Raw genomic sequence first — 57,671 nt, 5'->3', positions numbered from 1 at the left:
TAAAACGATCCGAACGCCGGCTGGATAAGAGAAGCCAGGGTTGAAGTTAACTTGTCTAGAGTCCACATTAGCGGCAACTGTATCCAAGGTGAAGTAACCTTGACCTACTTCTAGTTCACTATCACCGTAACGATAGCCGCCAACTTTTTCCGGCATATTAGGATCGACACGGTTGTCGAACATTTCTACTGGCGACTTAGAGCCATTAAGGCCGGTTTGAGGCTGGCCATTGCCATCTTTTAGACCCGTATAGGAAGTTTGGATTTTCCCGTTTCCTAAGTTGACCCGGTGTTCATAATCCACCCAGCCTTCACGCTGTCTACCACCTAAGCCTGTCGACTCATTAGCGAAACGAGCACGGTGGTCATCTTCAGCATGGTAAACTTCAGGGCTTTGGGCTTCAGACATGAAGTGGGCATCCACTGAATCGATATATGGCAAGATACGTTCATCAATCTCGAAACGATAAGCCCATTCCCGGTTAGGTTGTGCCCCATAACCATTTAAGGTACTCCCAGAGCTCTTAGTGATATGTTGGGTGAAGACGAGGCCCCCATTGCCATTATTGGCTTCTTGGAAGTACTTATAGCGTCCCCCTGCATTGGTGAACCATTTTTCCTGAGTCCTTGTGGCGTTATTTAATTCTTTATAAGGAGGTGTCTCTGTATTAACAGTTACCGTATTAATGGTGTTGTCTAAGACTTTGCCATCATTATCTAAGATGTGAGCGGTAACCATCCAATCCCCATTTGAGGTTTTATTTTGGTCGGAAGCAATAATATCTTTAATGGTTTGGTCTAAATGAACGGTTGCGTAACCCACTTGACCAATAGATACTTCCGTCCCGTTAAAGACAGATGGATTGTCTCTATAGGCTGCTGTTGTCTTGTCTGCCATAATCCGGCGCCAAGAGTTCGTCAATGTCCCATTAGGCAGGGCCACCCGTTCCCATTCAAATTTGTAGTCTGAGAAATCTGTCCCCGCCGATGACTTAGGACCGGAACCAACCACTTGGGTAACATGGGAGGCTAAACGGTCATCTAGGCCAAGATAAACATATCGATTACGCCCATTCTGGTTCCCAATAAATTGGGTCGCAAATTCAATATTCAAGGTCGTACTATCTTGGGCTGCGGCACTGGCTACATCCTCAACGCTGACAGTCAATGGCGTTTCTGCTTCGTTCTTCTTCTCAGGACGGGTTAAGTCTTGGATCATGGTACCCGAATAAGTCTGGCCATCTTGTTCATAGGCATTATTAACTTCGATAGGCACTTTAACGATATCATAAGACCCATCAGCATAAGTTACTTTCACGTCAGCTTTCTTGAGCCCAACGGTTTGGAATACTTGAGGGTCAACAAATTCGTACTGGGCATCATCTGGTAACTCAGCAACATTATTAACCGCTTGCTTGGCATCCCCTACCCGGCCGTAACGATAGTAAGTCGCTTCTTGGCTGGCATAAGGTTCATATTGGCTGTTAACTTGCCCTTCAGATCCTGTTTCTCCAGTATTCACTTCAGGCCCATTCTCAGGCGCCGCATAAGTCACCATTTGAGGGTCAACTTCTTCTTCTGCTTCAGCTTGAACAGCAGTTTCTTCAACTGGAACCTCTTCTGCTTCTGCAAGGGGTGCCGTTTCTTCCTCAACTGGAGCTGTTTCTGCAACTGGCTCTGCTGGCGCTTCTTCCGCAGCGGGAGTTTCTTCAGCGACTGGTGCTGCTTTCTCCTCAGCAGTTGACTCTCCTTCATTAAGGACAAGCTCACTGCTTTCTTCACTGACTTCTGCCGCAGCTACCTCTACTACAGCCGCATCACCGGCAAATAATAAGCCAGCCGCAACAGCTACCGATGCTACACCAACACTCAAACGTTTAATGGAGTAACGGTAGAACTTATTAGCTCGTTTTTCCTTCTTAACTTGAAGGTTATTTTTCCCAACCATATTATTCCTCCTGTTTGGATATATCCATTCGAAATATTACATACCTTACTCCTTAAGTATAATAATTATATTTTAAAAGAACAAATCTTAATTTATCTTTCACTTTGACTTAAGGTTAGGATAATTGCCGTTTTTAGCGTCATGACGGGATTGTATAAAGTTCGCTGTTGACTTATTATCTATAAAAATACAATTAATGTGCATAATGAAAGCGTTTTTGTACTATTTTATGCTAATCTCCCTATCTAAATATACTTTTTTAACTTAATCAAGGCACAAAAAAACTCCCATACTTATGTATGAGAGCTTTTTGGACTATGAAGTCAAATCAATGGTTTAGTCTTCTTTTCTTCTTTTACCAAGAGCAAGAATACTACCGGCTCCGATAAGAGCTAGGGCTAATGAGCTTGCTAAACCAGCAACTGCACCTGTTTGAGGAAGTTGACTTTGTACTTTGGCAGAGCTTGCTTTATTAGCTGATGGTTGATTTGCTTTTGTCGTTGCTGCTTGTACCCCAGTGCTGGTATGAACTGGTTGAGCAACTTGATTGCCATGACCTGCGTGTCCCGATTTTACCGTATTTGCTTGTGGAGCGACTGGTTGAGCGGGTTGGGCGTTATCGCTAGGTGCTACGACCGTGTCAGAACCATTGTCATCGCGACCTACAGCATGGCCTTTAACTGGAACCACAACTACTTTCTTACCACCTGGTAATTCTGGATCAGTGATGGTGACAATAATTGGACCGTCAACGTCGGAGCCTGGCGTCACTTCAACTTCACCGGTTGTTGGGTTGATGACAACAGGAATGTCCTTGCCGTCTTCATCCTTAGCGGTTACCTTGGTGTCTTTATCAGGGTTATTAACCTTGATTCCAGTACCTTGTTGTTCATCCGTTGGGTTAACTTCTTTGACTTGTGAGTCATCTACTGTGGTCTTTTCAACTGTTTCACTTGGTGTATTAGGCTCATCAGAACCGTTGTCATCGCGACCTGCTTCGTGTCCCTTAACTGGAACAGTAACTTCTTGTTTGCCGCCTGGGAGGTCTGGATCTTCAACTGTAACAGTGATTGGTCCGTCAACATCGGTGCCTGGAGTTACTTCAACTTCACCGGTTGTTGGGTTAATGACAACAGGAACATCCTTACCGTCTTCATCCTTAGCGGTTACCTTGGTGTCTTTATCAGGGTTGTTAACCTTGATACCAGTGCCTTGTTGTTCATCCGTTGGGTCAACAGGTGTAACCACAGAGTCGTTAACATTAGTCTTCTCACGGACTAATTGGTCACCTGGGATGGTGTCTTTCGAGCCATCTGGGTAAGTGATGGTTGCGGTACCGTCATTGCCGATTTCAACCTTAGTTGGGTTTTGACCTTCCTTAGGAGCTGGGAATTTATCCCTGTTGGCATCTTCGATAGCTTTCTCAACCGCATCTTTTTCTTCTTGGGTTAAGTTGGTCTTGTCAGCAACTGGAGTCTTCTCAGCTGGAACGACTGGGTCCGTTAAGTCTGCTTGAGTCTTATCTGAACCGTTATCGTCGCGGCCGGCTTCGTGGCCTTCGACTGGAACGACAAAGTTTTGTTTACCTTCTGGCAAGTCTTTATCTTCAACAGTCACAGTGATTGGGCCATCAACCTTAGCACCTGGGGTGACGGAAACTTTACCAGTTTCTGGATCAACAGTTACTGGAATGTCATTGCCGTCTTCGTCCTTGGCAGTCACCTTGGTTGGCGTCTTGTCGTCTTTATTCTTAACCACGAGACCAGTGTCTTGAGGATCGTTGGTTGGTTTAACTGTCTTAGGAGTACCTTCAACGGTGGTCTTAGGTCTTTCAACGACTAAGTCTGTACCTGGGATGGTGTCCTTAGAACCGTCTGGATAGGTAATGGTTGCAGTTCCATCATTGCCGATTTCAACCTTAGTTGGGTTTTGACCTTCCTTAGGAGCTGGGAACTTGTCCTTGTTGGCGTCTTCGACAGCTTTCTTAACTTTTGCTTTTTCGTCATCTGTTAAGTGGTTCTTGTCTTCGACTTCAGTCTTAGCCGGAACAGTTGGATCAGTTAAGTCGGCTTGGGTCTTGTCTGAACCGTTGTCATCGCGTCCAGCTTCATGTCCCTTAACAGGAACAGTGATTTCCTTCTTACCACCTGGTAGATCTGGGTCAGTGACAGTAACGGTAATCGGGCCATCCACGTTCTTGCCTGGGGTAACTTCAACTTCACCAGTGCTTGGGTTTATGACTACAGGAACGTCCTTGCCATCTTCATCCTTAGCGGTTACCTTGGTGTCTTTATCAGGGTTGTTGACTTTAACGCCGGTACCTTGTTTTTCATCGGTTGGGTTAACAGCTTTAACCGCAGTGTCGTCAACATTAGTCTTTTCACGGACTAATTGGTCGCCAGGGATGGTGTCTTTAGATCCATCTGGGTAGGTAATGGTTGCATTACCCTTGTCATCCACGGTAACAGTTGTTGGTTTTTGGCCTTCCTTAGGAGCTGGGAATTTATCCTTGTTGGCGTCTTCAATAGCTTTCTTAACTTGGGCTTTTTCGTCATCCGTTAAGTGGTTCTTATCAGCAACAGGAGTCTTTTCAGCTGGAAGGGTTGGGTCTGTTAGATCTGCTTGAGTCTTATCTGAGTTGTTATCGTCGCGACCTTTTTCATGACCTTCCACTGGCACTTCGAATGTTTGTTTACCATTTGGTAAGTCTTTATCTTCGACGGTGACAGTGATTGGGCCGTCAACCTTAGTCCCTGGTGTTACGGAAACTTTACCAGTTTCTGGATCAACAGTTACAGGAACGTCATTGCCATCTTCATCCTTGGCAGTCACCTTAGTTGGGGTCTTGTCGTCTTGGTTCTTAACAACAAGGCCGGTGTCTTGAGGGTCGTTAGTTGGCTTAACAGTCTTAGGCGTACCTTCAACGGTGGTCTTAGGTCTTTCGACTACTAAATCGGTACCTGGGATGGTGTCTTTAGAGCCATCTGGATAGGTGATCGTAGCAGTACCGTCCTTGCCGATTTCAACAGTAGTTGGGTTTTGACCTTCCTTAGGCGCTGGGAATTTATCCTTGTTAGCGTCTTCGATAGCCTTCTTAACCTTAGCTTGTTCTTCTGGGGTTAAGTTAGTCTTATCTTCGACTTCAGTCTTAGCTGGCTTAGTTGGGTCAGTTAAGTCTGCTTGAGTCTTACCTGAATTGTTGTCGTCGCGACCCTTTTCATGACCTTCAACTGGAACTTCGAAGCTTTGTTTACCGTCTGGTAAGTCTTTATCTTCAACAGTGACAGTGATTGGACCATCAACATTGGTACCTGGAGTTACGGAAACTTTACCAGTTTCTGGGTCAACGGTTACAGGAACGTCTTGGCCGTCTTCGTCCTTAGCAGTCACCTTAGTTGGGGTCTTGTCGTCTTGGTTCTTAACAACAAGGCCGGTGTCTTGAGGTTCATCCGTTGCTTTGACTGGCTTAGGCGTACCTTCAACAGTTGTCTTAGGCCGTTCAACGACTAAGTCAGTACCTGGGATGGTGTCTTTTGAGCCATCTGGGTAGGTGATGGTAGCTGTGCCGTCTTTGCCTACTTCAACAGTTGTTGGGTTTTCGCCTTCCTTAGGAGCAGGGAACTTGTCTTTGTTGGCATCCTCGATAGCTTTCTTAACCGCATCTTTTTCTTCTGGGGTTAAGCTATCTTTGTTTTCAACTTCGGTCTTAGCTGGGACGGTTGGGTTAGTTGTTTCAGCTTGGGTTGGGTTTTCAGAAACCTTAACATTGACAGGAACTTCATCCTTAGTACCATCTGGGTAAGTTACAACGACTGTAGCTGGTTTATCGCCTGGAGTCTTAGTGTCAACTGGTTCCTTGAAGTCGAACTTGGTGCCTTGAGGTAACTTGTCGGCATCCTTGATACCATCTTTAGCGTTTGGTGTTTCACCAACTTTAGTGTTTATATCTTGACCTTGTGGGTTGTTCTTTTCAGCATCGGTTAAGTCATTGACTTTAACATTGACTGGAACTTCATCCGTAGAACCGTCTGGGTAAGTTACTACAACAGTAGCTGGTTTGTCACCTGGTGTCTTAGTATCTACTGGTTCCTTGAAGGCTACCTTGGTACCTTGTGGAAGGTCTTTCAAGTTTGCGATGGAATCTTCGGCCTTAGGCGTGTCACCAACTTTGACGGTTTGGTCCTTAGATTGTGGTTCGTTCTTTTCTGCGTCGGTTAAGTCTTTGACTTGGACTTTAGCAGGAACTTCTTCGCTTGAACCGTCTGGGTAGGTTACCACAACTGTCGCTTGTTTTTCACCTGGAGTCTTGGTATCCACTGGTTCCTTGAAGGCTACCTTGGTACCTTGTGGAAGGTCTTTCAGGTTCGCGATAGAATCTTCAGCTTTTGGTGTTTCACCAACTTTAACGGTTTGATCCTTAGCTTGTGGTTGGTTCTTTTCAGCGTCTGTCTTCTTAGTTGCATTGGCTACAATGACTTCGTCTTTACTAATTGGTGTATCAGGTGCGACGGACCAAGTAATTGGTTCTTTGTAGTCCTTAGCTTTAGCTGGATCGATAGTTGCCTCTGGATACGAATCAGCTGAAATACCTTTACCATCTCTTACGTGAAGAACTTTTTCTTCAACTTGAGTACCCTCACCAGCTTTAAGCGTTACCTTATGGTAGCCTTCTGGAACTGGAGCATTTGGATCAGTTGGTTTATAAACGTCAGGCCGTAGAGCTACATTGAAGGTAGCTTCAGCCGTGTCGGTAGTCTTATCGCCATAAGTGACCACGACAGGGACTTTGACATCTTTGCCTTCGTCAGCGGCTTCTGGTGTGAAGGTCACTTCGCCTGTCTTAGGATCAACGCTAGCGCCCTTAGGAGCACCTTCACCTAAAGCGAAAGTTGCGTTGGCTGGTTTATCAGCTGGTTGATTAGCGCTGTCTTTGAAGCTTGGCGCTTTAGATTTAGCAGCATGACCAACATTAGCCTCAGTTGGTTCATAGCTTGGTTCCAAGGCATCCTTATCCTGTTGTTTAACTGTGATTGGGGCCTTAGATTCTGCCTTGAGTTCGCCGTTCTTACCTGGAACAGTGACTTCAACCTTCTTACCGTCATGGTCTTTCTTGGTTAAAGGAGTTTCTGGAGTATAGTTAGGCACGTCTTTGAGGCCCACTTTAATGCCGTACTTGTCGAAGTCTTTTGGTTCAACAATTTTTTCTACGCCATTAGCATCAGTTAATTTCACCTGGGTTCCGGCTGGGTCAAGCTTGTTGTCGCCTTCCTTGCCTTCGGTATATTCCTTCTTGGTTGGGTCCTGAACGATTTCAACCTTACGATACCGACATTGTCTTCGTTGAAACGTTTGTCTTCGTAAACAGAGTGGTATTCGCGTGTGTCGCCTTGAAGCCCTTCTTCGATTGGAGTATCCTTGGCTAATTCATTGTCAAAGATTGGTTCCCATGAAGACCATTTCTTAGCTGGGTTATCAGCAACAGGGTTGGTAGGTACAACTTGGTCAAATTTCGTTTGGATTTCTGGGTCGTTGAACTTGGTGCCCTTGAGGACGTCGAAGGCTTTCACCTTAGAATTATCCGCAAATTTACCCGTTACTGAACCGTCTTTAGAGTCCGCATTGAATTTCAGACGCACATAGCCTTCAGGTACAGGAGCGTTTGGATCGGTAACATCTTTAATCTTGTCTTGTTCAGCCACAATGACTGGAGCATTGGTGGTATCTTGTGAACCATCCTTGTAGGTCACAACCACTGGCACGCTAACCATGGTTCCTGCGTCAGCGGGCTTAGGTGTGTAGGTGACAACACCTGTGTTAGGATCAACCTTAGCACCTTCTGGAGCGTTTTCGCCTAAAGCAAATTTAGCGCCTTCTGGTTTGACTGTGTCCTTGTCAGCTTGGTCAATGAATGCAGGCGTTGAGGTGGCTTTTTCACCGACATTGCTATGAACTGGGGTGTATTTAGGATCAACTAAGTCTTTTTCTTCTTCCTTAGGTAGCACTTTAATGACAGCGTTACTTTGGATCTTCATCCCATTTGGATAGGTAAGAGTTACAGGAACAGTTACTGTTTCACCTGGAATTTTCGCTGTATCAGCAGCTTTGATGGTGACTTCACCAGTCTTAGGATCTACGCTTACAGGGATGTCCTTGCCAGCAACATTGACGGTCTTAAGTGGTTGGTAAGAAATCTTAGTTTCGCCATTCTTATCAACGGTTTCTTTTCTTTCTTCATAGGAGAAGGTTGGCTTACCATCATTTGGATTTGGAGTATATTCTTCTCCAGCGGTATTCTTGTATTTTGGAGCAGCTGTTTTAGCTTCTTGACCCGCTTTCTTTTCGATTGGATCATATTCAACCTTGGGAGCTGCGATAAAGGCATCTGCAGCAAGAGCGTTGGTCAGGTTATCATGCTTGCTTCCGTCGTTTAAGAAGATAGCAGAGGTGAATTTAGCTGGTGCACCCAGTTGCTTATCGACATTTACTGGAATGGATGCTGGTGCTTTACCATCTGGAGTCGTTACGAATTCAGTAGCTTCTCCATAAGGTTTGCCGTCTTTAAACCATCTTTGAACATAAGTTGTGCTTGGCAGGAGACCTTCAGATGAGTTTTCTACTTTTGTGCCCGCTGGCGCAAAGTTTGATAGTGCATCGTATGTTTTAACCGCGTGAGCTGGTTTAGCTACGATTGCTGCAAAATTAACATTATAGATATTCCCGGAAGCCAAGTTAGATGGACCAACTGGTTTAGCAGACCCATCAAGAAGGGCGAACATGTTATTTTGTGATGTATTTGACCAAATATTATAGTTATCGATTAGAGAAGCCACATACATATAGTCTTGGTTAATGTGACGGTGTTTTTGTCCAATTGTCCCATTCCAAGCCATTAAATTGTCATGGGTTTCATCTTTTACGTCAACAACTTTTCCGTATTGATCAGGTTTAATGGTATAAGAAACTCGTGCTCCGCTATTCTCTTTATCTTTGGATACACCATAAAGACCTCTGAATGGAATGTAATAATTTCCCTTAGAGTCAACAGTACCAACAACTGTTTCGGCAATATGAGAACCCTTGCCATGTTTTGCTTCATAGTCAGCTATGATTTGGGATTGAGCATCTCTAAATTCTAAAATTCTTGGATTATCTTGTCCCTTTGAACCTGTATAGTTATTATCTTTCTTCCATTTATCGAATAGACGAGCAACCTCATCATTCACGTAAGAAGCCACGACTTTCGTCTTGGCTGCTGGAAGGTCCCATGAATCTTTCTTCCACATACGAGCGTCTGATCCAGCAGGGTCGCCACCATCAAACCAAACAGTACCTCTAACAGTCCCATAAGGTCCTTTATCTTTCCACTCACCGGAAGGATCTGGTGATACTCGCCAGGTATCCTTAGGGCCAACTAGCCAATCATTATTCAATAATTTTTCTTGGAAAACAACTTGACCATTCACAATACGGTCAATACCTACTGTAAAGTCCCAAGATTCATTGGTACGGGTCAAACGTTTGTGAAAGCCAGTAATTTGGTCCCCACCCTTGATCAAGGCTAAGTGAGCTGGATCAGGGTTTTCTGCCCAGGTTCTAACCGCAAAGGCTTCTTGGTCACCATCAGATAATTTCCATTTATGAACATTACCAAACTTATCGATAACTGGTTTGTCAAAGGTAAAGGTGAATTTCCCATCAGCTTTTGAAACAGTTTTATAGACTGGCGAAACATAGCCATCTTTGTAGGCCCATTGCAGATAAACAGGAACCCCTGCTAAGGTTTCCTTAGTCACTTTATTACTATTGCCATGTCGGTATACGAATACTGTCCCTGAGTAAGACCGTTTGTCACCTTGTTTACCAGTCGCATCAATAGCGGAATCTTGCAATTTTTTAAGTAATTCAGATTCGCCAACCAAGGTCTTATCTGAATTTGTTGTATCTACATTAGCATAGAATGACAGGCCTTCATTTTTGACTTCGCTCTTTAGCTCATCAGACTTAACTTTATCCTCAGATTCCTTTTTATCTGTTGCATTGTAAACTACATGACTTGTAGCTTTTTTTGCTTTAGTTTCTTCTTCAGGCTTAACTTCTTTGTTAACTTTTGGCTTTTCTTCAGCTTTTTTATCCGCTTTAACGGTTTCAGGTTTAGATTCTTCTTCAACCCTAGCTGCTTTTTCAGACTTAGCTTGTTCTTCAGCTTTCTTAGCTTCAGTCTTTTCAGCTTTTACTTTTTCGGCTTGAGTTTTTTCTTCAGACTTCTTATCTGCTTCAGGTTGAGCCGGTTTCGCTTCTGCTTTTTCTTCAGTAAGCTTTGCTTCTTCTGCTACAGGTGTAGGAACTGCTTTATCTTCAGCTGGACTTGTCACTGGAGCAGTGACTGCTTCACTCGGCTTGGTGTCCGCTACCGGAGCTGGTGCACTAGTCGTTTCCACTGCTGAAGCTTTGACTTCGTCGGTGGCCGCTTGGGCGACAGCTGAATCGGAAGCAAAAAGCAAACCTGCCGCTACTGCAACCGATGCCACGCCAACACTTAGGCGTCTAATCGAGTAGCGGTAGAATTTGTTGCTTTGCTTTTCCTTTTTCACCTTAAGGTTATTCTTACCAACCATATTCTTCCTCCTCATACTTATACAAATACGTTTCATTACAAAACAAGGACTTGATATGGCTATGGTACTCCAAAGTTAAGCGTAAATTCAATGATTATGAAGATTTGTTAGTATTAAATTTATTATATTATTAACTTTATTTATTTTGTAAAAATGTACACGCTTTGATAATCATGGGTTTCTGACTGTTTTCATAGTGAAAAACATGATGAATGAGTTTATATTTATTAAAAATAATTCACATTTTTATACATTTTTTGTTTTTTTATTGCTAAATATACCCAGGTCAAAGACTGCTCGTTTTTTGGATCAAAAACTTCATTAAATAATAGTGGCCAAGAAAAAAATCCCCTTAAAGCCACTTTCTAAACTTGAAAGTGCTTTAAGAGGAATTGATTGGCTAAAATAATTAGTGACAGATCGTTTACATTTCTTTAGGTGCTTGAACGCCTAAAAGTCTCAAGCCTTCAGTCAAGACCACTGACACCGCGTAAACCAAGGCTAAACGAGCGTTTAATTGGTCATCTTCTTCAAGGACCCGAGTATGGGCATAATATTTGTTAAAGCGTTGGGCTAATTGAAGGGTATACTTAGCGATCACACTAGGTTCATAACTTTCATAGGCCTTAGCAATAATTTCTGGGAAACGGTTTAATTGTTTAACCACCGCATAAGATTCGTCATCAGCCAGTTGTAAGTCATCTAGATTAGGTTTACCGGCATTGGCCTTACGTAAGATGGATTGAGCCCGGGCATTGGCATATTGGACATAGGGGCCAGTTTCTCCTTCAAATTGGACCACTTCTTCTAATTGGAAGTCAAAGTTATTCAAACGGTCATTCTTGAGGTCATGGAAGACCACTGCCCCCACACCAACAGCTTCTGCCACTTGGTCTTTATCAGTGAGGTCAGGGTTTTTACTGTTGATTTGTTCTTGAGCTAAACGAATCGCTTCCTTGAGGACAGATTCTAAGAGAACCACTTTTCCTTTCCGGGTAGAGAGTTTCTTGCCCCCTTGGGTAATTAAACCGAATGGAATGTGGTGAATATCTTCATACCAGTCATAGCCCATTTCTTTAATGACTGCTTTTAATTGTTTGAAGTGGACAGACTGTTCATTTCCAACGACATAGAGGCATTGGTCAAAGTCATAGGTCCGCTTACGGTAGAAGACAGCTGCCAGGTCACGAGTCATATAAAGGGTCGCCCCATCAGACTTCTTCACTAAGGCTGGGATCAAGTCGTAGGCTTCCAAATCAACTAGAGTAGCTCCTTGGTCTACTTTGAGCAAGTCTTTTTCTTCTAACTCATCAATCACTGCATCCATCTTGTCATTATAGAAGGCTTCCCCATTCATGGAATCAAAATCGATACCTAGTAAATCATAGATACTTTGGAATTCTTCTAAGGATTTCTCCCGCATCCATTGCCATAATTCCAATTCTTCTGGGTTGCCACCTTCTAATTCTTTAAAGGCTTGGCGCGCTTCATCATTTAAAGAATCGTCTTCATCAGCCATTTTGTGGAAATAGACATACAAGCGGTTCAATTCCTTAATGGGATTTTGTCGAACGGTTTCCTCATCGCCCCATTTGCGGTAAGCAACGATCAGTTTACCAAATTGGGTACCCCAGTCTCCTAAGTGGTTAATGCGGACAGGTTGGAAGCCCACCTTTTCAACAATATTACCGATAGCGTTCCCAATAACGGTAGAACGAAGGTGGCCCATTGACATGGGTTTAGCAATATTGGGGCTAGACATATCAATACAAATATTTTCTCCATCGCCGATAGCTAATTGGCCATAGGCAGATTCTTGGTCTAGAATATCGGCTAAGACTGCTGCAGAGATCTTATCGGCCTTTAAGAAGAAGTTAATGTAGGGCCCTACTGCTTCAACATGATCTATTAAATCATCACTGAGTTTACCGGCTAATTCACTGGCGATCTTTTGAGGGGCTTGGCGAAGTGATTTAGCTAAGATAAAAGCCGGAAAAGCCAGGTCCCCTTGGCCTTCATGCTTAGGAACTTCTAGGACATCTTCTACTTGTTCCAAACTTAGATAATCACTAACTTCTGATTGAATAATTTTTGCAATATGTTGTTTAATGTTCATGCTTTAACTCCTTTGTTAATGAGTCTTCCACCTTGACTTAGCAAGGTGCGTCCTTCCTATTTTAGCATAAATTTGTCTCTTTTGAAGGCAGAAAGGGAAAAAAGCCAAAGCAGACAGAGTGACCAAAGAAAAAACGACAGGACTTCGCCTGCCGTTTTCTTCTATTAGCCTAACTATTTTTCAAGTGGTTGCCATTTCCATTCTTTAACTTCTGGCATGTCAGTACCGTATTCTACAATGTAGGCACGGTGTTCTTCCACCTTAGCATTCATTTGGTTAATGAAGTCTTGAGCTTTATCGCCGTATACCACTTCAGCAACATGAGCCGCAAAGTGGAAGCGGTCGAGTTCGTTTAAGACACGCATGTCGAATGGTGTTGTAATTGCCCCTTCTTCACGGTAACCATGTGGGTAGAGGTTATGATTGTGACGGTCGAAGAAGATGTCTTTGAGTAAGCCTTCGAAGCTGTGGAAGCCAAAGAAGACTGGTTTGTCTTTAGTAAAGACAGCATCAAATTCTTCGTCAGATAAACCACGTGGGTCAATATTTGGATGACGGAGACGGTAGAGGTCAACCACATTCACGTAACGAATCTTCAATTCTGGGAAGGCTTCGTGTAGGTATGAGATGGTTGCAATGGTTTCTACTGTTGGTTCAGTACCAGATGCAGCGATCACTACGTCAGGTTCTTCCCCTTCTTCAACGGTAGAAGCCCAGTCAATGACCTTGTAGCCCTTGTCAACAAATTCTTCAGCTTCTTCAACTGAGAAGAATTGTGGACGTGGGTGTTTAGAAGTCACGATGTAGTTAATCACGTTTTCTGAACTTAAAGCCTTGTCCATCACAGCTAAGAGGGAGTTGGTATCTGCAGGGAGATAAGCCCGTACAAATTCACCCTTCTTCTCTGCCAAGTGGGTTAATAAACCTGGGTCTTGGTGAGTATAACCGTTATGGTCTTGTTGGAAAGCGGTAGATGAAGAAATCAAGTTCAATGATTGATAAGGTTTATGCCATTTGTATTCGCTGGCTTCACGCATCCATTTGAAATGTTGGGTGATCATGGAGTCAACTGTTCGTAAGAAGGCTTCATAACTAGCAAAGAAACCATGGCGACCGGTTAAGGTATAAGCTTCTAAGAAACCTTCCATTTGGTGTTCTGACAATTGTGAGTCAATCACACGACCAGATGGTGACATCCATTCATCGTAGTTATCCTTGATTGGTTCTAGCCATTGACGTTTGGTGACGTTGAAGACCTTGTTCAAGCGGTTAGACTTGGTTTCGTCTGGCCCAAAGATACGGAAGTTGTCTGGATTCTTTTCGATAACGCCAGCTGCATAGCCACCCATTTCAATCATGTCTTGGGCATCGCGTTCACCAGGTGTATCAAATTCAAGGGCATAGTCACGCCAGTCTGGTAAGTCTAAAGGTTTAGGATCGATACCTCCGTCAGTAATTGGGTTAGAAGCCATCCGTTGGTCACCCTTAGGCGCAATTTCAGCAATTTCTGGACGTAATTGACCCTCTTCAGTAAAGAGTTCTTCTGGACGGTAAGATTTCAACCAATCAACTAAAGCGTCCACATGTTCCATATTCTCAGCGTTCACTGGAATTGGCACTTGGTGAGCTCTGAAGGAACCTTCAATGTCGTTACCTTCCCATGCCTTAGGACCAGTCCAGCCCTTAGGTGTCCGGTAAAGGATCATTGGCCAATTGCCCATAGTTGCCTCTTCAGCTGAACCCTTACGTGCTTCGCCTTGGATGGATTTAATCTTTTCAATGGCTTGGTCTAAGGTTTTAGCCATAAGTGGGTGAACCTTTTCAGGATCGTTGCCTTCAACCACCATTGGATCCCAACCTAATCCTTGGAAGTACTTAATCAAGTCCTCATTGGATTTACGTTCTAAGATGGTTGGGTTAGCAATTTTACCCCCGTTTAAGTAAAGGATTGGTAAGACTGCACCATCAGTCACTGGGTTAATGAAGCTGTTAGATAACCAGCTAGCGGCTAGTGGACCGGTTTCAGATTCCCCGTCACCAATCACAGTGGCTGCAATCACGTCAGGGTTATCAAGAATGGCACCGGTAGCGTGGGATAAGGAATAACCAAGTTCCCCACCTTCATGGATAGATCCAGGAATTTCAGCAGTCGCATGTGAGCCGGTTCCGCCTGGGAAGGAGAAGTACTTGAAGAATTTTTGCATTCCTTCCTTGTTTTGTGGGTATTCTGGATAATGTTCACTCCAGGTCCCATCTAAATAAGCATTGGCTTGCATCACTTGGCCACCATGTCCTGGTCCTTCGATATAGAACATGTTTAAGTCATATTTATTAATGACACGGTTCAAATGAGCGTATACAAAGTTTTGCCCGGCAATGGTTCCCCAGTGTCCGATTGGGGTGATCTTAACGTCATCTGCCGTGACTTCACGGTCTAATAAAGGATTATCCCGTAAGTACATTTGCCCAACAGATAAGTAGTTAGCGGCACGCCACCAGGCATCCACTTTATCTAAATACGCTTTTGAATCAAAATCAGTCATTTTTTGATTTCCTCCTTTGAGCGAGTCGCTCTTATTTCTATTAATAATAACTTATCGCTTACCCATGACCACATGATAACATAGTCACAATCTTTTGAGAATAGCTTAAGAGCAAGATTTTTTGTTTATTTTCTTAAAATACAATCAAAGGAAGAAACGTTAATATGATCACTATTTAAGCGCTATAATGACGGACGTTCTTGGCAATGTCGATCAAGACTGCGATCGATTGTTCAATTGTTTCAATTGTCACAAATTCGTAAGGTCCATGGGTATTTTCGGCTCCTGAGAAGAGATTTGGGGTTGGCAGCCCCTTATGAGAGAGAATAGCCCCGTCCGTTCCACCACGCATAGGTGCTTCAAAAGCTTCCACATTATTTTTCAAATAAGCGTCTCGAGCTAGGTCAATTACCCAGGGGTAATCTTTTAGGACTTCGTACATATTGTCATATTGGTCAACAATCCGATAAGTAATTCGCTCTTCACCGATTTCTTGGTTTAAACGAGCAACTTGTTCTTCAAAATAAGCCAATTTCTCTTGCATTTTTTCCTTATCATGGTCTCTTAAGTAATAAAACTGGTTGAGATGGTCAATCGTTCCTTCTTGGCGGATCAAGAAATAGAAGCCCTCCCGACCACTGGTCTTTTCGGGCACTTGGTCATCGGGGAGACTGGTAGCTAAACGAGCACCCCATAAGAGGGCATTAATCATGGAGTCCTTAGCAGCCCCGGGATGGACACTGCGGCCTGAGATAGTAACATTAGCCTGTTTAGCATAGAAGTTCTCATAAGTTAGGGTTCCGTAACGGCCACCATCAATGGTATAGGCAAAATCGGCCCCAAATTCGTCGATATCAAAGTATTTAGCTCCTCGGGTGCCAATTTCTTCGTCCGGTCCAAAAGCGACCCGAATCTTGCCATGAGGAATTTCGGGATGGTTAATCAGGTATTCCCCAAAAGTAACAATGGAAGTAATCCCTGCCTTATCATCGGCCCCTAGTAAGGTCCTCCCATCAGTCGTTACCACAGTATGGCCAACCACATGCTTTAAGCGCGGAAAGTCCTTTGGCGAGAGCACCATATCCTCCTCTTCATTTAGAACAATGTCTCCCCCATCATAATTTTCAATCACCTGGGGCTGGATATTTTCGGCATTGTAATCGGCGGTGTCCACATGGGCAATAAAACCCACAGTCGGGATATCTTCATCAGGAAGAGTGCTGGGAATGGTGGCCGTCAGGTAGGCATCCTTGGGATTATAGAAGCAGTCTTCAAAGCCCAAGGCCTCGATTTCATCCTTTAACTTGAGGGTAAATTCTTCCTGACTGGGCGTCGAAGGAATAGTAAGCGAACTTTCATCACTGCGAGTGTTGACTTTAGCGTATTTGATAAAACGATTCAGAATTTGCTCTTGTTGTGTATTCATCATTTTTCCTCTTTCTAGTAAAAATGGGATCAAAGAATAGCTCTGATCCCATTATCGGTAGTATTTTATTAAATTTTATTCGCCATATCTTGCTGCACGGAAATAGGATTGAGCCCCATTGGTTTGGTTAATAACTCCTTTGAGCTTAGGATCAATCATATTAGCGAAAGCGCCTTGGTAGATTGGTGCCAATGCTTGGTCATCTTGAACCAGTGTCCGCTCAGCAGCTAGCAAAGTATCCCAACGTTCTTTGGGTTGGTTAGCTAAGGTTGTACGGGCTTGATTTAATTGCCCATCAAAGACTTCAGAATTATAGAAACCAGTATTCAAGGTCGAATGAGATTCAAAGTATTCTAAGTAAGCAATTGGATCAACATAGGAAGGAATAAAGGTTCCTAACATAATATCGTAATCCTTGCTTGCGGCAATGCTTTGACGACTCTTGAGGGGCACGTTACGAATAGTGACTTCTATACCAGGCAGGTTCTTTTGCCATTCCCCTTGTAAGAATTCGGAGGTTGATTTGGAGACATCAGTATCTGAGGTTAAGAGTTCAATATGAATCGAATCTCTACCTAAGTCAGCCTTAGCCTTTTCAAATTCTTCTTTAGCCTTACCAACATCATAGGAGGATAGCGAACCGTTTTGGGCCCGGAAATCTTCGCCGGTTTCTGGGTCTTGGTCATGTTCTTTAGGTATCCAGCCATCAATTGGGGTTGACCCGTCTTTGAGCACGTTTTGAACGAAGGCTTCTTTATCGAATGATGAAGCTAAGGCCTTACGTAAGTGAACATTATTGGTCGGTTCACGGGTAAAGTTAAATTGTAGATAGCCCACTAGACCAGAGGGGTCGACAGTTAGGGCTTCATTATTTTGCTCTTGTTCCACATAAGGGTTGCCAACTTTGGTATATTGAACCTTTCCGTTTTCAAAGAGGTTAAAGTTGGTCGACATTTCTTTAGACACTTGCCAGTTAATAGTATCTAGGTGGACATTGTCCTTATCCCAATATTGGTCGTTTTTCTTTAACTGGAAGCTTTGTTCGTTACCGGTCCAGCCATCAACCACAAAGGGGCCATTGAAGGCTGTGTTATCTTGGGAGGAGCCATAGTTATCGCCAACTTCCTTAGCCAGCTTCTCACTTTGAGGCAAGTAAGCAGGGGTCCCTAGTAAGCCTTTGAAATAAGGAGTAGGCGCTTCTAAGGTAAACTCTAGGGTCTTATCATCGATAGCCTTAACCCCTAATTGGTCGGTTGGCAGCTCACCATCTGAAATGGACCGAGCATTCTTAATCACAAAGAACTTGTTGACATTTTCTGAGATGGCATTGGGATCAACCGCTTTACGATAGGAAAAGACAAAGTCTTGGGCGGTCACTGGCTCCCCAGTTGACCAATTAGCATTGTCTCGAATCTTGAAGGTATAAGTTAAGCCATCTTCAGATACCTCAGGTTCTTCCGCTGCTATTCCTAGTTCATTGCCGCCATCAATAGAAGGACGGTAAAGGCCTTCAGTAACATTGGCTAAGACATTTTGGGTGGGAATATCGGAAGAGGCAATACTGTCCAAGGAAGCTAGCTCCCCATCGGCAGTCGCCGTAATTTCTGTCTGCCGGGAAGACTCACTCCCACTCCCTCCTGAACATCCTGCTAAGGCCACTAGAACACTAAATAATAACCCTAAGCCTTTAACACCTAACTTCATAAGATCGCTTCTTTCTGTTTTATTCTGTTTTATTTTATGAAGAGACTATGACTAAACTCACAGCCTCATTGTTCTTAAATCAGTTTTCTGTTTGATAAGTTGCCGCCCTAAAGTAATTGGTGACATCGTTAGTTTGGTTAATAACGCCAGTGAGTTTTGGATCCACTAAGAAGGCGTAGGCCCCTTGATAAATGGTTCCCAATGCCGCTTCATCTTCCATCAAATAATGTTCTGCTTCTAGAAGCTTTTGGAAGCGGGCTTCAGGTTGGTCCCCCAACTCATTTTGGGCTGTCGCTAAGAGTGAGTCATAGTTTTCTGAATCAAAATTAGCATTGTTTAAGGCACTTTGGCTGTGGAAGTAATCCAGGTAAGCAGTGGGATCTACATAACTTGGATGGTAGGTCCCATATACCATGTCATATTCCCCAGTATTCGTAATTTGTTGGCGACTCTTCAAGGGCACGTTGCGGATCGTTACAGTCAAGCCAGGCAAATTATTTTGCCATTCACCTTGTAAGAATTCCGACGTGGCTTTAGAAGTATCCGTATCTGAGGTCAATAACTCTAATTCAATCTGGTCAAGACCCAGTTCCTGCTTGGCGAGTTTCCATTCAGATTGGGCAAAGTCTAAGTCGTAGGCCCCTAAGTGACCATTCATGGCCCGGAAGTCTTGACCACTAGCTGGATCAGAGACATGGTCTGCCGGTACCCAGCCATCAAGGCTTTGAGAGCCATCTTTAAGGACAGCCTGGGTAAAGGCCTCCTTGTCAAAACCAGACCGTAAGGCTTGACGGACGTGCTTATTTTTCAGGATAGGTTTATCAAAGTTAAATTGTAAGTAACCAACCTTCCCGTTCAGGCTGGTTTGTAGGATGGATTCTCCGGCTAATTGTTCCATATAAGGATTACCCGTTTGCGTATATTGGACATCACCTGAATTGAAGAGATTATAGTTGGTTTGTAATTCTTTAGACACTTCCCAGTTGATGCGCTTCAATTGTACATTTTCAGCGTCCCAGTAATCCGGATTTTTGACTAAGTCAAAGCTGTTTTCCGTCCCGGTCCAACCTTCAACCAAGAAGGGCCCATTAAAGGCCGTCTTTTCTGCAGATGAACCGTAGTCATCACCGACTTCTTCAGCCAGCTTTTGGCTTTGAGGGAGAAAAGCTGGGGTCCCCAACAAGTCTTCAAAGTAAGCCGTAGGAGAAGTTAGGGTAAATTCTAGGGTCTTATCATCCAGCGCTTTAACTCCTAAATTCTCTGGGCTTTCCTTCCCTTCTGAAATTTCTTTAGCCTTGTTAATTGGGAAGAAACGGTTAACATTTTGGGAGAGTTCCGGTGGAGTCACCGCCTTACGGTAGGTATAGACAAAGTCGTGGGCGGTCACCGGTTCACCAGTTGACCACTTAGCATCTTCACGGATTTTATAGGTATAGGTCTTGCCGTCTTCACTAATTTCAGGTTCTTCAGCAGCCATCCCTAGTTCCTTGAGATTTTCACTATCTTGAGGTGCAGGACGGTAGAGCCCTTCAATGGTGTTAGAAGCCACGTTCAAGCTCGGTGAATCGGAAGACTTAATCGTATCTAGCGATGCCAGTTCACCTTCTGAAGTGACGGCGATTTCCTGGCCAGCCTGGTTATTGGCCCCGCCTCCGCTGCTACTACAGCCTGCCATCACCAACACTCCAATGAATAGCAAGCTGATTAGCTTATACCAACGCTTCATTTCTTCCACCTCTTTTTCTCATTTATTTTTACTTATCGGTAAATCTGCTAAGGGCTACTCTTTTCAAAAGCTTTCTATAGCACACTTACTTTTAATAAGTAAATCATCATGCTCTTATATTACTCCAATCCAGAGTGGAAAGTAAACTTAAACGACTTACATTTAGTTAGTATTTTTCCAGCATGATTGATCTGAATTTTCGATAGCAGAAAAATTAACGGTTTTTCCCGGATTAGAAGCAAAATGAGACAGTAAAAAGCCTAAAGGGAATAAGTCTCCCGATAGGCTTTATTACAGTATCTAGTGAAGTAATGGCATACCCTTTGTTGTGACTGTCACACTCTGCTTCAAATGTGTTCCAAGCGCAGAGCAAGCGTCCACTTCAAAAAATGGCGACAAATTCTCTTTGAGAATTTTTACGACATTTTCTTCCAGTGGTCTTGCTCTTTGGGCGCTTGTCACACTCTGCTTGTTACCAGATAACGACGCGGTCTTCTGGGTCTAGGTACATTTTATTTTCTGAAGAAGTTTGGTAGGCGACATGGAAGGCATCCAAGTTCTTGACTTGTTGGTTAGCCCGCCAGTAGTTAGGGGCATGGACGTCAATGGATAATAGTAGGTTTTGGTATTGAGGGCGGGCCTTCATGCACCAAATCCGGGCCCAATTATTGAAGAAGGCAATGGGATCGTAGTTCTCCTCATGGGTCATGGCTTGGTAAGCGGCTTGCAGGCCACCAGCATCAGCAATATTTTCTGATACCGTTAAGGTCCCATTGACCTCGCCGTCTCCTAAAGGCAAACCATCGAACTGATCAATCATGGCTTGAGCCTTGTGGGTAAAGACTTCATAGTCTTCATCCAACCACCAGTTATTTAAATTCCCCTGCTCATCAAATTGAGCCCCATTGTTATCAAAGGCATGGGAAATTTCGTGAGCGATTACTCCGCCAATCCCACCGTAGTTTTCACTGCGGCTTTGCTTCAAGTCATAGAAAGGCGCTTGCAAGATACCCGCTGGGAAGCAAATATTGTTGGCTGAAGGATCATAGTAGGCATTGACTGTTTCTGCCGACATATGCCAGCGACTATGGTCAACTTCTTGATTCCACTTAGCCAGATTGTCTTTCACTCGTTCAGCAGTAAAGGACTTGAGGTTTTGGTAGAGCGGTAAGTCACTATTCACCTTAAAACGTGTATAAATTTCTGGGTAGCTATCCGGATAACCGGCCATAATAGTAATCGCATCCAGCTTCACAATAGCCTTCTTAATGGTTTGTTGGGAAAGCCAGGTATTGTGCTTGAGACGATCTTTATAAACCGCAATCATTTCTTCAATCATGGCAGTCACGTCGGCACGGGCTTCTGGGCCAAAGTATTTCTTACCATAATAACAACCAAAGACTTGGTCAAAAGTATTAACCGTGAGGTAGAAGGCATGTTTTTCCCGACTCATGGTCTTAGGGTTCCCTGATAGAGCTAAACTATATTGGCTAGCAATTTGACGCAAGTCTTCTGACAAGGCCTGAGCCCCATCACGAGCCACATTAACAATCATCCAAGACTTCAATTCTTCAAAATGGTCGGGGCTGAAGAATTCATCTAAAGCTTCAAAATAGCGCGGTTCCGTTACAATGACGGTTTCTGGCTCTTGTCCGATTAATTCCTTAATAATCGCCTTAAGCGAATAGTGAGATGAGTAAGTCTCCACTTCGTCAATGCCCTTAGGATTATAGGACTTGGTATAGTCCGCCAATTCTTCCTGAGACTTCACATAAGGAACAAATAGCGCATCAAAGGCGATAGCTTGGTCGGTATGACGTTGACTCAATTCATCACTAAAACCCATAGCCTTTAAGAGGTCAACGGTCGACCGGCGCCAAATTTCTAATAATTGCTTACCCGTTCCGTTATCCTCTTCGTAGTAGCCCTTATCAGGTAAGATGGTGTTGGGACGACTTAAATAGAGAGCATAGTTTACCGTGTTTTTCATGTCGGCCTCATTACCCAAATTAAAGATAAAATCATGACCAGCTAATAACCATTGCTTAGAAAAGGCTTGAATTTGGCTAAAGTCAGTTAATTCGTCCACATTTTCTAGGTCAGCTTGGATGGGATTTGCTCCCTCTTGGTCCAAACGATCAAAGTCCATAGCTAATTGATAGAGGGCGATCATTTCTTCCATTTCGGGATTATCTAGCTTAATTTCTCCAGCAGCCATTTTCTCAATGTCTGCCATGGATAATTCTTCAATCCCATCCCGTAAGGCCATGAAACCACCTGTTGAGGACTTGTCTTCAGGGATCTCGGCTTGGTCAATCCACTCCCCGTTCACGGCCATATAGAGGTCTTCTTTTGCTTGGGACATATCTACTATCATAAATGAACTCCTTTCAAAATTGAAAAAAACCTAGTGTTATTATATCATAGAACGGATTACATGCATTGACTGCATAAAAGACAAGGAAGGAGTTTAGCCATGCGCATTGATAAAGTGATCGGAATCACGGGAAATGACACCCTCAATGACCGGGAATGGGATGAATTTTCCCGGGACTATACCCCCCACGGTTACGTCGACGGGGTCAGTCGGTCAGGAAACCTTCCCATCATTATTCCTATCCATAGCGACTTAAGACGCGCTGAAGACTATATCCAACGAATTGACGGCTTGATATTTACCGGAGGCCAGGATGTTCACCCCTTGATGTATGGTGAAGACCCAGCTCCTCGCTTAAATGATATCTACCCGAAAAGAGATTACTGGGAAAGAGCCCTCTTTGAAGCGGCCCTCAAGTACCAAGTGCCTATCCTTGCCGTTTGTCGGGGCTTCCAACTGATTAATATTTTACTAGGAGGAACAGTTTACCAAGACCTTTCCTACTATCCCGTTAAGGACCGCCCAGCCATCCAGCACGTGCAAAAACATAGCCGGATGATTTATCCCCACCACTCAGTCACCATTAAGGAAGGTAGTGAAATGTACCGGCTCCTAGGTAACAAAGACAAGGCCCAAGTGAATTCCTACCACCACCAGGCCATCCGTGACTTAGCCCCCAAGTTAGAAGCTACTGCCTGGGCCGCTGATGGAGTCATCGAATCCTACCAATTTGGTGATGATAATGAGAAACACCCCCTCTTAGGTGTCCAATGGCATCCAGAAATAATGATCCAAAATAACGAAGAAATGATGCCCATCTTTGAATGGTTCTCATACTTCTAAATAAAAAACGAGACCCAATCGAGCAAGACTAGGCGACAAAATGTCAGCCACTAGCACTCGGTGAAGTCTCGTTTTCTTTTTTAATCAGCAGCTTCTTCGTTATCCATCATATTGTCTAAGGCAATAGCTAGTCCCACCATCACGGCCTCATAATCTTCATCATAGACATCAAGAACAAAGGTATCCCGAATAGCAAAAATCTTATGGTTAATTGAACCAATCTTCTCGCCATCAAGGGTAAGCGCAAAATTGTTATCTAGGAAATTCCCCTTCAAGTCCAAATTATAGTCAGGACTAGTAATTTTAACCTTTCTCCTAAAGAAACTCAGCCGGTCTTTAATGGTCACTTGACTGCCATCAACAAATTTGATCTGGTATTCTGAAAAGATTTTGAAAAGTTTCCGGTTAATCTCAAAAAGCGGCTGTCCTTGAGGATCAGACACTTTAACTTTGTGGCCAAAAAACCTAAAGTCTTCATCTACTCGGTAACAGACCTGACCCTGGTCGTCTTTGATATTATAGTGGTCCGTGATTTTAAAAATCCTCTGTTTAATATATAAACGGCGCATCGTCTGACACAAGCCCCTTTCCTTAGTCCCAGCAGTTATCGAAAAAAATTACTTAGTCTCTTCTGACTTAAAGGCAGTTGGATCAAAGGATGAACTAGGTTCTACAGCCACTAACCAATTTAAATTATCCTTATCTGAATTGAGGTCAGTGGGGGTGCCTTCAGCCTTTTCATTTTTACCGACAACTTTACCAGACAAAGGTGCTAAGATATCGGTCACTGCCTTTTCCGCTTCAATAGAAACGAAGGCTTCCCCAGCTACCAAGTCTTGGTCGACTAAATAATTAATAAAGGAAATGTCACCAAATTCTTCTTGGCCAGCCTTAGAAAGGCCAATGATCACTTGCTTATCTGCTGTTTGAGTTAACCATAAACCAGTGTCAGTGTATACTTTTTCCATTGTTTACTTCCCCTCTTTTTCTATCCAGTAAGCCATAGTGTCTTCTTTGGCCCCTGTAGTTGCTACTTCCTTGTCTGTCACTAAGGGACATTTAATTAACATCCCATCACTCGCTAATAAATCAGCAATTTCTTTCTGGGATAAGTCATCAATTTTATCCTTTAAGCCCATTTCTCGGTAAGCCGACCCCGACGTGTTAAAGACTTGCTTGGGCCGGTCAGTGTTTTCTAGGGCCCGTTTTATATCTTCCTTACTAGGCACTTGTTTGCGGATATCGTAAAACTGATAGTCAACCCCGGCCTCGTTAAAGGCTTTCTCCATTCGCCGTGAGGTAGAACATTGCTTAAGGCCATATAAACTGATCAAGACGGTCACCTCCACTTAACTTGCGCAATAGGCGATTGAGCCAATGTTGTTGAATTTCTGCTTCACTACGGTTTTGATTGTACTGGATGGACAAGACAAAGCCCATACAGAGCATATTAGTTAATAAGGCTGAGCCCCCTTGCGAAATAAAGGGTAAGGGAATCCCTGTCAAGGGCAAGAGCCCAATGGACATACCAATATTTTCTACAATATGGAAGAGAATCATAGAAACGATCCCGGCCGTGCCTGCGATATAGAAGGAATCGTAGGATTCATAGGCAATGGCAATCATGGTTAAGATCAATAAGAAATAAAGCAGGATCAAGAGACTGCTGCCAATGAAGCCAAAGTTTTCACCAATCGTGGAAAAAATCATGTCGGACTCTCTTACGGGGACATAAACTTCAAAATTACCAAAACCCTTACCCAGCCATTGACCCGAGCCAATGGCCTTGATACTTTGACTCAGTTGGTAGGACTCCCGCCGCGTATTTTCAAAGGGAGCCAACCAGGAATCAATCCGGGCAAATTGATAATCTTGAAAACCTAAGTGATAAAGTAAGTCACGATTGTAAATCACCAAAAAGAGTAAGCCAGCAAAGACGGCACCAATAATTAAAGCAATGGTCAGAATAATTCGCCAGTTAACTCCCGAAGCAAAAATCATACCCGAAAAGATCATCATAAATACCAGGGTCGTCCCAAAGTCATTCTGTAATAGGATCAAAACCACCGGTACTGCAGTCCATAAAATCATACGGCCAATAAATTTAAAGTCCCATTTTAACTGTTTAGAAACCGGTAAAGCGTCATAATTCAAAGCTTCCGTTCTTTGATTAAATTCACTGACCAAGCGAGACATCATTAAGATATAGAAGAACTTCATGATTTCTGACGGTTGGAAGGACAAGGTCCCGATGGTGAACCAAGATTTAGCCCCAAACAAGGTATATTGTTGGCGGTCATAGAAAAACAGGACCAAGATCAAGAGAAAGATCCCGAAACCATACAGGACAGGAACAAATCGGTAAAAGGTCTTCTTGTCAATCTGCATGACAAAGACAATGGCGATAAAACTAACCACATACCAAAAGATTTGCATCAAAGTGGGCTTTAATGAGCCGCCCCCAAATTGTAAATAAGTGGTGGCAAATATCACCGCGACACTCATGGCCATCAGAGCTAATAAAAGCGCGATAATGGTTGGATTAATGGATTTTGCTTGGCTAACTTTTTTTAAACGTTGGCTTCTTGAACGTGCCATACTTACACTCCTTAGTTTAACAGCTAAAAATACGCTTAGTCATTCTTCTGTAAAGCTTCCGCTTGGATCGCCTTGGAGGCCCGCTTTAAAGGACTATAGGCGATTTCCTTATCATTTAAATGAGGAAAATCTGGAGATAGACTGACCTCATACTTAATGCGTTGATCAAGATAGGTATCCGCATGTTTATAGCGATAATAAATGGTATTGACTAAGGCTCCAACAATAAGTGCCATCCCATTTAAATACAGGTAAAGCATTAAGGCAATGAAAACGCCAATGGTCCCGTTTTGAACCGAAGAACCCCCGGCAAACTGGACATAGACGCCAAACAAGCTGGAAATTAAGAGAACCATTACAGCAGCGGTCACCGATCCGGGTAAGGCGTATTTCAAGGTCATCGGTTGGTTAGGAACGACGATATAGATAAATAACATCAAGATAAAGACCGAAATCAAGAGGACAGGCCATTTTAAGCCCAGTAATAATTCCACAAAACCTAGAGGCAAGGGAATAAAATTGTTAATAACGCGCAGAAGAGTCTCGCCAAAGACAAAAAAGAGCGAGAATACACCCACAGTCAAGACTAAGAGAAAGGCGATCAAGAAGGAAGCAATCCGAGTAATTACCGCATTTTTGTGGTCGGGATTGCCATAGACCCGGTTCAAGACCCGCTGTAAGGCGGAGAAACCAGCCGAGGATGACCAAATCACTAAGATGGTATTAATTGAAAGACTCCCGGCACTGGTGGAATCTAAATATGATTCCAAGGTAGGAATCAGCAAAGGCTCAATTTCATTAGGGAGAATGGCTGTAATCCACTCCACTGCCTGGGCTGAATCAAAGGGGAGTAAAGGAATAATATTGGCTACTAAAAGTAGCATAGGGAAAATTGCCAACAAGGCATAATAAGCCAGTTCGGCTGCTGAACTACCAATACTGGCATCCTGGACGCTCTGACTGGCAATCGGCACTAAAACTTCTTTGATTTTCTTCACGGATCTCGCTCCTATCTTGATAGATGTCTTACCCATTATACAATAGATCCGCCTCAGTGTGTCAAACAAGCTGGGACGAGGTTGGCTTTTTAAATTTTCTAATTTAAATCGAAAGAGAATTAATGAAAGCCTTGGCAGTCTGACTAGAGAAAAGGGTTTCTCTCACTGTAAAAACATAAAGGTCAAAGTCTCCCGATATGCCTTCAGCAAAAAAGTAATTGCGGTAGCTTCCTCGGTCGATATCCTTAATATGCAGGTCCCACAATTGGTAGTAGCCCTTATTAGTTTGAATAATCGCCCCTTTGTTAAAGTCGCGCTGGTAGCGATAGCCTTTGCCTTCTAACCAGGAACGAATATTTTTGCGACAATGGCTTTCTTTATAGATCACTTGCATATTTATCACCTAATTTCATTTTATCGAACAGGTGTTCTATTTGCAAGTGAAGATAAGAAAAACCAGAGCGTCTGGCCCTGGTTAATTACGTGATAAATGAGGATTTAGAAAATTAGTTGACCTTTTGCCATTGACCGGACACCAAGTCCATACTGGTTAATTCGCCCGTTTGGTTGTTGTAACGGTAGATAGCAACAAGGTTGGTATGAATTTGGTTATTAGGTGATTGGCGACGGATTTCCACTTGAACAAGATTGTCGTCTACCTTAGAAGGCATGAAACTATAATCTTCGCTGCGGTAAATATTATCAGTGACTTGGTGGATCATAGGCACCACTTTAGCAATAATGTCATTAGAATTATTGGATGGGGTCACTGAACTGGCAGGTTTCTCAGCAGCTTCTGCTTGGCTCTTGCTTGCTGATTGACCTGGTCCCGCTTGACCACTTTCATTATTTGCTTTAACGCTTTTACCCTTGACTTGGCTACTTGCCTTATCTGACTGACTCGATTTTTCTTGGTCAGTATCTTGCTTCTTGTCAGTGCCCGTTTTTTGGCTGCTTTCCTTAGCTTGACTGCTGGAAGTTTGCTCGGTTTTGGCATCGGATGATTGGTGCTTATCGGCAAAAGACACGCCCTGTTCGGAACAAGCCGCTAGCAGGAAAGCGCTAAGTGTAACCGCGATAAAACCTTTTAAATTTTTATTCATAATAAATCCCTCATTTATTTTTAAATAAATCATTTTCTAATCGAGTGTATTCGTATCCACTCTGCTTCACTTATTATTTTACCACAGCTTTTAATCCAAAAATGATCAGCCCATAATCTTTACGTTTTCCTAATTTTTAACTCTGGAAAAGAAAACTTAGGCCTTACGGTAGTTCTCTAGGTCTTTTGGATAAGGCATGGCGGTTTGGGCACCGACCTTGGTGGTTGATAGGGTTGCAGCAATCGAAGACAGACGGAGAGCCTCTTCCAGAGGAGTCCCTTGAGCCATTAAAGCCGCGAAGGCGCCATTCATGGTGTCCCCTGCCCCAGTCGTATCTTTAACATCAGCTTCAATCGTTGGAATCGAAAGTACTTGGCCCTCATGGACATAGGAAATTCCTTGCGAACCCCGAGTAACAATCAACAAGGCATCGTGGGCTTGGCTCCATTCCAACATAGCTGCCTCGATTTCCGAGTCGTCAATGTCACGGCCCAACATTCCGGCAAATTCGGTTTCGTTAGGGGTGACAATATCAGCCAGATCAACAAATTCATTAATCCCTGAGTCAAAAGGTGCTGGATTTAAGATAGTCCTTGCCCCTTTTTCCCGTGCAATTGAAAAAGCCTGCTTGACGGTGGCTAAGGGAACTTCTAATTGGGCCAGGACAATGTCGCCTTCCTCAACCAAAACAGCAAAGTCCTCACCGACTTCAACTAAGCCATTAGCGCCCGGCAAAACGACAATGGAATTATCCGCTTGAACGGAAAAGATGGCTGCCATCCCAGTGAAAATATTCTTTTCTACCTTGATCTGGTCAGTCACTACCCCTTCCTTCTTGAGGTGTTTGAGGGCTTTGTCACCAAAGGAATCATCGCCAACGCTACCAACCATCCGTACATCGCCAGCTAAGCGGGCAGCAGCAACGGCTTGATTGGCCCCCTTGCCGCCCATAAAATAATTGACAGTATCCCCTAAAATGGTTTCGCCAATTCGAGGTAGGCGGTCAGTCACCATGGTCATATCGATATTAATACTGCCAACAACAATTACTTTACTCATTTTGCTCCCTATCTTTCTATTTTTCACGCAACTTTTATGATGAAACTCAAGTCATGCTTTTCTCAATTGAAGCGCAATCGCTTACAATATAATCACCTTAAGTTTATCATCTTTTCTAGTCGCTAACAAGCTAGCTATCAGGACTTAGGAAGTGGATTTTCTTTAATCCAACCTCTTTTTCTCAACCAGCCAAAGACTAAGATGGTCAGCAAAATAAAGCAAAGTGCCCCACAAGTATCCAAGTAGACATCAGCCAGGAGCCCGGTCCGGTTGGGAGTAAATATCTGCCGTAATTCGTCAAAAGCCGCATAGCCAGAAGTCAACAAGGTCGCTAAAGTAGCGCGAACTGGCAAGCTTTTAACATCCATTAATAAGGAGAGGTAGGCGAGACTAGCCAGACTACCAAAGAGGACAAAGTGAGCTCCCTTGCGGATAAAGAACTCAATGAAAGCAAAGTAGCCCCGTGCTTGAATGGAAATTTCCTCTCCAGCATAGGTAAAAGAAAGACCACTTAATAAGTCTTTTCCAGGTTGATAGGCCAAGAGCCTGTTTAATAAAGGGATTACGCTCTGGTCTTCATAAGAAGTCGATGAACTGGGAAAAGTCAATACTAATAGAAGAATTAAAGCAATAAAGGCTAGGTTTCGAATTTGTTTTAAGGTCACAATAGGCTCCTTTTTAGGTCAATTGATATTTTATATCACCCATTTTCTCAGGGCTTGACTTACCCCATGGTCATCGTTGGAACTGGTTAAATAATCCGCTGCTGCTTGAACTTCCTGAGGTGCGTTAGCCATAGCTATTCCTAGCCCAGCTAATTGAAGCATGGGGATATCATTAAAATTATCACCAATAGCTAAACAATTTTCAAGCGGGACTTGGTAGACTTCCGCAATTTCTCGCAAGGCATTTTCTTTGGAGACACCCTTAGCCGTCACTTCTAAGTAATTGTCCTTAGAGAGGTAGAAGTCGCAATGTTTGAAGTTAACCGAATTGAGATAGTCTTCTAAACGACTAATTTGGTCAGGCTGGTCAATTAGGAGAAACTTATTAATCCCAATCCCCTCTTCAAGTAAGGTTTGAGGGTCTTTAATAATCGGTTTATCCTGAGTAATAGCGGCTTCTTCATCCGTCCAAGGGCTCTTGGCACTGGCATACCAGTCCGCTCCGGCATAGGGGTTGATAGAAACCGTAGGGAATTGACTTTGGAGGAGGTTAATCAGTTGCCCGGCTTCATTGGGATCAATCACATGGTTAACCAGGGCTTGGTCGAGTTTTTCCGGATCACTTGGCACAATCAAGGCCCCATTATAAGTAGCGATCGGGTTCTGGTCGAGTTCTAATTCCCTGGCTAAGCCATACATACCCCGGGGTGAGCGGGCAGAAGCTAAGACAAAGGGAATCCCTTGCTTTTTGAGAGATTTTATCTGGTCCTTCAATTGGTCATCGACCTGGTGGTTAGAATCGAGAATGGTTCCATCAATGTCACTGATTACCAGTTTAATCTGAGCTTTCGTCATGATCTTCTTCCTTTCTGTCGGTTTCAATTACTTCCAATCCATCAATCTTTTTAATCGCTTCAGGGGCTTGGCTAGTGATTAGATAATCAATTTCTTCCAGGGTCCCCGCTTGGTAGTGGCCACTTTGTTGGAATTTCTCCGCTCCTGCTAGGAGCACTGTGGTCTGCGAATTTTTGATTACCACTTCCTTAAGCTGGCAGTCAGCCTGGTCGTCATAGGAGATTTTTCCACCCTTTAAACCCGCAGCTCCAATAAAGGCCACATCAAAATATAGCCGGTCAAGTTGCTTAAGAGTGTCTAAGTTAGCAAAGAAACGGTTCTTAGGATAGTACTTGCCTCCTAAGAGGTTAAAGTCTACCCTTTCTTTCTCAGAAAAAATCAGGGCATTATCTAAAGAATGGGAATATACCGTCATAGGTCCTTCACTTAACTGGGCCAATTGGCTAACTACGGTAGAGACATCGAAAAAGTAAAAGCCTTCTTTTAGAAGAAATTTTTGTGCCACCTGAGCAATGGCCCGTTTAGCTCGGGTTGATTGCTTGGAGCGACTTTGGTAAGGAGCAATGACTGGCACTTGCTTAGGCAAGATTAATCCTCCATGGGTACGATGGGCAAGCCCTTGGCCTTCCAGTAAATTAAAATCCCGGCGGACCGTATCTCTTGAAACACCCAAAGCTGCGGTCATTTCCTTAGCCGTTAACCGCCCCTTGTCTTTTAATTCCTTCATGATTACTCTTAAACGTTCCTCTTGATACATGGTGACCTCCTTTCTACCATATTTTTTACTTGCTGACTTTATTTTAGCATGTTTTTCTGCATTTGTAAGTTATTTTAAGTAATTATATGCTTTTATCATTGTTTTTAAGTATCAATAACTTAGTGAGCATTCGTTCTGTTTTAGAAATCTAGTCGTTTCTACTAACATTTCTACTAACTTTTAGCGGACATAAAAAAGAGGCCCCAAGAACATCTACAAATCAATATTCTTGAGACCTCTATAAAATTTATTATCACCCGGGCGGGATTCGAACCCGTGATTCCGCGCTGAGAACGCGGCGTCTTAACCCCTTGACCACCGGGCAGTGCCTTGTGTCATCGCTTGACGACAGTAACTAGAATACGCCTGATCTTTTCATTTGTAAAGACCTAATTTTAATGAATATGGCTTTTTATAATCAATAATGAAAAGAAAGCTGAAAAATTTGCCTAAATCCCATATAATTACTACTATAAGGGATGAATAATCCGTATAATTAACGAAACCAATTTAGGGGAGGTTTTTCTATGACAGAAAATCAACGTCTACTCGACCAGTTTGTGCCTGATCACTATGACATCTACTTGGACATTAGCCGCCAAGATAAGCGTTTTAGTGGGACTACCACCGTCAAGGGCCACGCACAGGGTCAAGACATTGTATTAAATCAAAAATATCTAACTACAGAAAAAGTCACTGTGGATGGGGAGTTAGCTTCTTTTTCACAAGATGATCAAGCAGAGACTTTGACCATTGCTAATGATAAGGAAGGTCAAGTGGAAGTAGAAGTCACTTACCATGCTAACCTGACCGACTCCATGATGGGGATTTACCCTTCTTATTATGAAGTTGACGGTGAAGAAAAACAGTTGGTCGGCACGCAGTTTGAGACTACGTTTGCCCGCCAAGCCTTTCCTTGTGTGGATGAACCTGCTGCTAAGGCCACTTTCTCCCTAGCCATTAAATTTGACGAAGAAGCAGGCGAAAGCATTATCGCTAACCAACCCGAGATCAAATGCGAAGACGGTGTCCACTACTTCGAAGAAACCGTGCGCATGTCAAGCTACCTCATCGCCTTTGTCTTTGGTGACTTACAAAAGAAAATCACCCACACCAAATCAGGTGTTGAAATTGGCGTATTTGCTACTAAAGCTCACGCGGATAAGGAACTTGACTTTGCCTTAGATATCAGTAAACGTTCGATCGAATTCTTCGAAGAATTCTACGACACCCCCTACCCGCTGGAACATTCCTACCAAGTTGGCCTACCTGACTTTTCAGCTGGTGCCATGGAAAACTGGGGGCTTGTCACTTACCGGGAAGCTTATCTCTTAATTGATCCGGATAACGCCTCCCTACCAACCAAACAATTAGTGGCTACCGTGATCGCCCACGAACTCGCCCACCAATGGTTCGGTAACTTAGTTACCATGAACTGGTGGGATGACTTATGGTTGAACGAATCCTTTGCCAACATGATGGAATATGTAGCAATCGATGCTTTGGAACCAGAGTGGAAGGTCTGGGAACTCTTCCAAACTTCCGATGTGCCTGCTGCCCTAGAGCGTGATGCGACTGACGGCGTGCAATCGGTTCATGTTATGGTTAATGACCCAGCCGAAATCGACTCCATCTTCGACTCCGCCATTGTCTATGCCAAAGGAGCCCGTCTCTTAGTGATGGTGCGTTCCTTATTAGGTGACGACGACCTCCGTAAAGGGTTGAAAGCTTACTTTGAAAAACACCAATACTACAACGCCAAGGGCCAAGACCTCTGGGATGCCCTCTCTCAAGCTTCCGGCTTAGATATTGGGGCCATCATGGATTCTTGGTTAGAACAACCTGGCTATCCAGTGGTATCGGCTAAGTTAGTGGATGGTGACTTAGTCTTAAGCCAAGAACAATTCTTTATTGGCCAAGGCGAAGACCAAGGACGTCTCTGGCAAATTCCACTCCAAGCCAACAACGACCAAGTGCCAGAAATCATGACCGAGTCAGAAATCACAGTTTCAAACTTCCAAAAAGGCGACCAAGCCTTAAGACTCAATGTCGGAAATAACTCTCACTTTATCGTTGATTACGATGAAGAACTCTTAAACGACATCATTGATGAATTAGACCAATTGTCGGCTATAGACCAACTCCAAGTCTTACAAGACTTGAACCTATTGGCTAAGGGTGGTCGTTTATCCTACGCTAAGCTGATTCCTTTACTGGACAAATTAGCTAGCGCTGAATCTGCCATTGTTCATGAAAAGATTGCTGCAATCTTTTCGGTATTGAAAGACTTTGCCCGTCCAAATAGTGACGAAGAAGCAACTATTAAGCAATATATCCGCTCACTCTACCATGACCAAGTTGAAAAGCTAGGCGTAGAAGCTTGGAAAGGCGAAAGTCTGGAAGCCGAACTCAGTCGTCCAACGATTTTAGCCGCTTCTCTCTATGCTGAAGATAATGTAGTCATTGAGGGCCTCCATGAACTTTACTTAAACTCTGGTGGTGGAGAAAACAAGGAAAACCTTCCCGCTGACCGCCGTGCCCTACTCTTGAAGAATGAAGTGGTTAACTATGGTAATGATGATCTTTACCAAGACTACCTCACTGCCTACCAAAAATCAGCCAACCCAAGTCTAAAGGCTGACCTCCGTCAAGCCTTGACTGCTTCTAAAGATGAAGCCTTCTTAGACCAAATTGTAGGCCACTTCCAAGAAGCTAATGTGATTAAACCCCAAGACTTGCGGGCTTGGTATCGTGGAGTTCTCGCTAACCCAGTTGGGGAAGAAAAAGCCTGGAACTGGTTAAGGAATAATTGGGGCTGGCTAGAAGCCAAAGTCGGTGGCGACATGGAATTTGCAACCTATATCACTGTCACCGCAGCTATCTTTAATACTGAAGAACGTCTAGCAGAATTTAAAGACTTCTTCGAAGAAAAAGTCGATGTGCCTGGACTAGGACGTGAAATCCGCATGGACATCAAGGTCATCGAAGGCCGGGTAGACTTTATTGAAAAAGAAAAGGATGCTGTCTTAAGCTCTATCAGAGATGCTAATAATAAGTAACAAAAGAAATTAAGTATGCCAGCCAGCATGACTGAAGATTAAAGCAGATGCATTGAGAGGTGCTTCTGCTTTTTGCTTGGTTAAAATATTCAAAAGGTTAGTTTCCCTTTAGAGCAATCAATCATTTGACAAGTATACTTGGCATGTTATTATGAAGTTGTGCCAAGTACACTTGGCGAGAAAGGTGGAACAAAATATGAAGAAAGAAGACAAAGAACGCATTCTAGCTAAATATCGCTCAGACAATCAGGATGAATATCAGCAACATCTTATTAAGAAGGCAGACGACTATGGCTTTGCGGCCATGTGCGTGGTGGCGATTGTTTTGATGGCGATAAAAGCCATTAATGGGCAAAGTATTGCAGATATTGAAGTCCTGTTATTTACCTTTATATCAGTGAATTTCTATAAAAGATATAAAATTAGCCAAGAAAAATCTGCATTAATCCTTTTTATCTTTACTTCGGTATTAAATATCGCCTTTTTCATTCGATTTATAAATAGTAGTTTTGGGGCAGCCTAATGGATAAAGAATTAATCTTACACAACCGTCTCAAAGCAATCCGTAAAGAAAAAGGCCTGAGTCAGCAGGCCTTAGCAGACATGATCGGCGTCTCACGGAACTCGATTTCATCGATTGAAACCGGGCAATTCAACCCCACTGCTAAATTAGCCCTCATCTTGTGTATCGCTTTAGACTGTCAATTTGAGGACATGTTTTATTTTGAAGATGATAATACTTGAAAAAAACGTCTAGTTACAGGGCTAGACGTTTTTCTACTTGGACTTATATCTCATTATTACGCAACTGTTCTACGATTTGATTGGCCTTTTCTTGTTCTTCATCTGAAAATGTTGGGTAGTGGGGGTCGATTTTTTCAATGACTTCAATCAAGGCTTGGGTGGCAATTTTGCGGGCTAGCCAAGGGTTGTCAGCAGGCAAGATATACCAAGGGGCATAGTCACAAGCTGTGTTTTGAAGCATCTTCTCAAAGACTTCTTGGTAGAGATCCCACTTCTTGCGGTCCTCAATATCTGAGAAGGAAAATTCATGGTTCTTTTCCCGCTCCTCAATCCGTTCTAGAAGGCGCTCCCGTTGCTTATCTTTAGACATATGGAAGAAGAATTTGACCACAGGAAAACCATTTTCACAGAGATACTTTTCAAATTGGAGAATTTGCTGGTATCGTTTTTCGACCACTTGGGGATCGTCACGAATTTCTCTGGGTTGGTCATCGGAATCCAAGGAATCGTGCACTTGAGGTGCGATGATATCTTCATAGTAAGACCGGTTTAAGATCGCAATCGTTCCCCTTTCCGGCATCCCTTCATGCATGCGCCAGAGATAATCATGGGCAATTTCATTGTCTGATGGCTGTTGATAAGAAGTGACTTTGAGCGCCTGGGGTTGTAAGGTTGAGAAAATATAGCGGATCAACTCGTCCTTCCCCGCCGCGTCCAAGGCTTGAAGAGCAACTAAGAGCCCATGGGTTCCCTCCGCAGTCAAGCGGTCATGCCAATCCACTAATTGAGGAACCAGACTTTCATAGATCTCCTCTTTTAATTTTTCGTCTTCAGCATCACTCAGGTAAGCCGTCTGGAAGTCAGCCAGGCTGAAATTGCCGTCGGTGACTTTAAAATCTTTAAATTCCATGGCAGATCTTTTCCTTTCTTTATCAATCGTGGTATTCATTACTTTTAATTTAACATGAAAACGCTTTTATAGAAATAGAAAAGACTTGACCCTAGGCTTGAAATAGCCTCTAATCCTTTAAAAGTTACCCTTACGGAACTCTTCAAGGATTAAGGCGGTAGCCCGTGAGTCATTGAGACCGTCGTGGGCGCGGTTTTGAATGCCATAATAACTTTTAACAGTGGTCAACTTATAGTTTGGGGTGCAGATGGGACTCAAACGCGCCATTTCTAGGACATCCATATGGGGTCTAAGACTTAAATCAATGCCAGTATTAGCACGCAGCATGGGAATATCAAATTTCTTGCTGTTGTAGCCGGCCAGAGGAAGATCAGCGATAAAGGTCATGAAATCCTTAGCCACCTGGTCGATTGTAGGCGCCCCCATAACATCGACATCACTAATCCCAGTTAACTGAGTAATCTTATAAGGAATCGTCCGCTCAGGATTAACGAGTTGATCAAAAGTAGCTACTTCCCTGCCCTCCTTAAAATGAACCGCTCCAAGCTGGATAATTTTACTGGAAAAGCCCAGTCCTGTAGTCTCTAAGTCAAAGACGACATACTCACTGGGAACTTGGCTAAAAATATTATAGGTCATGCTTTTAGAATCTCCTTTTAATAGTCATTTTACAATTTATGGATTCCTTCAGTGTTGTTTCAACGATTTTTAAAGTTGTTGCATCTCTATCCTATGAAAATTTTACCCCTTTGGAAAGGAAAAACCACCCTCCTCCTTAACAAGAGAAAGGTGGTCCATATTAAATGCCTATCAGTCTGAGGAGGTAACCTAACAAGGGACCATAGAAGGCATAGTCAGTTTCAGCTAGAACCCGCATGATTTGCGCGTAGTCCCCTACCATAGGTAATAGGAGAGCTTGTCCGAAAATCAGGATCAAGCCATTGGTGAAGGAAGCAGCAATCGCTCCGCGTCTCCCACCAGTACTATTACCGAAGATAGCCGTGATGGCACCGGTAAAGAAAGTCGGAATCAAGGCTGGGAAAACAGGGATAGGGTAGCCAATTAATCCTAAAACAAAGACGCCCAGGAAGCCTGCCAATAAGCTCATTAAGAAACCAACGATCACGCTCGTCGGATGGTAAGGGAAAAGTAAAGGCACATCTAAACCAGGGACAGCATTTGGAATTAACTTGGCTGAAATACCGTGGAAGGCCGGAACAATTTCCGCTAAGAGCATCCGGACTCCAGTAATAATCACCGTAATCCACATCCCAAAGGTAAGCCCATTAATTAAGCTAAAGGTTAAAATATCTTGTCCCTTAGACACTTGGTCAACCACAAAGCTTGGCCCAGCTAAGAGAGAAAGTCCCAAGAATAAGGCCATCATCACTAAGGATAAGGCAATGGTCATTTCCCGTAAGAAACCGAGGGCTTTAGGAAATTGGATTTCTTCAATGTCACGACTGCCCTTACCCACTACTTTACCTAACAAGGCGCCAATCAATAATCCGACTGAAGAAGAGTGAGCTAAGGTAAAGCCTTGACCACCCTTGATATTCTTCATAAAGGGATAAACATAGGCACAGGTTACGGTCAAGTAAACGCCAAGAATAATAGCACCAATAATAACAATGGCTGCAGTCGATAAACTGGTATTAAATTTTAAGAGAGCCGCAATTAAACCTGCATAGAAGAAAGACACATGGGCACTGAGGTGGACAAATTTTAAGGGCGTGAAGCGAGCTATTAAAATATTAAGCACAAAACCGAGAGCAAAAATCAAGGCCATCTCAAAGCCGACACCCTCGAGACCACCCATGGCTTGGTCAAGACTCGGCACATTAACATTCAAGTTAAAAATCTTAATAAACATGGGTTGGAGTGGCAATAAGGCCATCCCTAGAAATTTCCCACCCTCATTGATGAGTAAGAAACCGATCATGGCCTTAATTACAGAAGAGATCACCTTATCGAAAGATTTCTTTTGAATCAATAGTCCAATTAAGCAGACCAAACCAATAATAAAGACGGCCTGGGAAAAGATGGTTTGAATAAAATAAAGTAATAGGTTCATCGAACAGCCTCCTCTTCACTAGCTAGGTTAAGGATTTGGCTTCTTAGGTAATCCTGGTCCAACATATTATCCATGATAATTAAATGTTTGACCTGTCCCTCTAAACGTTCAGCAAAGGCTGAGGAAGTGATAATCACGTCATAGTCATAAGGGTTGAGTGAAGAAATGTCAGCAGCTTCCACACTGCCGTCGATGCCTTCATCGGATAAAATATTTTGGGCGAACACTTTTAACATCACGCTAGAACCTACTCCAGCGCCACATACCGTTACAAATTTCATAAGTCATAGCCTCCTAAATCGTTTAAATCTGCTAAAATGTCTTCTTTATCACTGGCTTGAAGCCACTTCTCTTTAGTTGCTTCTGACTGCAAGAGCTCAGCCAGCTGCATTAAGGTTTCAAGATGTTTTTTGCTATCGGTCGCACTCAAGCACAAGATTAAGTGAACGGGATCATTAGTGGGATGAGAAAAAACAATCGGCCTCTTAAAAGTCACCAGACTAAAGCCCGTTTTCAAAGCGCCCTCTTCCGGTCGTGCGTGGGGGAAGGCAATTCCCGGGGCAATTACAAAGTAAGGCCCCTGCTTATGGTAGCGGTCAAGCATGGCTTGGATATAGTCTTGACTAATTAAGCCATCTGCTTCTAATAAATTTCCGCCAAATTGAATCGCTGCTTCTGGACTTTCGAGTTCGACTTGCAAGGCGATTCGATTGGGGTGAATAAAGTCTGTCATGTGCTAATCTCCTCTACTAATGATCTGAAAACTTCCGGATGAGAACAAAAAAAAGCCGCATAGAAAAGTTAAGCGGACTTGTGTAAAAACTCACAGTCTCACATAACCGCCATCTATGCGGCTTCATTCTCTTCGATTACATCCGGCATAGACTCCTCTTCAATTGGGGTAACCAAAATAAAGCGAGTCTAACCGTTCTTAGTTATCTCACTTTACTCTACGCCAGCCTTGCCAAGAAATGAATACTAAAGTCATGATGTAATCTCCTTAATAATGTTTTGATTTACTGATAGTTTATCCTCTCTAAGTCTCACTGTCAACTTAGTAAAAAAGATCAATAGTGATCGGTGTTAGTGGTGTTATGATTTATTTTTAGGATTCAGTTAATATTTTTAGTGATTTTGTGAGTCGCTGTAATAGTAAAAGCCCTTGTTGGACTCCCTATTGGAAGAGCTGACAAGGGCTGATTTTTTTGCGTAAATAACCTAGCTTTGTTGAAATAAAGCCTGCAACTTTGTACCTGATTTGAACCACATAGCCGCATGTTAATTTCAATGCACGCAGGCGTGAAGCCTGCGACTAGCGGACTTGTATAAGATGTCTGGATGCGTCCTTTAATTTCAATCCACGCAGACGCGTAGCCTGCGACGCGGGAAACGGTATATTTTGGTTCACGTGCATCTATTTCAATCCTCGCAGGCGTGAGCCTGCGACCGCTGTTTTGTGGTATGAAAGTATGCCTTATGTCTATTTCAATCCACGCAGGCGCGAAGCCTGCGACTTTTCAATTTTTTTCTTAGTTTCATCAGTTAAGGAATTTCAATCCACGCAGGCGCGAAGCCTGCGACTAAAACCCTAGTTGTTGCTCCGCTCTCTGTGGCGATTTCAATCCACGCAGGCGCGAAGCCTGCGACCTTACGTTTTGTTACCGAGTCCAGCATTTCAGCAATTTCAATCCACGCAGGCGCGAAGCCTGCGACACTTGTCGTCATAGATCACTAACCCCGCACTTGTCATTTCAATCCACGCAGGCGCGAAGCCTGCGACGAGCCCGTCTTTTGCATTATTAACGGCAACGGAGGATTTCAATCCACGCAGGCGCGAAGCCTGCGACGCACAACTCACGCTTATAAGATCGTGCCAGTCGTTATTTCAATCCACGCAGGCGCGAAGCCTGCGACTAATCTTCCGCCGCTTTATACGCTTGTCTTACAAAATTTCAATCCACGCAGGCGCGAAGCCTGCGACACTTTAGGCCTCTTAGGTAGTCTCTAACCGGGTGATTTCAATCCACGCAGGCGCGAAGCCTGCGACATTAGCGCAATCATTAGCGTATAATTCGACTAACATTTCAATCCACGCAGGCGCGAAGCCTGCGACAGCTCTTTTTACAAGTTTTCACTATATTTTCATAATATAAGTGCCTAAAAAAGAGCAAAATAATCACTTATATTATATTTTTAAGGCCATAATACAAACGAAACTACCGATACAAATCTGTGTGCTTGGGGTTCGTTATAAGAGTAAGACGTCCTTTTCAGGGTGATAGGTATCGTCCCGTCCTAAAGTTTGTACTCGATGATCCCAATTCTTACCCAGATTATAGAAGCGGATCGAATCGACCTCACTATCTATGATATCATCTAATTTCGATTTAACGAGTGCTAATTGCCCAGGATCTAAGCTACATTCAAAAACCGAATTTTGAACCCGTTGACCATAGTCAACACAAACCTTGGCCACCTTACGTAAACGTTTCTGACCAGCCTTACTTTCAGTATTCACATCATAAGTAATTAACACCATCATCTCAAATCACCTTTAACTAATAAATGCCGGATAGTAGTCAATGTCTCCACGAATATACCGTGCTAGTAGCTGCGCTTGCACATAGGGAATTAGGCCTATACTAATCTTTTCTTTCAGATAGGGATGCTTTATTTCCTGTTGCTTTCTTTTCTGCCAAGCATTGATCACTTTTGTTCTGCCGTCATCATTTAACAAGACAGCAGAATTTTCCTTCACTTCAAAGTCATCTGCCTTGATTTGTTTACGGTTAATCAAAGAAACGACTAGACGATCCACTAGATAGGCCCGTAATTCTTCCATCATATCCAAGGCTAAGCCTGCCCGACCTGGTCGATCGGTATGAAAGAAACCAACATAACTATCCAGTCCGACCGTTTCCAAAGCAGATTGGACTTCATGAGTCAGCAAGCTATACAAGAATGACAGAGCTGCGTTGACTCGATTGAGTGGAGGGCGTCTCGAACGAAAGACAAATTTAAAATCTTCTTTCTGGTGAAGGATAAGCGAATCAAATAACTGAAAGTAAGTCCTAGCCCCATCCCCTTCAATTCCGCGCAACTCATCACTAGTTGTGACTGTCGGGATAGTCAGTATACTTTCTTTTATTTTATCACATGCAATTTGTATCTCTTCTAAGTTACCCAAACGATCTTTATAGTCATTTATTAACCGCAAATAATTTTTTCGGCTATTAATTAATTTAGCCTCGATTATCCACTTAGCGCATTGAAGCGCTCTCTCATCATCAGCTATCCGGTACTGTTCCCTGCGCAATAGGACATTACCATTGGTTTTACCGATAAATTTCCCACAAAAATTACCACTTGGAGTCAAAAAAGTTAAGGAGATCTTATGCTCATTACATAATTTAATTAAGGCCGGACTCACACCTACATAATTAAAGGTAACGATATCTTCCAAAATATGAATGGGAAATCGTCTGATGATTTTCCCATCCAATTTGATAATAATGTTTTCTCCTTGACAACCTAAATAATAATCTTCATTGGTGATATATAAAGTATTTAATAATTTTCTCATGTTAGATCATCATCCATCGTCTTAATCATATAGGCCTCATAGTCGAATTCTGGACGCAAAGCATAAGATAAACTTATATCGCGCAAGGAATCACCTTTATCATCAGGAGCTTCACTTAAGCCAATATTTTCCTGCTTAACAAAAGCCTCATGCATTTCATCCGCAAGCTCTTGAACTAGTTGGCGGTATTCCTGCGTAATCTCAACTTTCACTCGATGTTGGGTTTTGCCATAAAAAAGATAAGATTCTTCAATTGTAGTATTCAAGTTCTCTTCTAAGCAAATTACCTCAGCAACTAATTGAACAATATCACGCAAATCCTGCTTTGGTTTCCCCCGTTTGAATTCAATGATGCGAGGAAGCCATTTCCCCTTGCGATTAGCTAACTCGACCCCATGCTCTTCATCTTTAGTGAATTCGACCACATCTAATATTCCTGTTAAGCCAAGTTTCTTGGAAGAGACCGGGACCGCTCGCGAGATAAAATGATTCCGTCTTTTTTCTTTCAAATAAGGATTATCCGCTTTCTCATGCAATAACTGACCTTCGATGGTGTACTGATTATCCGCCCACTGCTGTTCTAAATGAATTAAACACCACTGCCGTTTTGAATAGTAGAAGTGTTGAATTCCTGAGAGCATCAAATAATCGTCTTCATCATAGGCCATGGAAATGCTCCACTTTCAGACCTGCTTCTTGGTATTCTTTCAACTTATCCTCATCAAGATGAATGCCGTAATCGTCATAAGAATGAATATCTAAAGTAGGCACTTCATCGTATTGTAAGAGGTTAAAGACTTTACCACTTGATACCACTCCGATTTTACTTGGGTGGTCGAACCAGTAAATATCAACCACTTCCATACTACCTTCTGGTCTTGCTGCAGAAGCATCATTAACAAATAAAGTGCGCAGACATTCCTTAACTAAGTCAGCATCTTCTTCAGAAAATTGAGTCTTTTCAGCAAAATAAGGATTAATGCTGCCCTTAATCACATAGACACCATAATCGACATATTGCTTAGAACCCATAGTATCTGAAGCTCTGTCATTACCTTTTTCAGCGGCATTAGTGCTCCGAGTAATCTGCATGGAAACGACCTCAACGGGAGATAAGCTCTTGGCCATAGCAATTGAAACCGGGCCACGGATACCAATTGATTTACCATCATAAGTTACCACTTGCCCAAATGACCGTACATCCACCCAATTTTCACAGAAACCTTTAGCCATTTCTTCATTAGGCATCTTTTTTCTTTCATCTTTATCTTCAAAAGCAGCTTCATAACGACTTTGTAGGGAGAGATAACCATCATCGATCCGGTCATTGGCCTTCACAAAGATTTCCTGTCCTTGGTCCTGCATCCGGTTTCTTAATTTACGCTTCAAACAAACATCAGTAATAATTCCATAGCCGCCAATATCAGTGCGGGGATAATTTCCTGCTAGAGGGTCCCCATTAGGATTAGCATTTTTTACTTCAATCGTAGCGATAAAATCAATCTTATGGTCTAAACTCATTATCAATTCCTCCTATTTTGCTTCTACTTGGCTATTTTTACTGCTTTTCTTATAAATTTCACGTTTTTGTGCTTGATAACCTAAGATGAAGTCAAAGCCTACCTTGCGATTGCCCTGCTTTGCATCAACCTTCAAATCATCAATTTGGTTAAGGATTTCCCGCTCAAAACGTTCATAACGACGGTAATATTTGCCATCTTTTTTCAAACGAATTCGGTAAGGCATAATGCGTTCATTGACCACTTGGAAGGCACCCATGGGGTAATTCATTAGCTGACTCCAGTACTTTTCAACATTAGTTACTTTAACTTTCTTCTTGCCATCTTCTGAATCATTGACTGGAGAGGCAGTAAGTTCCATCACTTCGTAAACCGCAGCTAAACGGCCGTATAAATAACTTAAACTTTGGTTCTCTCTATCCACAGCTTCACTCACTTCTTTCTTTTCATAATCCCAATAGTATTTCTTCATAATAGCGCAGGCATAATTCACTAAAGTTAGCCAGGTTTTTCGATAGCGATTCCTTTGCGACACATTGAGAGCCATTTTTTGAATAATATCCAAAGGAAACTTCCGACCATCCACTAAACAGGGCAAAAGCTTTTGATAGACAAGGTTTTGAACCTTGTCTTTGGCTGGTAAAATACGCTTTTCTTCACTAATCCCATAAGTAAAGCGGGCAATATTATAAAATGAAGGAGATTGCACATGGCGATAACCAGGAGCTCCAAAGGTCCAATAGGTCGATTCATACCAGACAGCGAGTTGGTCTACATACTGGTCTAAGGAAATCTCTCTGAAATATTTAATGGCTACCCGTCCATTACTAATCTTTTGAATAAGTAAAACAAAGAAATTTTCCAAGGTGATATCGCGATCTTTTTCCTCCATTTTGCCAATGAAGGCTTGTCGAAAGGCATTAGCATCAAGCTCATCAGGTTTATAATCAATTGTGTCCATAGTTCCCATATCGAGTAGCGATGCATCTGAAGCCGAAAAGGTATTATTATCCTCTTCATTTTCGCTAAAGAAAGTTTGCCCCTCAACCAAGGGAATCTGATTATCCTTAATATGTTTGCTAGACCAGGTCAACAAGACGCAACCGTCCTTCATATAGGTGGCAGTTTCCCGATTATCCATCAAGTACTTCAACATATTATGAATTTTTTGAGAGGTCTCATAACCAATACTTGTTACCTTATCCTTATCAGAAATTCTACCTTTATAGGTTTCAATATGGTTACTTACCGAAATCAATTTGGCATTTCCGATAATCCCCCGGTGATTTTTGGCACAAAACATCGCCTGACCAGATATTTGGCAAATTTGATGAGGTAATTGATCCAATTGCGATTGGACAAAGGCAATATAATTTTGGTGTAGAGCCTGACTATTTGAAACAGAAAAGTCTTTAGCGTCAATTTGTAAGATACGGAAAGTAATAAATATAGTCGAATTGATTGTATTTTTCTTATCTTGCGAGTCAAATTCGATCTTTTTATCTTTTAAGACAACATTTTTCGCATCCGGGGATAAAGAATGGATAATATCTTCAGTCAGACTTTGACTTTTCAAATAATCAAAAATAGTCTTTAAGTGCCCTTCAATAGAACTCCCTTGACTGTATGAAAGCCAATCTTTTAATTGGTCTAAATAAGCTTCAAACTTATCTTGATCAAAATCGGGACAGAGATAGGATAATTGGTCGGCTAATGCATGAGGAGCAGTCTTACTTCCCGACCGCACGATGGATTCATGGGTAATGGGGAAAATAAGGGCCTCCCCTTCCTCTAAATAATCAGCACTATGAAATTTCCCCTGCTCATCTAAAACAACCTCAATAGTATCTTTTTTACCTGCTGAGCGATTAGAATGAAAAATCGGTAATAGAACCGGATCCCCTTTGCTGAGATTTTGAGTTTGATCCACCAGGCCATTTTCTTCACATTGTAAGTATGACTGATAGAGACTGGTTAAGACGTTCATTGTTCTGTTCCCTCCAATCTCATGGCTTGATACTCCTCATCGACTAAGGTCATATTTGCTTCATTGAAGGTCTTAAAATGATAATTATTGACTACTTGCTGCATCTGACAATCTTCAGGCCTACAGAAACTTATCTTGCCTTTCTTCATTTGAATCGGAGTGTAGTTACTGTAGAGTTTTAAGTCATCTTCCGCTTCGTTGCCAATTTGTTCATCTGGGTAGGTGAAGCTATGGAACATAATCCCATAACTAACATTCGACTGCTTATAATAAGATTCTCTAGCAGTTTCATAGTAGTCTTTTTCTGATAAACGCTCGACAAAGCCCATACATTCGCTCGTTCCCAGGAAAATGTTGCGTCGTCCTCCGCGCTCTAAGGACCGTAAAATAATCGCTTGGTGCTTGAATTCATTACGGTCCTTGGCTAGATCAGGACGATTAAGGTTCCATTCAAAATGAAATTTAATTAAGTAGTCAACATCTCTCAGATAGGTGTAGTTACTGAGATCATTACCCGGCTTTTTGCCGGTAGTGATGATTGGGCGAGCGCCCATGGTCTCGGTCACTATTCGATTCATGACCACTAGTTCATCAATAACAATATAAATCGTGGGTTTCCAATAAATTTGTTCAGTAATCCCTTTTATAGCTTGGTAGGTGGGAATTTGATAAGTAAACTTCTCTCCACCGCCCTTAGTGACTGGATCTGTAAACAGCGCATAATCTCCATATAGGCGATAATAAAAGGGTTTAGACTGAAAACGATTAGTCTCTTCCATAAGGACTCCTTTCTATACACAAAATACTTAATTATTTTATAAGATAAAACTCTCCATTCCCTCATCCTTCAAACCAATTTCTAAGGCATCACCACTCTCATCAGAAGCATAATATTCTTCTAACAGAACTAGGATCTTGCCATCCAAATATTCCTCAACCTTGCCTTGAAGCTTGCCTGAATAGTGAACTTGGATAGTATAGGGTTGGAGGCGTTTTAGTAGGCGCTTTAGATGCTTGAAGTCATAATCGTCAATGGCTTGCCGCATTTGGTCCAGCAAGTCGCGGTTATGATAAGGAACGATCACTGAAATGGTTTCTTGATCAATAAGATTAAATTTTTTAGCGACCGTATTAAAAGCCTGAGCAATCATATATTTATCCGATTCTTTACTTTTCTTGCGCACATAATCATTCCAACCTAATAAGTCGATGACGTTTTGATTTTTCAGCGGCCACTTCATCTCGAGAGTATAATCCATATCTTCAGGTGGATTTTTATACAAGTTCTGGTAATAAGAGGCTACCAAGGTCTCTAAGGAAAAACTCTGCCCCAGTTGGTTAATCCCCTCTTGGCGTAGAACCTTTCCAGCAGCTTCCTGACTAGCTTTAATTTCTTTTAAGTAAGTTAAATCTTCTTCAACGTAATCAATTAGTTTAAACAGTCCCTTATCCAAATAACCATTACGATTGCAGCGTCCAGCCGCTTGAACTAGGGAATCGATACCTGCCAGGGAACGATAAACAACATTAAAATCCAAGTCTACCCCTGCTTCGATCAGTTGGGTACTGACCACAATGATGGGTTGATCGTGATTCACTTCCATCTGCCCTTTAATTTTTTCGATTTGATTTAAGCGGTGCTTGGCGCACATATTAGTGGTTAAATAATAGAGTGAATCAGCATCAAAATACTCTTCCAGGGCTTGGACCAAAGTATTAACCGCGGATTTGGTATTTAAAACAAGAAGGATGCTTTGAAATTCTTCAGCATCTTCTTTTATAAGGGCTACTAATTTATCAGTTGAAAGCCTCTGCTTACTAGTTTGATCAATATAATTAAGAGCTTCAATCCGTTCAAATGATTCCTCCGCTTCAGGATGCAAGGAAACCAAGTTAGGTGATGAATCTTGAAACTGTATAGGATAATCTAAAGACTTGTCCGCTAGGAGTGGCTGGGTCGCAGTACATAAGATCACCGTTGTACCCATTACCTCAGTTAGAAAATTCATCATTAAATTAAAGGGATAAAGGACCTTAATGGGTAAGCTTTGAACTTCGTCTAAAATAATGACTGAGTGGGCTAATTGGTGAAAACGTCGGATTTGACTGGCTTTACCCTTGAACATGGTCTGAAAGAATTGAACCATAGTCGTTAATACAAAAGGTGCCTGCCAGGAATCAATGAGGTATTGTTGTTGACGGTATTTCTGACTCTGCTGGTCTTCCTGCCCGTCCTCTTCCACGATATTAGAATGGTGTTCAAGAATAGCATCCTCTATCCCACTTAAAACGCTTTCAATTTCATGTGCGTTCTGCTCAAGAACAGATAAGAAGGAGGTCACATAATAAACATGGTCTTTTTTCATAGTCTTGGCTCGGTTAACCGCATAACGAAGGACTGCTTGGGTCTTGCCCGATCCAGTTGGTAAAGATAATTGTAAGGCTGAATCAGTTGGATCACTAGCACGATCCTTAAGCTGATTAGAAAAGTTCGTCCGCCAATAATTTATAGCTGATTTTCCTGCAAATTGTCCATAATAGTTGGCTTGGTCTTCCACACAATCAAGAGCTTGGTTAAAAATAGCCAACCTCTCCTGCCTATCCCAGCGATGTTCAGGAAGTTCTAATTGGTCCCAGTTGGCTGAATCATAGATATCCCCCTCTTTAAGGATGGATAAGATAAGACGAACTAGACAATGGAGATAGAAATGCAAAGCATTCACCGCATAGGTCTGATTACTATCCTCTTTAATCATCGCTAGGGCCATTTTTTTGAAACGATCCCAAAGCATTTGAAACTCAGCTACGCCCTTTTGGTAGATCTCTTCCAGGGAATAACCATATTTATCTCGAATCAATTCGCTTAATTTTTCACAGTAAGGCAAGATCTGGCTGTCAAAACGATAGTCTCCATTTTCATCATAGTTAAAACGTTTTTCCATATTAATGGTAGACGGATTCTCAAGATCTATAGCGTCAAATAGACCATGGTGGGCATAAATCACGTATTGGAGGACTTGACTATAAATATATCCAGTTTGATTTTTGGGCATCACTTTTTTATTTAAATAATCGACTACCCTGCCCCCAGCAGAAGAGTGGTTAACTCTAACTTTCTTGCCATTCTGGATATAATCTTGAAAGTTTTGATCGGCCTTTCCCACATCATGAAGAACTCCCGCTAGAAAAGCTGTCCAGCCTAAGTTCACTTTATCTCCGGCTTCATAGCAATAGTCGGCCACATTGACCAGGTGGTCAGTTAACTCTTGGACTGCTCCATCTTTATTTTTATGAGCGATTAGCAAAACATCACCTCTACTTTTAATAAAAACTACATAGAATTTATTTTTTATTTACAATTTTATGGTATAATAAAATTGTCAGTAGAGCAATAACCAATTTACTGTGGATTGAAATTATGTGGTTTTTATTATTGATTAAACAAAACAGGCTGGACTTTTTTCGGAGTCCAGCCTGTTGCTGTTTATGTTATTAAATACTCTAGATTACTGAAAATCAGAATTATTCGATTATTATAAAATCTTTAGACTTTATAACATTATTAATGAGACCTTCTTTTTGAAACCTTAAAGGATAACAGTCCAGTTAACATTGTCGTTAGACCAATCGCTAAAGGCAGCTTACTATCTATCGTTCCGGTCTCTGGCAATTTACTTGCTACTTGTTGAGGGTAGTATCATTCTGTAAACCATTATAATTTAAGCTTAAAGTGAATATGAATTGAAATTTTATATCAGCATAGTCAAGTTAACTTCTTGATTTAAAGCAAATATAAAGCCTATTTTATGTTTTATATCAATTTGTTACTTTTTACACCACTTGTCTTTTTAGATATTTTCATTTATGTTGATAAATTTTTATACCTTTTTTGTACAGGTATGTTTTATAGTCAGTAAGTGCTCTTTTATTTTGGTTAATAAGTTTAGAATGACATTAGTTCACTTTAATAACGTATTCGTCAATTTAGTATATATTTCATATATCGGCAGCTCTTTCAATTCGTGTACATAATCTTGCTCGATAGTTTCTAAATACTTATCAGCTAGTACTTTTTTATCTAACAATACTGCAGCTCCAAACTTATATTTTGAATCTAACAAATTATTACTTAATATCTGAACTAATTGTTGATAGTCTTCACTATTTAACTTTTTTTGTCTGTATTTAATTTGTAGTATATTTAATAGCATAGAATATTCATTATCTTCGGTTTCAATTTCCTCATATAGCCATTTTGCAAATTCTAAACACACTTCAAGTGTTCTGTCTTTAACATCCTCATCTTTTAATTGATCAGAATATCCAATAGCCTTTAATAACACATATTCTATACCCTCAATAGGTTGAATTTTATGATACCTTTTACTGATATAAAATATTTTCTTTAAGTCAATATTTGCCAAATTAGTCATAATTTTAAGATTAATTTTACAAAAGTCTATAATTCGCTGCCAATCATCTTCTTTTGATTGTAATTCATCGATATCAAAAAAGTCATAAAAAATATAGCCTTCTGATGTCAGTACAGCATAAAATATCAAATCTATTGATCCACAATCTAAAATATACATGCCTCTTTTTTGAATTTTTTTCATTTGTAACGGAATTTTATTAATAACACTATCCGATACCAATAGTAAATTATACTGCTGTATACCAGAAAGCTTTTCTAAATCAAATTCTAGATTCAAATTTAATTTGTTCCATAATTTTATAACGTTACTTAATTTACTATACTCATCATCTACTTGTGATAAAAGATTTGAGTCATTAGTTTGATAACTAAAATTAATAGAATCTCCAAAAATTTCGAAAGTATTATACTTTATAAATAAACTAAAAAATTTATAATCTTTCTCAACATCCGAAAGAACTTTCGTCATTTTAAAATTTAAATTTGCTTCATTATTGTCTACTACTTTAAATTTGTACGATTTACCAAAATGAATAATAACCTCATGAACATCGGTTCGCTCTCGTATAACTGAATTATAAAAAGTTATCCCATTCACTTTTACTTCCGTGTCCAATTCTTCATATACAGTCAGATTTTTTATTTCTTCTACCGACGGAATCGGTATTGGATTAGAGGAGTATTGAGTATATAATCTCAACTCCTTTCTCTCAATTTTGTCAAATACGTCTAAAAGGCTCTTCCCTGAAAATTCAAACGTTACTTCTCCACCGTTTTGGATACTTGTTTCAAAAATCTGACTCTGGTTTTCGATATTTAAGGAAGAATAACTCATCTCTTTTGGTTTAGCTTTCAAAAAATCTTTAAAAATCGCTAATACCGCTGCATTATCTAGTGGTAATAAGTTTAGTTTTGTACTAATAGTTTTCTGAGCTTCTTTGCCATATAAGAGTCTTTTAATATCTGTTGGTAATAACTGTTTATAGAAAACAGTTTTTATTTCGTTTTCTATGGCGACGACTATATAAATAACACCTCCATCATCTAGATAATTTTTCAAATCAACCACTTGAATAGGATATGTTTTATTATTCATATCGAATGATGTACTTCCTTTTATTTGTACCGGAACTCTTCCCAGAATTGATTCTTTACTTCCAGAAACATCTTTATAAACATAAATATTACCATCCCAACTCGGCTCTTTATCATTAGTTGATAAATATTTCCCAAGGTAAGGATTTTCTAGAACTATCGTTTCAACATAATGAACCGCAATTTCTTCTATTCTTTTACTGTTCAAAATTTAGCCACCTCCTTTAGATTATTTAATGTTATAGCTGAGAATTATACTTAAAATCTCATCAGCTCGAAATACCTTGTCACTATTCGAAATCATTCAATTGTTAACTCGACTATTTCTAAAAGTGTCTAGTACTACCAATTCAGGTGGTTACTACCCTTTTTTTAATATCTCACGCCTATATATATATTTAAATAATAACTATCCCATATCCGTTAAGAATATCTTTTGTACTTTTACATGTGTCAGATATCAAAATATACTTTACCTAAATATATTTTTCAAAAATATCCTACTAATTCACTCTACTCAATCATATAGGATATGAACAATTTATATCTTTTATTTTCAACCATTTGATTGAAGAAAGTAATTATTACTGCTTAAACTTACAATGAAACACCTTAGATCAAATAGTAATTCGCAGTAACATAATTAAGACATATTCCCAACGTTCGTATGCATAGTTTTTTCAGGTCTAATTACCACTTTCATTACCTTTATGTATATAATATTATCAGAAACTATTTTTCTAAAATTAATGTCTTAAGTGATACCATACTCTTTACATATTAGCTAGAAAGATTAGGGAATTGCTTTATACACTCCAGTAAAAGTCTTTTTATAAAAAGCTTAACTACTTTATAATCTGTGGAATATTATCATTTCTTATGAAGAAAAGAGAAAACCTCTTTATAAAATATATACTTAACATTACTATCTCTCAAGACAATTAAATCATTCACTTACATAATCCCTTGTAAAAGTCGTTGTTTTATTATTAGAAACTTTTTATAGTGGCTATCTCAGTATGTTCATTGACTATTTGTTATATTATCCAGTATTCTATTTCATGTCGTTGATTGTTTTAAAAATCAAATCATAACTTTTTAAATCATTAAGCATCAATCGTCGGTTAACCTGATTTTTCTTTATTAAAATTCAGCATATATAATGAGAGTATTAATTTGATCGTCCAAAAATTATGTATCTATTTTTACTACTTTTGAATCGATGTTTTCATATTAATTAAACAATCAGCTAAAATACAATTTTCTTAGAGTTGATGCATTAGACAAATTCCTACCTACCCCTTAGATTTGATATTAGTATAAATCATAAATTAATAGAGCGCTTCTACTAAATTATTGATATTAGAAAAATTACTTATCTCTAATGGAATTGTAACTGTATCCTTTTAAACATACCTATTGTCATTTATGAATATGGCTACTTGTTATTATTTCTCCATCTGGATTAATATCAATTCTAACAAAAAGGTGGTAATACTACTTAAACCGTAAGCTAATCAATTTACTTTGCTCTATTTTTCCACTATAAATATGCAATTCATATTTAACATCTTCTGCTCCATGAACCTTTATTTATCAAAGAGTTGAGAGATAATTTCATATTTTTTGAAAAGAATTTATACTTTTAGCATATTTAAAATTTTTAATTAATTTTTGGGCTTCATAATCATTTAAATTATTAAAATCCATATTCCCTTTTCTTCTAACATTATTAGCTATTCTTATAACATAGTTTACTTTAAACTAAAAATTCGCGTATTTTTGATACAAAGTCAATAAATAGTTTATAATTAAGTCCTCAGAGACTCCTAATTCAAGTAATACAAAATATTTCTCTATAATTATTAATTTTTTATAAATTGGATAAATTTCATCATATCCTTTTAAACGTTTTGGGTAATCATCTAATGTATCTCCGTGAGTCCAATAATTACGCGTTTCTTTTAAACTAAATGCCATTTTATTCCTAGAACCAGATAAAGATTTACCTTCCATTTTTAAAATTATCTCAGCTAATTCCTGTGGAAGTCTCTTAAACAAAGTAACCAATTTATATCGTAAAGAAACCTCACCTTTATAATTAACCTTATCTTTAAAAGAATCTTTATATTCATTATTTTTTATATTTTTATCAATAAAGGTAAGTATTTCTGTTTTTATATCATTATATTCTTGTAAATCCTCTTGTTCTTCTCTAAAAAAGTTTCTATAAAATACTTCTAAATTTCTAATTTTATTTAGTAACCTACTTTCAAGTAAAGTTGGTATCCCCTTATCAGTAACTTCGCTTTCTATTATAAATATTAATTGGTCCCTCTTTTTAAACCAATTAGTTATTATATCATTGAAATTATGAATTATTTTTGAACTTTCCCTTTTAATGAACAATGGTAAACTTTTCGTTCCTTTATTCTGTAAACAAAAATATTTACCAATAACTTGAGGTTTCTTATTTAAGAAATTTAATAGACTTTCCTCATTGATTTGTTCTTTTTCGAACTGGAACATGTCTTCAAATTTTATAGTAAACTGAATATCATTAAAATTTAAATTTCTTCCCGCTATATAGCTATAGATATTTTTTATGTCTTTGGCATACTTCATATATTCTGAAAACTTCATATTATTCTTTTCAAACGATAAGATAAAATTGAAATTTTCACTCCAATGATAATCATGTTTTTTATAATTTAGAGATGCTAATACTTTCTCCTTAATATTTAATTTAATATTTTCAATGTAACTTTCATTCACAATTTTATTAAAATCGTCAACTATTAACATTTCTTTATCTTCATTTTCATTTTCTTCATAATTAAACTTAAATAAAGTTTCGTTATGAAGGTCATTGAGGCACTCAAAATTAAATTTTAAATCAGCTATTAAGGGGTCGTCCTGGGTTAAATTAAACTGATTAAGAATTTTTTCTGTAATTTTCTCATCATCAATTAATGGAATAGAGGTTGACTCCAAAATATAAAAGGAATTGACTATTACTCTATCTCTACTAAATCCAGCAGAAGGTGTTCTATTATGATTTACAAAACAATCATTTAACACTAACAATCTTCCGCTATCACTAAAACCGTACATAGTAAATATTTCACTTGAAGAATCGACTGTACTTGATAAAACTATATAAATTTGGTCTTTAGTATAAAATAAGTCACCAAAAATATTTTCATTTATATTGTATGGATCTAAAAAGAAAAGAGCTGAAATTTTAAATTCTCTATCTAAAGTAAAATCCTTTAAAGGCATAAAATTATTCCCTCCAATAAAATTTATATTTATTACATAATTTTCTTTCGAAAGGGCTTATCTAATCAAAAAGCCCACCTGTGTAAAAATTACAGCTAAAGTCCTTTCATATCCTAATTATACTAAATCTTTCTACCTAATCATAGAACTTATGTTTGATTCCCCCTCACAAAAAAACACCTCTCTCCCTGTAAGTGCTCCTTTCAAATGCTTCAGGCTTTCATATCAATATCCACTCTAATCTATTTTTACATTCTCCTATACATAAGATTTAGTGATTCAGCTTTCTCCTATCTCCACATCAATCTGCATGACTCTTAAAAGCCATTTACTCTGCGTTTTAGACTATAATTGTTCACCAAATATCATGTCCCTAACCAAAAGTTTTAAATTCAAATATAGCTTTACTTGTTGGCTAGCAAATATTTACGAAAATGTCACAGCTATTTTTAGATCACGATGCCATTGATGTTATTTTGTCACAACCTACAATTTCATATTTCTTATCATTACTTTGTCTTTACTTGCGATTTACCTTTCTAAAAATTATAATTAAAGTTTACATATTGAGTCAATGTAGCTCCAATAGCATCGTTGTAATTGAAACCCAGTAGTTGCATTGTTTGTAGCGTATTAAACTGTATCATTTCAACTAAATCTTCTAATCATTGTTGGTATATTTCGGTGCTTATTCTAAACAATTTAATTAAGCTATCTGTCGGAAAAAATCAAAAAGCGAAATACTTAAATAACAAAAAATCTTGATAAATTTAGCCTACAGAGCACTTAAAACTCTTCGCTAACTTATCAAGGTTTTTAAGTTCTAATTTCTTATTTGATGCTTATCTATCAAAATAACATTATTTATAAAGAATACCAGTTCAACACATTTCACAAAAAAACTCCCACCTTACACAGCAAGAGTTCTTCTTCAATATCACTAACGCTACAAACCATCTAATTCTCATGATAAATATCCCGGGTATAGACCTTATCATTCACATCTTCTAAGTCCTTATCCCAGCGGTTGGCGATAATAACATCTGCGTCAGCTTTAAATTGATCGAGGTCACGGTAGATTTCACAGTTATAAAAAGTATCTTCCTTAGCGACAGGTTCATAGATAATCACAGGCACGCCCTCAGCCATGATGCGCTTCATGACACCTTGAATAGCAGATTGACGGAAGTTATCCGAAGCTTCCTTCATGGTCAAGCGATAGATTCCCACCACTTGCGGTTGACGCTTAAGGACTTGCTTAGCGATATGATCCTTACGCGTCCGGTTGGCTTGAACAATTGCACTAATGATATTTTGCGGCACATCTTCATAGTTGGCCAACAACTGCTTGGTGTCCTTAGGTAGGCAGTAGCCCCCATAGCCAAAGGAAGGATTGTTATAGTGAGAGCCAATCCGTGGATCTAAGCCGATCCCATCGATAATTTCTGCTGCATTCAACCCCTTGATCTCCGCATAGGAATCTAACTCATTGAAGAAAGACACCCGCATAGCTAAGTAGGAATTCGCAAATAATTTGATCGCTTCGGCTTCTGTGGAATGAGTTAATAATACCGGAATATCTTCATCTAAAGCCCCTTCTACTAATAAATCCGCAAATTGCCGTCCCGCTTCCCCATGAGATCCCACAACTATCCGACTGGGGTGTAAGTTATCATACAGAGCCCGTCCTTCACGCAAGAATTCCGGCGAAAAAATGATCCGATCAGTTTGATATTTCTTGCGAATGGATTCTGTATACCCCACCGGAATAGTGGATTTAATAACAATTGTTGTTTCAGAACCACTAGCTAAAATATCCTCAATCACTGATTCAACCGCAGAGGTGTCAAAATGATTGGTCTCATCATCGTAATTAGTTGGCGTTGAAATAATGGAAAAGTCCGCTTGACGATAAGCTTCTTGGTGATCAGTTGTCGCTCTTAAGTCTAAGTCTGCATTAGCTAAATAATCAATAATTTCCTTGTCATCGATCGGTGACTTCCCTGCATTAATGAGGTCCACCTTGTCTTGAACAATATCAATAGCTGTAACTTGATGATGCTGTGCCAACAAAATTGCATTGGACAATCCCACGTATCCTGTACCAGTGACTGTAATTTTCATAGTGATCCTTTCATATACATTAATTCTTTAAAATATAACTGCTATGTATTTTTATTACTTTCATAATTTAGTTCAACTGAGAATTTAACTAAATAAATAATTGACTACTTTAACTCAGTCTACGTTTTAGAAAACTAGAAAAGAAATCTATCATTTGATCTCTGTTAAAAATAAACTGTATAGCTGTTGTTAACATAAGAAATATAATCCCCTCAAATACAGCTAAGCGAAGCCAAGCAAACATATTTTCCGGATATACTTTTATAAGTAAGCCAACAGATAACATGACTATAAAGGAAATTATATCAACTGCTATTTGTTTTAAAAATATTTTTATATTTCTATTCAAAATATTTTTCGACAAATAGAAAATAAAATAAATAGTTCGATAAGCTACAGCAATTAGAGTTCCTGCTGCAACACCAATCAGCCCAAATCGCTTCACTAATAATATTGAAAGAACAACATTAAGTAAGGCTTCCATGATTGCACTATTCTGTGTTTGTTTAAAATGACCCGCAGATAATACTACTGCCGTATATGGAATTCTAATACAGAAAATAAGCTTTGCTATGATTAATGTAACGGCAAAATAAGGTGAATAATAATTCGCATCATCTATCCCAGAAGTATATATTCTAACAAAGGGTAAAATTAAGCTAGCAGTAAGAGCAAAAAGTAATGTAGATATAGTATGCATTTGCCATTCAATTTTAGAAAAATGTTTATTTAATTCTTCAATTTTATTCTGAGCGATCATGTGTCCAAAAAACGCTTGAAGCCCGCCAGCTAAAGAAGAAATTAAAAGGTGTATTCCACTAATTACTAAATTGTAAATTGAATATATAGATACATTTTTTAATGTAGAAAAAATTGTCAGAACAATAATATCTGTACTCTCTAGTACTACATAAGCAACATGTTGAGCGACCCCATTCCATTTCTGAGGTATGGTATTTTTATCGAAAGGGTCTTTGTATTTTATTGAATAATTATTTTTAACATAAAAATGTAAGTAAATAGGACGTAATAAAAATACACACCCAGAGATGAATTTTACAATTACAATACTACAATTTAGATAAATCAAAATTACAGAAATTATCGTATTTAATATAACCGTTATAATACTACCTAAATATTGAATATAGTATTTTTGATCAGCATTCAATATAATCTGATCAACTATCCCAAAATAAAATTGAGAAAATAGGCTTATTGACATTGCTAATATCAGAAACCTAGTTGATGTATCAGATAAGGCATGCGTAGTTAAATTTGGAAAAATAATACATAGAATAACCACATAAATTAATAATAGACATGCCAAAGTTTTAAAAAAACGAGTAGCAGCGCTAGCAATTTGGTTAATTTTTTTCTTTTCTCCTGTAACTAATGGTTTATATAAACTTGACTGTATAACCGCTCCAACGCCTAACTCCAGAAAATTTATAATTGATAGAAATTGGGCAATTGATGCTTGTAATCCATTAATTTCAGATCCATATACTTCTAAATAGAATTTA

The 57,671-nt window shown here is 40.5% G+C and carries 40 protein-coding genes, 1 tRNA gene, 1 pseudogene and 1 CRISPR repeat array (2 of these 43 cut by a window edge); of the genes and pseudogenes, 4 read left to right on the top strand and 38 right to left on the bottom strand.

Features of this window, described 5'->3' with window-relative positions:
- The 9 genes from JFU01_RS00510 to JFU01_RS00470 form a co-directional block, all read right to left on the bottom strand.
- A protein-coding gene (locus JFU01_RS00510) for a Rib/alpha-like domain-containing protein (protein WP_195855422.1) crosses the window boundary here: on the bottom strand, window positions 1–1,947 show its 5' portion. Its footprint begins 4,299 nt before the window's first position; only the first 1,947 of its 6,246 coding nucleotides appear in the window; its start codon is at window positions 1,945–1,947; its stop codon lies beyond the left edge, outside the window.
- A 336-nt stretch (window positions 1,948–2,283) separates the two neighbouring features.
- The gene (locus tag JFU01_RS00505; protein ID WP_195855421.1) at window positions 2,284–7,179 is read right to left on the bottom strand and encodes a Rib/alpha-like domain-containing protein; all 4,896 of its coding nucleotides are present in this window, start codon (window positions 7,177–7,179) and stop codon (window positions 2,284–2,286) included.
- Window positions 7,176–10,562 carry a Rib/alpha-like domain-containing protein gene (locus JFU01_RS00500; RefSeq protein ID WP_195855420.1) on the bottom strand — a complete coding sequence of 1,129 codons (3,387 nt, stop codon included), beginning with the start codon at window positions 10,560–10,562 and terminating at the stop codon, window positions 7,176–7,178. Before JFU01_RS00500 ends, JFU01_RS00505 begins: the two co-directional genes overlap by 4 nt.
- A gap of 424 nt (window positions 10,563–10,986) precedes the next feature.
- Window positions 10,987–12,678, bottom strand: a complete 1,692-nt coding sequence (argS, locus tag JFU01_RS00495; protein WP_195855419.1) for an arginine--tRNA ligase — start codon at window positions 12,676–12,678, stop codon at window positions 10,987–10,989.
- A 173-nt stretch (window positions 12,679–12,851) separates the two neighbouring features.
- Complete coding sequence (locus tag JFU01_RS00490) at window positions 12,852–15,221, bottom strand: phosphoketolase family protein (protein ID WP_195855418.1); 2,370 nt, start codon at window positions 15,219–15,221, stop codon at window positions 12,852–12,854.
- Window positions 15,222–15,396: 175 nt separating this feature from the next.
- Window positions 15,397–16,647, bottom strand: coding sequence for a peptidase T (gene pepT / locus JFU01_RS00485; RefSeq protein WP_195855417.1), 1,251 nt, complete (start codon window positions 16,645–16,647; stop codon window positions 15,397–15,399).
- A 75-nt stretch (window positions 16,648–16,722) separates the two neighbouring features.
- The gene (locus tag JFU01_RS00480) at window positions 16,723–18,351 is read right to left on the bottom strand and encodes a peptide ABC transporter substrate-binding protein (protein WP_195855416.1); all 1,629 of its coding nucleotides are present in this window, start codon (window positions 18,349–18,351) and stop codon (window positions 16,723–16,725) included.
- Window positions 18,352–18,430: 79 nt separating this feature from the next.
- Window positions 18,431–20,077 (bottom strand): peptide ABC transporter substrate-binding protein, encoded by a 1,647-nt coding sequence (locus JFU01_RS00475; RefSeq protein WP_195855415.1) that lies wholly within the window; start codon window positions 20,075–20,077, stop codon window positions 18,431–18,433.
- 472 nt (window positions 20,078–20,549) lie between these two features.
- Window positions 20,550–22,454, bottom strand: coding sequence for a M13 family metallopeptidase (locus JFU01_RS00470; RefSeq protein ID WP_195855414.1), 1,905 nt, complete (start codon window positions 22,452–22,454; stop codon window positions 20,550–20,552).
- Window positions 22,455–22,553: 99 nt separating this feature from the next.
- Here JFU01_RS00470 and JFU01_RS00465 point away from each other — a divergent pair, with 99 nt between their 5' ends.
- Window positions 22,554–23,297, top strand: coding sequence for a gamma-glutamyl-gamma-aminobutyrate hydrolase family protein (locus JFU01_RS00465; RefSeq protein WP_013669318.1), 744 nt, complete (start codon window positions 22,554–22,556; stop codon window positions 23,295–23,297).
- An 80-nt stretch (window positions 23,298–23,377) separates the two neighbouring features.
- On the opposite strand, the gene JFU01_RS00460 is transcribed toward JFU01_RS00465, so the two are convergent.
- The 12 genes from JFU01_RS00460 to JFU01_RS00405 all read right to left on the bottom strand — a co-directional run bounded on the left by JFU01_RS00460 (window position 23,378) and on the right by JFU01_RS00405 (window position 31,657).
- Window positions 23,378–23,866 carry an LURP-one-related/scramblase family protein gene (locus JFU01_RS00460; RefSeq protein ID WP_195855413.1) on the bottom strand — a complete coding sequence of 163 codons (489 nt, stop codon included), beginning with the start codon at window positions 23,864–23,866 and terminating at the stop codon, window positions 23,378–23,380.
- Window positions 23,867–23,914: 48 nt separating this feature from the next.
- Window positions 23,915–24,265 (bottom strand): glycine cleavage system protein H, encoded by a 351-nt coding sequence (locus JFU01_RS00455; protein WP_195855412.1) that lies wholly within the window; start codon window positions 24,263–24,265, stop codon window positions 23,915–23,917.
- Window positions 24,266–24,268: 3 nt separating this feature from the next.
- Complete coding sequence (locus tag JFU01_RS00450; protein ID WP_230086914.1) at window positions 24,269–24,640, bottom strand: Spx/MgsR family RNA polymerase-binding regulatory protein; 372 nt, start codon at window positions 24,638–24,640, stop codon at window positions 24,269–24,271.
- Window positions 24,609–25,895, bottom strand: coding sequence for an FtsW/RodA/SpoVE family cell cycle protein (locus tag JFU01_RS00445; protein WP_195855410.1), 1,287 nt, complete (start codon window positions 25,893–25,895; stop codon window positions 24,609–24,611). The genes JFU01_RS00450 and JFU01_RS00445 overlap by 32 nt, the downstream gene beginning before the upstream one ends.
- Window positions 25,896–25,930: 35 nt before the next feature.
- Window positions 25,931–26,893, bottom strand: coding sequence for a YihY/virulence factor BrkB family protein (locus tag JFU01_RS00440; RefSeq protein WP_195855409.1), 963 nt, complete (start codon window positions 26,891–26,893; stop codon window positions 25,931–25,933).
- Window positions 26,894–26,996: 103 nt separating this feature from the next.
- Entirely contained in the window at window positions 26,997–27,287 is a 291-nt protein-coding gene (locus JFU01_RS00435) for a hypothetical protein (protein WP_195855408.1), read from the bottom strand.
- Between the two features lie 112 nt (window positions 27,288–27,399).
- Complete coding sequence (locus tag JFU01_RS00430) at window positions 27,400–27,996, bottom strand: hypothetical protein (protein ID WP_195855407.1); 597 nt, start codon at window positions 27,994–27,996, stop codon at window positions 27,400–27,402.
- A gap of 156 nt (window positions 27,997–28,152) precedes the next feature.
- Entirely contained in the window at window positions 28,153–29,055 is a 903-nt protein-coding gene (locus JFU01_RS00425) for a ribokinase (protein ID WP_195855406.1), read from the bottom strand.
- Window positions 29,056–29,192: 137 nt separating this feature from the next.
- Window positions 29,193–29,720, bottom strand: coding sequence for a VanZ family protein (locus tag JFU01_RS00420; RefSeq protein ID WP_230086913.1), 528 nt, complete (start codon window positions 29,718–29,720; stop codon window positions 29,193–29,195).
- A gap of 30 nt (window positions 29,721–29,750) precedes the next feature.
- Window positions 29,751–30,575, bottom strand: coding sequence for a Cof-type HAD-IIB family hydrolase (locus JFU01_RS00415; RefSeq protein ID WP_195855405.1), 825 nt, complete (start codon window positions 30,573–30,575; stop codon window positions 29,751–29,753).
- Entirely contained in the window at window positions 30,556–31,332 is a 777-nt protein-coding gene (locus JFU01_RS00410; RefSeq protein ID WP_195855404.1) for a DeoR/GlpR family DNA-binding transcription regulator, read from the bottom strand. Before JFU01_RS00410 ends, JFU01_RS00415 begins: the two co-directional genes overlap by 20 nt.
- 253 nt (window positions 31,333–31,585) lie before the next feature.
- Window positions 31,586–31,657: transfer RNA gene (locus JFU01_RS00405), tRNA-Glu, on the bottom strand.
- 202 nt (window positions 31,658–31,859) lie between these two features.
- Between JFU01_RS00405 and JFU01_RS00400 the strand changes: the two genes are divergently transcribed.
- From JFU01_RS00400 to JFU01_RS00390, 3 genes are all read left to right on the top strand, one after another.
- Window positions 31,860–34,391, top strand: a complete 2,532-nt coding sequence (locus JFU01_RS00400) for a M1 family metallopeptidase (protein ID WP_198434168.1) — start codon at window positions 31,860–31,862, stop codon at window positions 34,389–34,391.
- A gap of 196 nt (window positions 34,392–34,587) precedes the next feature.
- Window positions 34,588–34,914, top strand: a complete 327-nt coding sequence (locus JFU01_RS00395) for a DUF6442 family protein (protein WP_195855402.1) — start codon at window positions 34,588–34,590, stop codon at window positions 34,912–34,914.
- A complete protein-coding gene (locus JFU01_RS00390) occupies window positions 34,914–35,135 on the top strand; it encodes a helix-turn-helix transcriptional regulator (protein ID WP_195854401.1) in 222 nt (73 codons plus the stop codon). Before JFU01_RS00395 ends, JFU01_RS00390 begins: the two co-directional genes overlap by 1 nt.
- A gap of 43 nt (window positions 35,136–35,178) precedes the next feature.
- On the opposite strand, the gene JFU01_RS00385 is transcribed toward JFU01_RS00390, so the two are convergent.
- The 17 genes and pseudogenes from JFU01_RS00385 to JFU01_RS00305 form a co-directional block, all read right to left on the bottom strand.
- A complete protein-coding gene (locus JFU01_RS00385) occupies window positions 35,179–36,045 on the bottom strand; it encodes a PPK2 family polyphosphate kinase (protein WP_195855401.1) in 867 nt (288 codons plus the stop codon).
- 117 nt (window positions 36,046–36,162) lie between these two features.
- Window positions 36,163–36,684 carry a 3'-5' exonuclease gene (locus JFU01_RS00380; protein WP_195855400.1) on the bottom strand — a complete coding sequence of 174 codons (522 nt, stop codon included), beginning with the start codon at window positions 36,682–36,684 and terminating at the stop codon, window positions 36,163–36,165.
- Window positions 36,685–36,844: 160 nt separating this feature from the next.
- Window positions 36,845–38,119 carry a PTS ascorbate transporter subunit IIC gene (locus tag JFU01_RS00375; protein ID WP_195855399.1) on the bottom strand — a complete coding sequence of 425 codons (1,275 nt, stop codon included), beginning with the start codon at window positions 38,117–38,119 and terminating at the stop codon, window positions 36,845–36,847.
- Window positions 38,116–38,400, bottom strand: coding sequence for a PTS sugar transporter subunit IIB (locus JFU01_RS00370; protein ID WP_195855398.1), 285 nt, complete (start codon window positions 38,398–38,400; stop codon window positions 38,116–38,118). The genes JFU01_RS00375 and JFU01_RS00370 overlap by 4 nt, the downstream gene beginning before the upstream one ends.
- Complete coding sequence (locus JFU01_RS00365) at window positions 38,397–38,852, bottom strand: PTS sugar transporter subunit IIA (RefSeq protein WP_195855397.1); 456 nt, start codon at window positions 38,850–38,852, stop codon at window positions 38,397–38,399. Before JFU01_RS00365 ends, JFU01_RS00370 begins: the two co-directional genes overlap by 4 nt.
- Before the next feature lie 748 nt (window positions 38,853–39,600).
- Window positions 39,601–40,232: direct repeats of the CRISPR family, unit length 32 nt; unit sequence ATTTCAATCCACGCAGGCGCGAAGCCTGCGAC.
- A 135-nt stretch (window positions 40,233–40,367) separates the two neighbouring features.
- Window positions 40,368–40,661 (bottom strand): CRISPR-associated endonuclease Cas2, encoded by a 294-nt coding sequence (gene cas2 / locus JFU01_RS00360; RefSeq protein WP_195855396.1) that lies wholly within the window; start codon window positions 40,659–40,661, stop codon window positions 40,368–40,370.
- Window positions 40,662–40,673: 12 nt separating this feature from the next.
- Window positions 40,674–41,702 (bottom strand): type I-C CRISPR-associated endonuclease Cas1c, encoded by a 1,029-nt coding sequence (gene cas1c, locus JFU01_RS00355; protein ID WP_195855395.1) that lies wholly within the window; start codon window positions 41,700–41,702, stop codon window positions 40,674–40,676.
- The gene (gene cas4, locus JFU01_RS00350) at window positions 41,699–42,370 is read right to left on the bottom strand and encodes a CRISPR-associated protein Cas4 (RefSeq protein ID WP_195855394.1); all 672 of its coding nucleotides are present in this window, start codon (window positions 42,368–42,370) and stop codon (window positions 41,699–41,701) included. Before cas4 ends, cas1c begins: the two co-directional genes overlap by 4 nt.
- Window positions 42,360–43,223: a type I-C CRISPR-associated protein Cas7/Csd2 gene (gene cas7c, locus JFU01_RS00345; RefSeq protein ID WP_195855393.1), complete on the bottom strand. Its 864-nt coding sequence runs from the start codon at window positions 43,221–43,223 to the stop codon at window positions 42,360–42,362. Before cas7c ends, cas4 begins: the two co-directional genes overlap by 11 nt.
- 12 nt (window positions 43,224–43,235) lie before the next feature.
- A complete protein-coding gene (gene cas8c, locus JFU01_RS00340) occupies window positions 43,236–45,209 on the bottom strand; it encodes a type I-C CRISPR-associated protein Cas8c/Csd1 (protein WP_195855392.1) in 1,974 nt (657 codons plus the stop codon).
- Window positions 45,206–45,988 (bottom strand): type I-C CRISPR-associated protein Cas5c, encoded by a 783-nt coding sequence (gene cas5c, locus JFU01_RS00335; protein WP_195855391.1) that lies wholly within the window; start codon window positions 45,986–45,988, stop codon window positions 45,206–45,208. Before cas5c ends, cas8c begins: the two co-directional genes overlap by 4 nt.
- 36 nt (window positions 45,989–46,024) lie before the next feature.
- Entirely contained in the window at window positions 46,025–48,514 is a 2,490-nt protein-coding gene (cas3, locus tag JFU01_RS00330) for a CRISPR-associated helicase Cas3' (protein WP_195855390.1), read from the bottom strand.
- A gap of 257 nt (window positions 48,515–48,771) precedes the next feature.
- Window positions 48,772–48,888 (bottom strand): annotated as a pseudogene (locus JFU01_RS08980) (LPXTG cell wall anchor domain-containing protein); the annotation flags it as partial.
- Window positions 48,889–49,168: 280 nt separating this feature from the next.
- A complete protein-coding gene (locus JFU01_RS00320) occupies window positions 49,169–50,947 on the bottom strand; it encodes a hypothetical protein (RefSeq protein ID WP_195855388.1) in 1,779 nt (592 codons plus the stop codon).
- A 1,556-nt stretch (window positions 50,948–52,503) separates the two neighbouring features.
- A complete protein-coding gene (locus JFU01_RS00315; protein ID WP_195855387.1) occupies window positions 52,504–54,021 on the bottom strand; it encodes a HEPN domain-containing protein in 1,518 nt (505 codons plus the stop codon).
- A 957-nt stretch (window positions 54,022–54,978) separates the two neighbouring features.
- On the bottom strand, window positions 54,979–56,145 hold the full coding sequence (locus tag JFU01_RS00310) for a nucleotide sugar dehydrogenase (RefSeq protein ID WP_195855386.1): 1,167 nt from the start codon (window positions 56,143–56,145) through the stop codon (window positions 54,979–54,981).
- Between the two features lie 109 nt (window positions 56,146–56,254).
- Window positions 56,255–57,671, bottom strand: the 3' portion of a protein-coding gene (locus tag JFU01_RS00305; RefSeq protein WP_195855385.1) for a lipopolysaccharide biosynthesis protein. It continues 86 nt past the right edge of the window; the window shows 1,417 of its 1,503 coding nt (coding positions 87–1,503); its start codon lies beyond the right edge, outside the window — the gene reads right to left on this strand; its stop codon occupies window positions 56,255–56,257.

This window comes from Aerococcus sp. Group 2, from assembly GCF_905125285.1.
GTDB classification, from domain to species: Bacteria; Bacillota; Bacilli; order Lactobacillales; family Aerococcaceae; genus Aerococcus; species Aerococcus urinae_E.
Note: the sequence above shows the minus strand (reverse complement) of the source record. Positions and strands in the feature narration are given on the sequence as shown.

Coding starts and splice junctions, on each gene's coding strand:
- JFU01_RS00500 (WP_195855420.1), bottom strand. CDS start 10,562: ATGGTTGGTAAGAATAACCTTAAGGTGAAAAAGGAAAAGCAAAGCAAC.
- argS (WP_195855419.1), bottom strand. CDS start 12,678: ATGAACATTAAACAACATATTGCAAAAATTATTCAATCAGAAGTTAGT.
- JFU01_RS00490 (WP_195855418.1), bottom strand. CDS start 15,221: ATGACTGATTTTGATTCAAAAGCGTATTTAGATAAAGTGGATGCCTGG.
- pepT (WP_195855417.1), bottom strand. CDS start 16,647: ATGAATACACAACAAGAGCAAATTCTGAATCGTTTTATCAAATACGCT.
- JFU01_RS00480 (WP_195855416.1), bottom strand. CDS start 18,351: ATGAAGTTAGGTGTTAAAGGCTTAGGGTTATTATTTAGTGTTCTAGTG.
- JFU01_RS00475 (WP_195855415.1), bottom strand. CDS start 20,077: ATGAAGCGTTGGTATAAGCTAATCAGCTTGCTATTCATTGGAGTGTTG.
- JFU01_RS00470 (WP_195855414.1), bottom strand. CDS start 22,454: ATGATAGTAGATATGTCCCAAGCAAAAGAAGACCTCTATATGGCCGTG.
- JFU01_RS00465 (WP_013669318.1), top strand. CDS start 22,554: ATGCGCATTGATAAAGTGATCGGAATCACGGGAAATGACACCCTCAAT.
- JFU01_RS00460 (WP_195855413.1), bottom strand. CDS start 23,866: ATGCGCCGTTTATATATTAAACAGAGGATTTTTAAAATCACGGACCAC.
- JFU01_RS00455 (WP_195855412.1), bottom strand. CDS start 24,265: ATGGAAAAAGTATACACTGACACTGGTTTATGGTTAACTCAAACAGCA.
- JFU01_RS00445 (WP_195855410.1), bottom strand. CDS start 25,895: ATGGCACGTTCAAGAAGCCAACGTTTAAAAAAAGTTAGCCAAGCAAAA.
- JFU01_RS00435 (WP_195855408.1), bottom strand. CDS start 27,287: ATGCAAGTGATCTATAAAGAAAGCCATTGTCGCAAAAATATTCGTTCC.
- JFU01_RS00430 (WP_195855407.1), bottom strand. CDS start 27,996: ATGAATAAAAATTTAAAAGGTTTTATCGCGGTTACACTTAGCGCTTTC.
- JFU01_RS00425 (WP_195855406.1), bottom strand. CDS start 29,055: ATGAGTAAAGTAATTGTTGTTGGCAGTATTAATATCGATATGACCATG.
- JFU01_RS00415 (WP_195855405.1), bottom strand. CDS start 30,575: ATGACGAAAGCTCAGATTAAACTGGTAATCAGTGACATTGATGGAACC.
- JFU01_RS00410 (WP_195855404.1), bottom strand. CDS start 31,332: ATGTATCAAGAGGAACGTTTAAGAGTAATCATGAAGGAATTAAAAGAC.
- JFU01_RS00400 (WP_198434168.1), top strand. CDS start 31,860: ATGACAGAAAATCAACGTCTACTCGACCAGTTTGTGCCTGATCACTAT.
- JFU01_RS00395 (WP_195855402.1), top strand. CDS start 34,588: ATGAAGAAAGAAGACAAAGAACGCATTCTAGCTAAATATCGCTCAGAC.
- JFU01_RS00390 (WP_195854401.1), top strand. CDS start 34,914: ATGGATAAAGAATTAATCTTACACAACCGTCTCAAAGCAATCCGTAAA.
- JFU01_RS00385 (WP_195855401.1), bottom strand. CDS start 36,045: ATGGAATTTAAAGATTTTAAAGTCACCGACGGCAATTTCAGCCTGGCT.
- JFU01_RS00380 (WP_195855400.1), bottom strand. CDS start 36,684: ATGACCTATAATATTTTTAGCCAAGTTCCCAGTGAGTATGTCGTCTTT.
- JFU01_RS00375 (WP_195855399.1), bottom strand. CDS start 38,119: ATGAACCTATTACTTTATTTTATTCAAACCATCTTTTCCCAGGCCGTC.
- JFU01_RS00370 (WP_195855398.1), bottom strand. CDS start 38,400: ATGAAATTTGTAACGGTATGTGGCGCTGGAGTAGGTTCTAGCGTGATG.
- JFU01_RS00365 (WP_195855397.1), bottom strand. CDS start 38,852: ATGACAGACTTTATTCACCCCAATCGAATCGCCTTGCAAGTCGAACTC.
- cas2 (WP_195855396.1), bottom strand. CDS start 40,661: ATGATGGTGTTAATTACTTATGATGTGAATACTGAAAGTAAGGCTGGT.
- cas1c (WP_195855395.1), bottom strand. CDS start 41,702: ATGAGAAAATTATTAAATACTTTATATATCACCAATGAAGATTATTAT.
- cas4 (WP_195855394.1), bottom strand. CDS start 42,370: ATGGCCTATGATGAAGACGATTATTTGATGCTCTCAGGAATTCAACAC.
- cas7c (WP_195855393.1), bottom strand. CDS start 43,223: ATGAGTTTAGACCATAAGATTGATTTTATCGCTACGATTGAAGTAAAA.
- cas8c (WP_195855392.1), bottom strand. CDS start 45,209: ATGAACGTCTTAACCAGTCTCTATCAGTCATACTTACAATGTGAAGAA.
- cas5c (WP_195855391.1), bottom strand. CDS start 45,988: ATGGAAGAGACTAATCGTTTTCAGTCTAAACCCTTTTATTATCGCCTA.
- JFU01_RS00315 (WP_195855387.1), bottom strand. CDS start 54,021: ATGCCTTTAAAGGATTTTACTTTAGATAGAGAATTTAAAATTTCAGCT.
- JFU01_RS00310 (WP_195855386.1), bottom strand. CDS start 56,145: ATGAAAATTACAGTCACTGGTACAGGATACGTGGGATTGTCCAATGCA.